The 57,671-nt window shown below is 54.9% G+C and carries 49 protein-coding genes, 1 tRNA gene and 7 pseudogenes (2 of these 57 only partly in view); 30 read left to right on the top strand and 27 right to left on the bottom strand.

Annotation, left to right across the window (positions count from 1 at the left end):
- Positions 1-510, bottom strand: the beginning of a protein-coding gene (locus ET810_RS10910; RefSeq protein WP_087453670.1) for a glyceraldehyde-3-phosphate dehydrogenase. Its footprint begins 921 nt before the window's first position; only the first 510 of its 1,431 coding nucleotides appear in the window; the start codon lies at positions 508-510; its stop codon lies off the left edge, out of view.
- A 284-nt stretch (positions 511-794) separates the two neighbouring features.
- On the opposite strand from ET810_RS10910, the gene ET810_RS12110 reads away from it, so the two are divergent.
- From ET810_RS12110 to pip, 3 genes and pseudogenes are all read left to right on the top strand, one after another.
- Positions 795-941, top strand: a complete 147-nt coding sequence (locus ET810_RS12110) for a hypothetical protein (RefSeq protein WP_166741010.1) — start codon at positions 795-797, stop codon at positions 939-941.
- Between the two features lie 140 nt (positions 942-1,081).
- Positions 1,082-1,735, top strand: a complete 654-nt coding sequence (locus ET810_RS10905; protein WP_134316035.1) for a hypothetical protein — start codon at positions 1,082-1,084, stop codon at positions 1,733-1,735.
- 78 nt (positions 1,736-1,813) lie between these two features.
- Positions 1,814-2,833: pseudogene (gene pip, locus ET810_RS10900) on the top strand (prolyl aminopeptidase).
- A gap of 61 nt (positions 2,834-2,894) precedes the next feature.
- Here pip and ET810_RS10895 read toward each other — a convergent pair.
- The 3 genes from ET810_RS10895 to pth (ET810_RS10885) form a co-directional block, all read right to left on the bottom strand.
- The gene (locus tag ET810_RS10895) at positions 2,895-4,529 is read right to left on the bottom strand and encodes a peptide chain release factor 3 (protein WP_087453673.1); all 1,635 of its coding nucleotides are present in this window, start codon (positions 4,527-4,529) and stop codon (positions 2,895-2,897) included.
- Between the two features lie 100 nt (positions 4,530-4,629).
- Positions 4,630-5,490, bottom strand: a complete 861-nt coding sequence (locus ET810_RS10890) for an SDR family NAD(P)-dependent oxidoreductase (protein ID WP_087453674.1) — start codon at positions 5,488-5,490, stop codon at positions 4,630-4,632.
- 13 nt (positions 5,491-5,503) lie between these two features.
- Positions 5,504-6,151, bottom strand: a complete 648-nt coding sequence (pth, locus tag ET810_RS10885; RefSeq protein ID WP_087453675.1) for an aminoacyl-tRNA hydrolase — start codon at positions 6,149-6,151, stop codon at positions 5,504-5,506.
- A gap of 29 nt (positions 6,152-6,180) precedes the next feature.
- Between pth (ET810_RS10885) and ET810_RS10880 the strand changes: the two are divergent.
- Both ET810_RS10880 and ET810_RS13235 read left to right on the top strand, forming a co-directional pair.
- A pseudogene (locus ET810_RS10880) lies at positions 6,181-7,199 on the top strand (NAD(P)H-dependent flavin oxidoreductase).
- A 62-nt stretch (positions 7,200-7,261) separates the two neighbouring features.
- Positions 7,262-7,441, top strand: a complete 180-nt coding sequence (locus ET810_RS13235) for a hypothetical protein (RefSeq protein ID WP_013911127.1) — start codon at positions 7,262-7,264, stop codon at positions 7,439-7,441.
- Here the strand turns inward: ET810_RS13235 and pth (ET810_RS10870) are convergent.
- The 5 genes and pseudogenes from pth (ET810_RS10870) to glmU form a co-directional block, all read right to left on the bottom strand.
- Positions 7,419-7,979, bottom strand: coding sequence for an aminoacyl-tRNA hydrolase (gene pth, locus ET810_RS10870; protein WP_087453677.1), 561 nt, complete (start codon positions 7,977-7,979; stop codon positions 7,419-7,421). The genes ET810_RS13235 and pth (ET810_RS10870) overlap by 23 nt on opposite strands.
- A gap of 77 nt (positions 7,980-8,056) precedes the next feature.
- Complete coding sequence (locus ET810_RS10865; RefSeq protein WP_087453678.1) at positions 8,057-8,674, bottom strand: 50S ribosomal protein L25/general stress protein Ctc; 618 nt, start codon at positions 8,672-8,674, stop codon at positions 8,057-8,059.
- Between the two features lie 267 nt (positions 8,675-8,941).
- Positions 8,942-10,815 (bottom strand): annotated as a pseudogene (gene pulA / locus ET810_RS10860) (type I pullulanase).
- A gap of 99 nt (positions 10,816-10,914) precedes the next feature.
- Positions 10,915-11,895 (bottom strand): ribose-phosphate diphosphokinase, encoded by a 981-nt coding sequence (locus ET810_RS10855; protein ID WP_087453679.1) that lies wholly within the window; start codon positions 11,893-11,895, stop codon positions 10,915-10,917.
- 11 nt (positions 11,896-11,906) lie between these two features.
- Positions 11,907-13,370, bottom strand: coding sequence for a bifunctional UDP-N-acetylglucosamine diphosphorylase/glucosamine-1-phosphate N-acetyltransferase GlmU (glmU, locus tag ET810_RS10850; protein ID WP_087453680.1), 1,464 nt, complete (start codon positions 13,368-13,370; stop codon positions 11,907-11,909).
- Between the two features lie 292 nt (positions 13,371-13,662).
- Between glmU and ET810_RS10845 the strand changes: the two are divergent.
- The 4 genes and pseudogenes from ET810_RS10845 to mfd all read left to right on the top strand — a co-directional run bounded on the left by ET810_RS10845 (position 13,663) and on the right by mfd (position 21,293).
- Positions 13,663-15,239 (top strand): annotated as a pseudogene (locus ET810_RS10845) (multicopper oxidase family protein).
- Between the two features lie 94 nt (positions 15,240-15,333).
- Positions 15,334-16,487: pseudogene (locus tag ET810_RS10840) on the top strand (TDT family transporter).
- Between the two features lie 279 nt (positions 16,488-16,766).
- Positions 16,767-17,414 (top strand): TetR/AcrR family transcriptional regulator, encoded by a 648-nt coding sequence (locus tag ET810_RS10830; RefSeq protein ID WP_087453682.1) that lies wholly within the window; start codon positions 16,767-16,769, stop codon positions 17,412-17,414.
- A 126-nt stretch (positions 17,415-17,540) separates the two neighbouring features.
- Positions 17,541-21,293 (top strand): transcription-repair coupling factor, encoded by a 3,753-nt coding sequence (mfd, locus tag ET810_RS10825; protein WP_171483262.1) that lies wholly within the window; start codon positions 17,541-17,543, stop codon positions 21,291-21,293.
- Positions 21,294-21,418: 125 nt separating this feature from the next.
- On the opposite strand, the gene ET810_RS10820 is transcribed toward mfd, so the two are convergent.
- On the bottom strand, positions 21,419-22,909 hold the full coding sequence (locus ET810_RS10820) for an amino acid permease (protein WP_087453684.1): 1,491 nt from the start codon (positions 22,907-22,909) through the stop codon (positions 21,419-21,421).
- Between the two features lie 255 nt (positions 22,910-23,164).
- On the opposite strand from ET810_RS10820, the gene ET810_RS10815 reads away from it, so the two are divergent.
- The 10 genes from ET810_RS10815 (at position 23,165) to ET810_RS12105 (ending at position 31,799) form a co-directional block, all read left to right on the top strand.
- Entirely contained in the window at positions 23,165-23,770 is a 606-nt protein-coding gene (locus ET810_RS10815; RefSeq protein WP_087453685.1) for a MazG nucleotide pyrophosphohydrolase domain-containing protein, read from the top strand.
- Positions 23,771-23,878: 108 nt separating this feature from the next.
- A complete protein-coding gene (locus ET810_RS10810; RefSeq protein ID WP_087453686.1) occupies positions 23,879-24,664 on the top strand; it encodes a lytic transglycosylase domain-containing protein in 786 nt (261 codons plus the stop codon).
- Between the two features lie 231 nt (positions 24,665-24,895).
- A complete protein-coding gene (gene eno, locus ET810_RS10805) occupies positions 24,896-26,173 on the top strand; it encodes a phosphopyruvate hydratase (RefSeq protein WP_087453687.1) in 1,278 nt (425 codons plus the stop codon).
- 170 nt (positions 26,174-26,343) lie between these two features.
- Positions 26,344-26,886, top strand: coding sequence for a septum formation initiator family protein (locus ET810_RS10800; protein ID WP_087453688.1), 543 nt, complete (start codon positions 26,344-26,346; stop codon positions 26,884-26,886).
- A 63-nt stretch (positions 26,887-26,949) separates the two neighbouring features.
- Positions 26,950-27,516, top strand: coding sequence for a DUF501 domain-containing protein (locus ET810_RS10795; RefSeq protein WP_087453689.1), 567 nt, complete (start codon positions 26,950-26,952; stop codon positions 27,514-27,516).
- Entirely contained in the window at positions 27,513-28,484 is a 972-nt protein-coding gene (locus ET810_RS10790) for a Ppx/GppA phosphatase family protein (RefSeq protein ID WP_087453690.1), read from the top strand. Before ET810_RS10795 ends, ET810_RS10790 begins: the two co-directional genes overlap by 4 nt.
- 53 nt (positions 28,485-28,537) lie before the next feature.
- Positions 28,538-28,611, top strand: a tRNA-Leu gene (locus ET810_RS10785).
- A gap of 705 nt (positions 28,612-29,316) precedes the next feature.
- Positions 29,317-30,345 carry a helix-turn-helix domain-containing protein gene (locus ET810_RS10775; protein WP_087453691.1) on the top strand — a complete coding sequence of 343 codons (1,029 nt, stop codon included), beginning with the start codon at positions 29,317-29,319 and terminating at the stop codon, positions 30,343-30,345.
- 134 nt (positions 30,346-30,479) lie between these two features.
- The gene (locus ET810_RS10770) at positions 30,480-31,301 is read left to right on the top strand and encodes a Bax inhibitor-1/YccA family protein (RefSeq protein WP_087453692.1); all 822 of its coding nucleotides are present in this window, start codon (positions 30,480-30,482) and stop codon (positions 31,299-31,301) included.
- A gap of 228 nt (positions 31,302-31,529) precedes the next feature.
- Positions 31,530-31,799, top strand: a complete 270-nt coding sequence (locus ET810_RS12105; RefSeq protein WP_171487372.1) for a hypothetical protein — start codon at positions 31,530-31,532, stop codon at positions 31,797-31,799.
- 79 nt (positions 31,800-31,878) lie between these two features.
- On the opposite strand, the gene greA is transcribed toward ET810_RS12105, so the two are convergent.
- Complete coding sequence (greA, locus tag ET810_RS10760; RefSeq protein WP_087453694.1) at positions 31,879-32,400, bottom strand: transcription elongation factor GreA; 522 nt, start codon at positions 32,398-32,400, stop codon at positions 31,879-31,881.
- A gap of 269 nt (positions 32,401-32,669) precedes the next feature.
- Positions 32,670-33,131 carry a DUF4307 domain-containing protein gene (locus ET810_RS10755; protein WP_134316033.1) on the bottom strand — a complete coding sequence of 154 codons (462 nt, stop codon included), beginning with the start codon at positions 33,129-33,131 and terminating at the stop codon, positions 32,670-32,672.
- A gap of 212 nt (positions 33,132-33,343) precedes the next feature.
- On the opposite strand from ET810_RS10755, the gene mca reads away from it, so the two are divergent.
- The 4 genes from mca to ET810_RS10735 all read left to right on the top strand — a co-directional run bounded on the left by mca (position 33,344) and on the right by ET810_RS10735 (position 36,223).
- The gene (mca, locus tag ET810_RS10750; protein ID WP_087453696.1) at positions 33,344-34,210 is read left to right on the top strand and encodes a mycothiol conjugate amidase Mca; all 867 of its coding nucleotides are present in this window, start codon (positions 33,344-33,346) and stop codon (positions 34,208-34,210) included.
- A gap of 364 nt (positions 34,211-34,574) precedes the next feature.
- Complete coding sequence (locus tag ET810_RS10745) at positions 34,575-34,859, top strand: hypothetical protein (RefSeq protein WP_134316032.1); 285 nt, start codon at positions 34,575-34,577, stop codon at positions 34,857-34,859.
- A 69-nt stretch (positions 34,860-34,928) separates the two neighbouring features.
- The gene (locus ET810_RS10740) at positions 34,929-35,726 is read left to right on the top strand and encodes an isoprenyl transferase (RefSeq protein ID WP_087453698.1); all 798 of its coding nucleotides are present in this window, start codon (positions 34,929-34,931) and stop codon (positions 35,724-35,726) included.
- On the top strand, positions 35,723-36,223 hold the full coding sequence (locus ET810_RS10735) for a flavodoxin domain-containing protein (RefSeq protein WP_087453699.1): 501 nt from the start codon (positions 35,723-35,725) through the stop codon (positions 36,221-36,223). The genes ET810_RS10740 and ET810_RS10735 overlap by 4 nt, the downstream gene beginning before the upstream one ends.
- Here ET810_RS10735 and coaA read toward each other — a convergent pair.
- Positions 36,220-37,146: a type I pantothenate kinase gene (coaA, locus tag ET810_RS10730; protein ID WP_087453700.1), complete on the bottom strand. Its 927-nt coding sequence runs from the start codon at positions 37,144-37,146 to the stop codon at positions 36,220-36,222. The two genes, ET810_RS10735 and coaA, sit on opposite strands and share 4 nt — an antisense overlap.
- Positions 37,147-37,395: 249 nt before the next feature.
- Between coaA and glyA the strand changes: the two genes are divergently transcribed.
- The gene (gene glyA, locus ET810_RS10725; protein ID WP_087453701.1) at positions 37,396-38,685 is read left to right on the top strand and encodes a serine hydroxymethyltransferase; all 1,290 of its coding nucleotides are present in this window, start codon (positions 37,396-37,398) and stop codon (positions 38,683-38,685) included.
- Between the two features lie 80 nt (positions 38,686-38,765).
- On the opposite strand, the pseudogene ET810_RS10720 reads toward glyA, so the two are convergent.
- The 3 genes and pseudogenes from ET810_RS10720 to ET810_RS10710 form a co-directional block, all read right to left on the bottom strand.
- A pseudogene (locus tag ET810_RS10720) lies at positions 38,766-40,460 on the bottom strand (MDR family MFS transporter).
- Between the two features lie 70 nt (positions 40,461-40,530).
- A pseudogene (locus ET810_RS10715) lies at positions 40,531-41,159 on the bottom strand (TetR family transcriptional regulator).
- A gap of 268 nt (positions 41,160-41,427) precedes the next feature.
- Complete coding sequence (locus ET810_RS10710; RefSeq protein ID WP_087453702.1) at positions 41,428-41,859, bottom strand: DUF5997 family protein; 432 nt, start codon at positions 41,857-41,859, stop codon at positions 41,428-41,430.
- On the opposite strand from ET810_RS10710, the gene ET810_RS10705 reads away from it, so the two are divergent.
- The 3 genes from ET810_RS10705 to ET810_RS10695 all read left to right on the top strand — a co-directional run bounded on the left by ET810_RS10705 (position 41,858) and on the right by ET810_RS10695 (position 43,968).
- Positions 41,858-42,553, top strand: a complete 696-nt coding sequence (locus tag ET810_RS10705) for a LysR family transcriptional regulator substrate-binding protein (RefSeq protein ID WP_087453703.1) — start codon at positions 41,858-41,860, stop codon at positions 42,551-42,553. The genes ET810_RS10710 and ET810_RS10705 overlap by 2 nt on opposite strands.
- 136 nt (positions 42,554-42,689) lie before the next feature.
- Positions 42,690-43,328, top strand: coding sequence for an LGFP repeat-containing protein (locus ET810_RS10700; RefSeq protein ID WP_134316031.1), 639 nt, complete (start codon positions 42,690-42,692; stop codon positions 43,326-43,328).
- A 79-nt stretch (positions 43,329-43,407) separates the two neighbouring features.
- Entirely contained in the window at positions 43,408-43,968 is a 561-nt protein-coding gene (locus ET810_RS10695) for a GNAT family N-acetyltransferase (protein WP_134316030.1), read from the top strand.
- 67 nt (positions 43,969-44,035) lie between these two features.
- Here the strand turns inward: ET810_RS10695 and ET810_RS10690 are convergent, their stop codons facing one another.
- The 4 genes from ET810_RS10690 to glpX form a co-directional block, all read right to left on the bottom strand.
- Complete coding sequence (locus tag ET810_RS10690) at positions 44,036-45,610, bottom strand: MDR family MFS transporter (RefSeq protein ID WP_087453706.1); 1,575 nt, start codon at positions 45,608-45,610, stop codon at positions 44,036-44,038.
- Positions 45,607-46,257 (bottom strand): TetR/AcrR family transcriptional regulator, encoded by a 651-nt coding sequence (locus tag ET810_RS10685; RefSeq protein WP_087453707.1) that lies wholly within the window; start codon positions 46,255-46,257, stop codon positions 45,607-45,609. Before ET810_RS10685 ends, ET810_RS10690 begins: the two co-directional genes overlap by 4 nt.
- Positions 46,258-46,385: 128 nt before the next feature.
- Positions 46,386-47,789: a class II fumarate hydratase gene (locus ET810_RS10680; protein ID WP_087453708.1), complete on the bottom strand. Its 1,404-nt coding sequence runs from the start codon at positions 47,787-47,789 to the stop codon at positions 46,386-46,388.
- A 261-nt stretch (positions 47,790-48,050) separates the two neighbouring features.
- Positions 48,051-49,061 (bottom strand): class II fructose-bisphosphatase, encoded by a 1,011-nt coding sequence (gene glpX / locus ET810_RS10675; RefSeq protein ID WP_087454857.1) that lies wholly within the window; start codon positions 49,059-49,061, stop codon positions 48,051-48,053.
- A 299-nt stretch (positions 49,062-49,360) separates the two neighbouring features.
- On the opposite strand from glpX, the gene ET810_RS10670 reads away from it, so the two are divergent.
- A complete protein-coding gene (locus ET810_RS10670; protein ID WP_087453709.1) occupies positions 49,361-49,930 on the top strand; it encodes a DUF4245 domain-containing protein in 570 nt (189 codons plus the stop codon).
- 25 nt (positions 49,931-49,955) lie between these two features.
- Here ET810_RS10670 and ET810_RS10665 read toward each other — a convergent pair whose 3' ends face one another.
- Positions 49,956-50,246: an exodeoxyribonuclease VII small subunit gene (locus ET810_RS10665; protein WP_087453710.1), complete on the bottom strand. Its 291-nt coding sequence runs from the start codon at positions 50,244-50,246 to the stop codon at positions 49,956-49,958.
- 51 nt (positions 50,247-50,297) lie between these two features.
- Positions 50,298-51,539 carry an exodeoxyribonuclease VII large subunit gene (gene xseA, locus ET810_RS10660; RefSeq protein ID WP_166741011.1) on the bottom strand — a complete coding sequence of 414 codons (1,242 nt, stop codon included), beginning with the start codon at positions 51,537-51,539 and terminating at the stop codon, positions 50,298-50,300.
- A gap of 98 nt (positions 51,540-51,637) precedes the next feature.
- Here xseA and ET810_RS10655 point away from each other — a divergent pair, with 98 nt between their 5' ends.
- Positions 51,638-52,663, top strand: a complete 1,026-nt coding sequence (locus tag ET810_RS10655; RefSeq protein ID WP_134316029.1) for a 4-hydroxy-3-methylbut-2-enyl diphosphate reductase — start codon at positions 51,638-51,640, stop codon at positions 52,661-52,663.
- A 65-nt stretch (positions 52,664-52,728) separates the two neighbouring features.
- Here the strand turns inward: ET810_RS10655 and ET810_RS10650 are convergent, their stop codons facing one another.
- Both ET810_RS10650 and ET810_RS10645 read right to left on the bottom strand, forming a co-directional pair.
- Positions 52,729-53,610, bottom strand: coding sequence for a DUF6542 domain-containing protein (locus tag ET810_RS10650; RefSeq protein WP_318655670.1), 882 nt, complete (start codon positions 53,608-53,610; stop codon positions 52,729-52,731).
- Positions 53,611-53,685: 75 nt separating this feature from the next.
- Positions 53,686-55,260, bottom strand: a complete 1,575-nt coding sequence (locus ET810_RS10645; protein WP_134316028.1) for an AI-2E family transporter — start codon at positions 55,258-55,260, stop codon at positions 53,686-53,688.
- A gap of 136 nt (positions 55,261-55,396) precedes the next feature.
- Here ET810_RS10645 and ychF point away from each other — a divergent pair, with 136 nt between their 5' ends.
- Positions 55,397-56,482: a redox-regulated ATPase YchF gene (gene ychF, locus ET810_RS10640; RefSeq protein ID WP_087453714.1), complete on the top strand. Its 1,086-nt coding sequence runs from the start codon at positions 55,397-55,399 to the stop codon at positions 56,480-56,482.
- 119 nt (positions 56,483-56,601) lie between these two features.
- Here ychF and ET810_RS10635 read toward each other — a convergent pair whose 3' ends face one another.
- The 3 genes from ET810_RS10635 to ET810_RS10625 form a co-directional block, all read right to left on the bottom strand.
- Complete coding sequence (locus ET810_RS10635) at positions 56,602-57,111, bottom strand: hypothetical protein (RefSeq protein WP_134316027.1); 510 nt, start codon at positions 57,109-57,111, stop codon at positions 56,602-56,604.
- 106 nt (positions 57,112-57,217) lie between these two features.
- On the bottom strand, positions 57,218-57,448 hold the full coding sequence (locus ET810_RS10630) for a hypothetical protein (protein ID WP_087453716.1): 231 nt from the start codon (positions 57,446-57,448) through the stop codon (positions 57,218-57,220).
- A 133-nt stretch (positions 57,449-57,581) separates the two neighbouring features.
- On the bottom strand, positions 57,582-57,671 hold the 3' end of the coding sequence (locus tag ET810_RS10625) for a hypothetical protein (protein ID WP_087453717.1). The gene runs 243 nt beyond the window's last position; only the last 90 of its 333 coding nucleotides appear in the window; its start codon lies off the right edge, out of view; it ends in the stop codon at positions 57,582-57,584.

The raw sequence follows: 57,671 nt of genomic DNA, 5'->3' as shown, positions 1-57,671 counted from the left end.
TCGTAGCAGGGAGGCGCGCTTGATGATATCGCCGTCGCCTTTTTTACGAACCACAATGGCGCGGAGTCGGACTCCGCCATGGGCGGCTTCGCGTGCGATAAGGATTCTGGCTAGGAGACGGCCAATCCGGCCAAAGCCGTAGAGCACTACGTCGGTAGGCTCCTGCCCGGATTCGGTTCCGATAACTGAAGCAAGCTCAGAGGAGAGGAATTGTTCCAGTTCGCCACCCTGTTCGCGATAAAGCACGGCGAGGCGGCCCAGATCGATTGAGGCGGTTCCCAGGTTCAGGCGTGCCACTGCTTCCAGGATTGGGAGAGTATCGGCGGGCGAAAGCTCTGTTTCTGTAGCTAGGCGTGAGTAGCGGTGTGCCTTGATGATGTCGATGTCGGTGACGTCGATAAGCAACCGGCCAAAGACGGAGACAACCACGTTGTTGTTGCGGTGTAGCTGCCCGATTAAGGGAAGCATCTTTTGTGCGGATTCGAGCTTATCGTTCCAGTCCTGTGCCATGGGAGGTAGAGGTCCTTAAGTAGTGTCGAAGTGTGAAATCGAGCGGCGACATTCAAAGCAGTCGCACACCCCCGCAATGTTAGTGAAAGAAGCGGGTAGGGCAGATATTTCCTGTGAACTTTCCCGCCAGTGGCACACCCTAATGGGGAATGTGGCTGTTGTTTCATGGAGACAGCTTTTGAAAATTAGTGCTATTTAAGGGTGGGGCTGGGATAGTGTGCGGCACATGTCGCTTAGTCAACGCCACAAGACTTTATATTTTCCGCCTTCTAGGTAGAGCTGCAGTGGCACAGGAACGGCCAGAAGGTGTTGCTGATCCATGGGCACTGCAGCTAGCAGAGAATGTGAAAGACCTCCAAGAACCGATGAGCGCTCTTCCGGAGTTCTCTGCCGTGCAGATGTATGTGGTGATCACGGACTTTGGGGCGTAAAACAGGACCAACTCATGTGTGTCCTCAGCTTGTGGTTTGTAGTGACGCGTTGCGCAAGTTTGGCGGAAATCCGTACACTCGTTAAGGCTGTGATCAATGATCACGCTGTCAGTGATTTTTAAGACGAGGGAGTCTTCATCGTGTTGCACGCTGTGAGCTATGCTCTCATGGACTCCGTTAACGTTTTACTCATCGGAGTCATTGTTGCGGTGGCTCTACTGGTGCCTCGCGGGGGGCGCTACGGAAAAATAGTATCGCTTTTGATCCTGGGGGATTGGTTAGGCGTTTTTCTCCTTTCAATTCCCACGCTGGCGCTGTTTCACTCAATAGAAGATAAAGTCCGCGCTTTCATAGACTCGCCCGTGTTTGGTGTGATCTTGATAGTGACGGGCATCGCCGGAGCAATTCTTACCTGGCGCGGTGGCGATTCAGCTGGATTAGTGCAACGGTTACTCAAACCACTGCGCACACCAAGCGTGAAGACGATGGTGGTGGGGTTTGTCCTGGGAGTGGCGCAATCGATTACGTCGATTCCGTTTTTCACTGGTTTGGCGTATCTTGCCACCGGCGACTACAGCAAAACATTCAGCTACATCGCGTTGTTCCTCTATGCATCTCTTGCGCTGAGCCTTCCGTTTTTCTGCGCAGTAGGCGTGGGATTTGTGCGTGCGTTCCCAGAGAGCCCCTTGGGCAGGGCTTTTGAGTGGGCGCGGTGTAATAGCGACCGTGTAGCCCTGTGGGCTGGTTACCTGGTGGCCATCGCCCTGGTCCTCATGGGAGTTTCGCATCTATAGCGGGCTTGTCGACGCCCACCCCATAACACCAACTCCCCATCCTCCTCCTACGCAGCTTTCATAGCTAGGCTGTGAAGAATGACAACTCTTTATCCGGTAGCTGACCCGATTGGCGAATCATATATTGAACGCGACGGACAGCGCATTGCTTATACAGAATATGGAAACCCGCAGGGCATCCCAGCAGTCTTTATCCACGGCGGACCTGGTGGCGGAACAACAAAAGAGAACGCAGGATTTTTTGATCAAGATAAGTATCGGGTCATCTTGATCGACTAGCGCGGCTGCGGAAAATCCACGCCGCATATCGCAGATCCGGACACTGATCTAGAAGCAGCTTTGGCGATGAATATCACGCACAAGCTGGTCGAGGATATAGAGGCGATACGCCAGCAACTCGGAATAGATAAATGGCTGGTCTTTGGTGGTTCGTGGGGTTCTACCTTGTCCCTGAAATACACCCAAACGCATCCAGACCGCGTGCTCGCCGTGGTGCTTCGGGGGATCTTTATGCTGCGAAAGACTGAGTTGGATTGGTTCTATAACGGTGGTGCTGCGCACTTATTCCCCGACAAGTGGGAGCGGTACCTCTCCGTCATCCCAGAGAATAAAAAGCCTGCCGCAGATGATCTATCAGGAGCGACCCAGCTCGCTGGTGTGGATTTGATCGCTGAATACCATAAGCTTCTCCATTCGAGCGATCGCACTGTAGCGCTTGAAGCTGCTCGTGCGTGGAGCGTCTGGGAGGGATCGACATCTTTCCTAGAGATTCGAGACACCCACGACCATGAGGATGAGCGCTTTGCCCTGGCATTTGCACGCATTGAGAATCATTATTTTGTGCACCAGGGATTTATGCGCGACGGTGAACTGCTAGAACCTGCCAATATCGAACGCATCCGGGACATCCCCGCGGTGATTGTTCAGGGGCGTTACGACGTTGTCTGCCCGCCCGTTACCGCATGGAATCTGTACCGGGCATGGCCAGAGGCGGAATTCCATTTCTCACCGACGTCCGGACACGCCGCGAGCGAAAAAGAAAATGTTGCCGCTCTTATAGCAGCAACGGATCGTTTTGCAGAGGAACTATCGAGGTAAACGCAAAAAGGCCGCAGTTCTCACAGGGACTGTGGCCTTTCTGTTTATCGTGAGTACGTGATTAGTCTGCGACCATGGGCAGAAGCTCGAACTCGGGGTGTTCCTTTTCTATGAAAGCGAGCTTCCATTTATCCCCAAAGAGAGCCACGAGCTCACCGTCTGTTCGCTGGAATACCTCCACGCCGCGCTGCTTGGAAAGCTCTGTTGCGGTTTCTGGTGTGGTGCGACGTGCAACGGAGTAGGGGATGGGATCTGAGATGGTCTCCACGTTGTATTCGTTTTCCATCCGGGCCATCATGACCTCAAACTGCATGGGTCCAACCGCAGCCATGACCGGGGCGGCATCGCCGCGGGCATCGTTTTTAAGGATCTGAACAACGCCCTCGGCGGCAAGCTGGTCCAACCCTTTGCGGAACTGCTTGTATTTTCCTAGAGACTTGGCCCTGAGGATACGGAAGTGTTCTGGGGCGAATTGCGGCATTGGCTGATATTGGACTTTCCGTCCCTCAAAGATCGTGTCACCGGGCGCCAAAGCACCAGCGTTCACCAGACCAACGATGTCACCAGGGTAGGCGGTTTCCACGGTGGAACGGGTTCGACCGAAAACCGTGAGTGCGTATTTCGTGGAAAAACTACGCCCCGATTGTGCATGGGTGACTTGCATACCGCGATCAAATTCACCAGATACGATGCGCATAAAAGCTAGGGAGTCGCGGTGGTTTTTGTCCATACCAGCCTGGACCTTGAAAACTACGCCGGAGAAGTCATCGGTGACGTCGCGTGACTCGTCGATCGCCGTCGTAGCATCGGAAACTGCTTTAGCGTCGGATGCTCGGCCACTAGGAGAAGGGGCGAGGCTACAAAGAGTGTCCAAGATTTGATGGACACCAAAGTTCAGCATCGCAGACGCAAAAATAAGCGGCGACGTAGTGCAATCGAGGAAGAGGTCCTGGTCGTGTATGGCCCCGTCTGCTGCAAGAAGTTCGGCTTCTTCCACTGCGGTTTCCCACGCAATCTCTTCGCGTTGTTCTGCTTCCTCCGGAGCATAGTGCTCCTCAGGCGCGATGGTGGAGCCGCCGGCCGTGCGTAGGAAGTGGATGTATTCTGCGGCTTCACCATCTGCGTTGATACGTGCAAGCCCACGGAAGTCTCCTGCATCTCCTACTGGCCAGAAGAGTGGGGTGGGTTGGAGGCCGATTTCGTTGACGATTTCGTCGACAAGCTCTAGTGGCGTGCGGCCCGGGCGGTCCCACTTGTTAATCACGGTGACAATGGGGAGGCCGCGGGCTTTACAGACGCGGAAGAGTTTGAGGGTTTGCGGCTCGAGGCCTTTGGCGGCGTCGATAAGCATAACTGCGGCATCGACGGCGGTGAGCACACGATATGTGTCCTCAGAAAAGTCTGCGTGACCGGGCGTATCCACCAGATTGATTACAAAAGGCTCGCCGGTGTGTCCCTCGGGAGCGTACTCAAATTGCAATGCCGAGGAGGCGATGGAGATGCCGCGGTCTTTCTCCATATCCATCCAGTCGGAGACGGTCGCCTTCCTACCGGCTTTGCCATGTACAGCACCAGCCTCTGCAATGACGTGCGCATGCAGTGCGAGGGCCTCCGTCAGCGTGGACTTACCTGCGTCTGGGTGGGCGATGACTGCAAAAGTTCGGCGACGTGATGCTTCGCTGGAAAGAGTACTCATGGTTGATAAGGATAATCGCCTTGGCGCAATGTCCCGAATTTACCCGACTCCTCCTACTCGCGGACGCCAGTGTGGAGTAGACAGGGGACTCGGCGAAAGGCTACTTAGTGTCCACCGGCTGGCCAAAATGGATGCCGAGCATGGACTCCGTGCGTGCAAAAAGGGTGTCTGCGGCTCTATGCGAACGCGCCAGCGGATTGACCACACCAGGTCGGAGTTTGTCGTTGTAATAGACGCCTGATTGCCACGTGATAGTGGGGGTGCCGTCGATAAAGTACGCCAGATTTTTTCCACCTTGTTCCGCAGAAATGCTCAATCTACTTCTACTCGCCAGGGGGTTCTTGTAGAAGCGGCTGAGGAAGCCATGGGATTCTTGTGCGAAGTTGGTGAGCACCACGCCTGGGTGGAATGAGACCGCGCTGATTCCGCGATGCTGAAATTTGTGATGCAGCGACCGCGCAAACAACAAGTCTGCAAGCTTGCTGGTTCCATAAGCGCGGTTTGTTTTGTAGTTTTTGACCCCCATCAGGTCATCAAAATCCAGGCGGCCAAAGAGCACATTGGCCAGGCTAGAGGTCATAATAATGCGGGCGTTTGACTTCTCAAGGAGGGGGAACAGCTCGTGGGTGAGCAGAAACGGTGCGAGGTAGTTGATCTGGAACGTTTGCTCAAAACCGTCTTCCGTGATGATGGGGCCATCGAAGATACCGCCAGCATTATTGGCAAGTACATCGATGCGATCGCAGGCGGCTAAGAGATCCTGAGCTAATCGACGTACATCGGTGAGCGAGGAATGATCCGCGCAGAAAAACTCAGCCCCGACAGCTTCCGCTATAGCTGCTGTTTTCTGAGGATTCCTTCCTACTAACACCAATCTATCGTCTGGGTGCTGCGCAGCTAGTAACCGTGCAGCAGCTGCACCGATTCCATCACTTGCACCGGTAATTACGATTGTTCGCATGTTTTTAGCTTAGCTATGCGGAGTGAATTGTGTGTTGTGCCTGTGCGATTCCTGCAGTCACAACAAGCCGCACCGCTTCCGCAGACCGTGAGATCATGGTGTCAAGAGCCTCATCGTGCTCAACATCGCCGAGGACATAATCCGGCACAGACATCCCCTTTGGAGGACGCGAAATACCCATGCGTATCCGCAGGTAATCGCGGGTATTTAACAATGCACTGCTCGATTTAAGGCCATTGTGTCCGTTTTCATTTCCGCCCTTTTTGATGCGAACAGTACCGTGGGGAAGGTCTAATTCATCATGCAGGATAATGATGTGATCGGCGGCAATGCCATATTCTTCTGCGATAGGGGCGATAGCTTCCCCGGAGTTGTTCATGTAGGTGGTGGAACGCAGCACCGCGATCTCATGCTGGCCGACCCTAAGACGCGCCTCCGCCACAGGTAGGCCTCGCCGCTGGGTGAGCGGGGCACCATCGAGTAGCGCGTCGACAGCCATATATCCCACGTTGTGTCGATTCCTGGCGTACGCGTTGCCCGGGTTACCAAGTCCGATCACGATCCATTCGGGAGTCGGACGATCAGCAGCTGCATCTGTGTGCGGCTGGTTGACCGACTTTTTGGGTGCGAAGATACGCTGCAAAAATTCTCTAAACGTCATACATTTCGTCTTTCCACTAGCATGCGACTATGACGTCGCGGATTCTGGAAAAGCTTAGCTGCCCTATCATCGGTGCTCCAATGGCAGGTGGCCCATCGACTCCCGCGCTTGCTGCCGCTATTTCTGGCAGCGGGGGATTAGGGTTTTGGCCTCAGGAAACAAAGATGTCGCGTTACTCGTACAAGACATGCAAGAATGCGCCCAGCTGACGGCGGGACAACCCTATGGGGTTAATTTTTTCTACCCGCAGCCTCATCACACCGATCCTGATGTGCTCGATCGTGTTCACCGGCTCGTGGAAAAAGAATGTGCCGCCGTGGGAGTGGATCAACCGCCTATGCCTACGGTTGATTATTCAAATGACTTCCATACAAAGTGTGAGGCAGTCTTTACTGCGTGCACGCAAGGGTACGGGCCCAACGTAGTGTCTAGCTCCTTTGGGTGTTTTTCTACGGAAGAAATAGGGCAGTTCCATAGCGTGGGCGTGGAAGCGTGGGCATCAGTAACCAGCGTGAGAGAAGCAGAAGAGGCTCTTTCGCGCGGCGTTGACGCCCTTGTTGTGCAGGGACATGAGGCAGGGGGACATCGCCTGACAGGGGATGCTTGCGAAACACCGAATCTTTTCTCCACCGCAGAACTGTGTTCTGTGCTCCATACGCAGCATCCCGATGCGGTGCTGATCGCAGCGGGTGGAATCAGAACACCAGAAGACGTAAAAGCCGCTTTGTCTTTGGGTGCTAGCGCGGTGAGTTGTGGTTCGGCCTTTCTCCTTTCCCGTGAGGCAGGAACAAGCAGGGCACATAGAGCGATGATAAGCGCAGGTGGGCAAACACTGAGTAGTAGGGCTTTTTCTGGGCGGGTGGCGCGCGGGATCGCAACGAAGTTTTCCCTTTCCCACCCGGACCTTCCTTGTTCCTACCCAGAGCTTGGCGTCATGATGGCTCCGCTACGGGCTAAAAAGGGCTATGAGTATTGTCTTGTCGGCGAGCGCACTGAGCTGATTCGCTTGGGGACAGCCCAAGAAATACTGGATTATCTCACGGAGTAAGCAGGCCTTCTCTTTCGCGCCGTGTACTTAGGAAAGGGTTAGCTCTTATATAGTGGTCGATTATGGGCATGGACAAAATTAGAAAAGCCGCGCGTAAAGGCAAACACAAGAAAAAGTGTTGCCGAGACAACCCGCGCTGCAAAACCTGCGCGGTAGTGCTCAAGCGACTGGATAAACAGGGGGCCTTTGAGCTAGACGACGCAGCCCTGGCCAAAGCGCTTAAGAAAGCCCGCCGTTGGTGATAATCCGCTCGACTTCGTCTGCCGCGTCGGCGCAAGCAATAGGAATTTCCACCAGTTCCTTCTTGCTAAAAGGCTTGAGAACAAATGCTTTGGGTTCCATGCGTCCGGGCGGACGGCCGATTCCTATTCCCACCCTGATGTAGTCTTTAGTGCCCAATGCTTGGGTAATGGAACGCAAACCATTATGCCCATGGTCGCCTCCGCCACGTTTTGCTTTGATCTCGCTGAAGTCGAGCTCGAGATCGTCGAAAAGCACTATCACATGAGACGGGGGGATATTGAAAAAATTCGCGATTGAGCGCACCGGCCCGCCGGAGAGATTCATAAAGCTGCGCGGGGTGGCAAGGATGACTTTTGTAGTACCGATCCTGGTCTCAGCTGCCATCATGTTGGTTTTTTTATGTGCGCTGAGCTTTGTTGGCATAGGAGAGGTTCGAGTAAGCATCTCATCGATTGCCATATAACCGATGTTGTGGCGGGTTGTTGCGTATTGAGGGCCGGGATTGCCGAGGCCAACGATGAGAAAAGGCGAAGTCACAGTTTTCTATTGTGACAGCAAAAAGCCAGCCCACAAAAATGTGAGCTGGCTTCCTAGGTATGTAAAACGAAAAAGGTTTACTCTTCTCCCTCAGCCTCTGCGGACTCAGCAGCTTCGCCTTCTGCGGACTCCTCAGCCTCTTCAGCAACCTCTTCGAAGGAAACGGTTGCAATAACGAACTCAGGATCAGCAACCAAGGTGGTGTTTGCTGGGAGGGAAAGGTCGCCAGCAAGAACCTTTGCGTCAGCCTCAAGGCCCTTAACGGAGAAAGCAATCTCTTCAGGGATGGAGAGAACATCGGCCTCAACGAGAACAGTGTCAGCATCCTGGATCAGGGTGGTGCCCGGTGCGGTCTCGCCCTGGAGTGCGACAGGAACCTCAACCTCAACCTTCTCGCCACGCTTGATGGCTAGGAGGTCGACGTGATCGGCGTTCAGGGTCAGAACGTTCTGATCAACGTGCTTAACCATGGTGAGGTGCTTCTCGCCCTCGATGTCCAGATCGAGAACAGCGTTGGAGCCGTGTGCGCGAAGAAGTGCGTGCAGCTCAAGGATGTCCACGGAGAAGTGGATGGGTGCCTCGATGTCAGCGCCGTAGATAACGCCAGGAACCTGACCAGCAGCGCGCAGACGGCGAGCAAAGCCCTTGCCGAACTCGGTACGTGGCTGAGCTGAGATGGTTGGGTAGTTAGCCATGAAATTCTCCTTGAATGTTTATTAAGGTGAAAACTTCGGCCGCACCAAAAGAAAATGGCCTGCGGCCGACTCGAATGTCTTGGTCGAGTCTTCGCAGGCTTAAATAAGCTTTAAAAACAATCGCGTCGATAACGGCTCCTTACAAGGCGCCCTCGCCGAGACTCAGCCACAGTACCACTTATGAGGTCGCGGAATCAAGCTGGAAAATGCACGTGATCAGCATGACTGATGCAACTGGGATGGGTGGCTAGGCGGCTTATACGCTCTCTAGTCCACGATTCGCCAGATACTCACACTCAAAGGCGCAACATTAAGTTTTCCCTCGCTTATTACAACAGGAGGGTTTTCTCCCGCGTAATGATGTCGCGCAAAGATCTCCTCGTAGTTACCAGGATCAACTGGCGCGTGGAATTCTGTGTTGGCAAAGTTGATAGCGACTAGGAAGGAGGTTTCGGCAGTGCCGGACGCTTCCACCGTATACACCAACTGACGAGGGGTAATAACCGTGGCCACGGTGGTATGCCGGATCTCCTCGAAAGAGTTGCGTCGCATAAAACCGTGGTCGTTACGCATAGCTATGAGCTCGCGGAGCAGATCGACAGATCTGTGCAGGCGCCCCGCGCGGTCATAATCAAACTGGTTGATGTGGTCTGGGGATGCGTAGGAATTTTCGTCGCCATGCTTGGTGCGGGCAAACTCTTGTCCTGCGTGGATGAGGACGATGCCCGCGGCAAGGAACTGTATTTCCATGGCTAACTGGTACCGCTGAATCAGTTCGGCTTCTTCTGCCTCTGGTAATGCGATGCGGAGGCGATCAAACAGCGTGTGGTTATCGTGCGCCTCAACGTAGGCAACCGATTGCTCTGGTGCGGTAAAAGAGATTCCCGGTAAGTGCTGGCCACCTTTGATGTTGTTAAAGAGCGTCCACATGAGTTGGGGGTCGTGGGATCCGGTAAGAAGACCGGGGCGTTCTTCTCCAAAGGTGCTGCCCTTGAGGGTGTCGCGGAGGGACTCATTAAAGTGCGCAATCCTTGGCATATGCTCTGCGTTGCCCTGGTGGGCAGGAAGAACTCCCTCGGGATGGGTCCCCATGGGCCAGCCTTCTCCCACGATGATGATGGAGGGGTCGATACTATCCAGGCGCTCGCGCACCAGATTCATCGTTTCTACATCGTGGATTCCCATGAGATCAAAGCGGAAACCATCGAGTGCGAATTCCTTGGCCCAGTATTCAACAGAGTCAAGAAGGAACTTTCGCATCATAGGTTCCTCGGAGGCGGTTTCATTTCCACAGAAAGTACCGTCGTAGAAGGTTCCCTCTGGAGTCATTCGGAAATATCGGCCGGGGGCTGTGCGCTCCAAGGGCGAAGACGATGTGGAGTAGACGTGGTTGTACACCACATCCATAATCACGCGTAACCCGGCGGTGTGGAGGGCGTCGATAGTGCGTTTAAGCTCGGTGATTCTGCAGGCAGGGTCTGCGGGGTCAGTGGAGTATGAGCCCTCGGGAACGTTGTAATTTAGCGGGTCGTAGCCCCAGTTGTACTGGGCATCAAAGCTAAGATCGCCGGTTTCATCGATCGACTCGAAATCAAAAATTGGCAGCAGCTGTACGTGGGTCACTCCCAAGGATCGCAGATAATCAAGGCCGCTGCGGTTGCCCAACGCTGTGCGTGTGCCAGGCTCCGCGAGCCCTAAAAAAGTTCCTTTGTGCGTGATTCCGTTGTCTTGGCTGATAGTGAGGTCACGAATGTGTGCCTCGTAGATGACGGCATCCAGCGGGGAGCTAAAAGCAGGCATTCGTCGCAACGGAGTTCCGGGGGAAAGAAAACACCCTGGTTGCCGTTTGCGGTGACTGCCCGGGCATAGGGATCAACAGATTCGACGAACTTACCCTCATCAAACTCAAGGCGATACATGTAGACCGCGTTCTCGCAGTCTCCCGCAACGCTGGTTTCCCATGTGCCTTTGCTTATCGACGCCATCGCTATGCGCTGACTATCCGATTCCCGGTTAAGAATCAGATCTACCTTGTGAGCTGAGGGAGCCCACACTCGGAAGGTGGTGGCCGTCGGGGTGTAGAGGGCGCCAAGCGGCCCGTCGTATGTATCAGAGGCTGGTGAGGGGAGAGAATCGTGCATCAGGAATCCAACGAAAATCAGGAGGGGAGAAAGCGTAAAGGGTGATGGGCATGGCTAAGGCCCGGTACACGAGGCCGCGTACCGGGCCTTGACGTAGTTTTAGGCTTCGCCCTCAAACAGGGTGGTTACGGAGCCGTTTTCAAAGATCTCATGGATCGTCTTTGCCAAGAGGGGGGCAATGGACAAAACCGTGAGGTTGTCCCAGCCCTCATCGGACTGAGGCAGAGTATCAGTGGTGATCACTTCTTTTGCACCGCACTGGGAGAGGCGCTCGCGGGCAGGGCCGGAGAACACACCGTGGGTACAAGCGATGATGACGTCTTCAGCACCGGCATCGCGGAGAACTACAACGGCGCCGGCGATGGTTCCGCCGGTATCGATCATGTCATCGAGCAAGATCGCAGTCTTGCCCTTCACATCGCCAACCACGCGGTTAGCCACAACCTGGTTGGCCACATCCACGGAACGAGTCTTGTGAACGAAGGCGAGGGGGGCGTCGCCAAGCGTATTAGCCCACTTTTCTGCGACCTTCACACGGCCGGCATCGGGGGAAACAACCACGACGTTTTCTAGGTCGTACTTACCCTTGATGTAATCGGTCAGGATCGGCATAGCGTGCATGTGATCGACGGGGCCGTCGAAGAAGCCCTGGATCTGATCGGTGTGGAGATCGACTGCAACGATGCGGTCAGCGCCAGCAGTGCGCAGCAAGTCTGCGACCAAGCGAGCAGAAATCGGCTCGCGGCCACGGTGCTTCTTATCCTGACGAGCATAAGGATAGAAGGGGAGAATTGCGGTGATGCGCTTTGCGGAGCCGCGCTTGAGCGCATCAATCATGATGAGCTGTTCCATGAGCCACTTGTTGAGCGGCTGTGCGTGGGACTGCAAAACAAAGGCATCGCATCCACGGACGGATTCCTCAAAACGGACGAAGATCTCGCCGTTAGCAAAGTCGCGGGCTGTTGTCGGGGTGGTGCTGATACCTAGTTCATTAGCGACGGCGTCGGCAAGAGCAGGGTGGGCGCGACCAGTGAACAGCATCAAATTCTTCTGGTTTGCGGTCCAGTTGTGCGAAGTCATGGGGTTTTCGCTTAACCTTCCTTGGATTGGTGGTCAGATGCCTTACGGGCGGCTTCAGCTGCGGGAGTTCCTGGGCGCCTCTTCTCCACCCATCCCTCAATATTGCGCTGCTTGCCTCCGGAGACAGCAAGAGCTCCCGGAGGAACGTCTTCCCTGATTACTGTACCTGCTCCAGAGTACGCACCATCACCGACCGTCACTGGAGCGATAAACATCGTGTCAGAACCCGTTCTGACGTGGGAACCTATGGTCGTGTGGTGTTTTTCCACTCCGTCATAGTTAACAAACACGCTTGAGGCTCCGATGTTGGAATATTCGCCTACTGTGGCGTCGCCGATATAGGACAAATGAGGCACTTTGGAGCCACGGCCAATCTGAGCATTCTTGGCTTCCACGAATCCACCCAATTTACCCTCTTCGCCGACGATGGTTCCGGGGCGGATATAGGTGAAGGGGCCAACAGAAGCACGCGCCTTAATCTCTGAATCCATAGCGTGAGTTCGTATGACGTGAGCGCCTTCTCCCACCACCATGTTGATGAGGGTGCTATCCGGGCCCACCTCCACGTTGTCAGCGATTGTGGTGGTGCCGCGCAGCTGAGTGCCTGGGTAGATGGTGACATCTTTGCCTACCGTCACGTCTACGTCGATCCAGGTGGTGGCGGGATCAATGATGGTAGCGCCACCGCGCATGGCTGCTTCTACTGTGCGAGCGTTGAGCTTTTGAGCGGCCTTAGCAAGCTGTACCCGGTCGTTGACTCCGCCGAGCTCGTGAGGGTCTGCCACCGGGTAGGCCCGGACGGTGTGTCCCTCGCTTCTTGCAATGCCGAGGACGTCGGTCAAGTACAGCTCGCCTTGCGCGTTGTCCGTGTCCAGCTGCGTCAAACTATGCGCGAGGATGCGGGCGTCGAATGCAAAAACACCCGAGTTGACCTCTTGGATACTGAGGGTCTTACTATCAGCATCTTTTTGCTCGACGATGGCTGCAACAGAGTGCGACTCGTCGCGGACAATACGGCCATAACCGGTGGGATCATCCAAACGCATCGTGAGCACCGTGACCGTGGTGGGTGCCTCGCGGTGGAACTCCGCTAGTTCAGAAAGGGTTTCTGGGCGTAGCAGGGGAACATCGGCATTAGTGACCAGAATGGTGCCCGAGAAATCTTTGAGCTGATCCATGGCACACTGCACGGCGTGTCCAGTGCCCTTTTGCTCCTCCTGGACCGCGATGCTGATCTCTCGGCCTAATTCCGATGCAACATGCTCTACCGCAGGGGCAACTTGGTCTCTCCCGTGACCAACGACAGCGACGATGCGTTCAGGGGAGACCCCCGCTGCCGCATGCAAGGAGTGGGAAAGCAACGATCGTCCGCCGATCGAATGCAGAGTTTTCTGCAGCTCAGATTTCATTCGGGTGCCGGCCCCAGCCGCTAAGACGACTACCGCCACCGCCTCGGCAGGTGTAGGTGTGCTCACAGGTGCACGTTCTCCTTGATCGATCACATTGAGTATTACGTGTAAAGAGTCTACTTGCTCATCTTGCCAGCACAACGTTTTCGCCGCTAACGGATATGTGATGCAGAAGCACCAAGGACAGAAAAGAACAAAAGATTAGGTCGGCGGTGGACAGGGGAGTTCCACCACCGAAGTCCCCTCACCGTTTCTGCATCACCAACAGATGGCTGCCCTGCGACGCAGTGGTGCAAACAGCTACGATGAAATGCTGAGCTTCCTCAACTTTATTGACGGTATTGGATGAAAGGCGCTTATGCAGCTGAATCGACGGTCCTTCCTAGCGCTCGGCGGCCTGGCAAGCGCAACAGCTGCTGGCATGAGTCTTTCTGGATGCGGGAAAGAAGAACAAGGGAGAGGAAAGAACATAAAGAAGCTCCCTAGTCCACGAGGTTGGGACGGAGAGACTCGCGCATTGCCCATTCCGCCGCTGGCACAGGCCCAAGAGTCGGGGAACCAGCGATCCTTTACTTTGGTCACCCAACGGGGAGAATCAGAGATTCTTCCGGGAATTAAGACTCCGACATGGGGTTTTAATGGGGCACACCTTGGTCCAACAATCCGCGCATCGCGAGGCGACGCCGTATCTCTTACGGTGCTCAACGAACTCACCGAAGAAACCGCTGTGCACTGGCACGGCATTCTTTTACCCGCTCGCGCTGACGGAGGTCCGCATTCTCCCATTGCGCCAGGAAAGAAGTGGACTGCGAGCTACACCGTAGAACAACCCGCCGCCACACTGTGGTATCACCCGCACCCGCATGGGGAAACTGGGCTGCAGTCGTATCGCGGTTTGGCAGGAATGATCATTCTTGAAGACGAGGTCTCCAAGTCTCTTGATCTGCCTCAGGAGTATGGGGTAGACGATGTGCCTTTGATACTCATGGATGCGAACTTTACGGAAGCCGGCGTTCTTGACGAGACTATGGATGACACAGGGGGACTTCTGGATGAAGTCCCCTATATCAACGGCGTGACTAACCCGCATTTCCAGGCGACCACGCGCCGGGTTCGCTTCCGGATTTTGTGTGGTTCGACGATGCGGTTTCATAATCTTGCACTCTCTGACTCGCGACCCTTTCATATTATTGCCTCTGACTCGGGGCTTTTAGATTCTCCTCAAGAAGCAACGAGTGTCATGCTTGGCCCTGGTGAAAGAACAGAAATAGTCGTAGACATTGCGCCTGGGGAAAAACTATCGTTGCAATCCATCGGTTTTGCAGATCACCTGGGGGTTCCGCAAGACGACTACACGGCTAAATTTCGACTTCAAGATGCGCACGAAGTCTTGTTGATCAAAGGGCCCGAAAGCAGTGCTCCTGAGCCAAAAGATATACCTCAGGTACTGGATACTTCTGCCGGTGAGCTGCCAGACACAGAGCATTCGATCGAGCGCACGTTTGTCCTCAACACGTTCCAGATCAATGAGCAATCGATGGACATGAGCCGAGTGGACATTGCTATCGCGCATTCAGACCCGGAAAAATGGATTGTGACCAATGGAAACTCCGATTGGATACACAACTTTCATATACACAACTGTGCGTTCAAAGTCCTGAGCCTCAGCGGTACGGATACTGTTGTCACAACACAAGGGTGGAAGGACACGGTGACCTTACCGCCAGGCTCCACAGCCACTCTTGCCGTGGTCTTTGGACAGTACAGGGGTACAGGGATAACACGTACCCGTATATGTATCACTGCCATATGCTGTTCCACGAAGATCAAGGGATGATGGGGCAGTACATGATGCTTAATAAAGGTGAAGCGCCCGATCTGCGTACGGACTACACGCTGGCGCATCCGGCAGGTGAACACGGCCATAGCCACTAATACGTGGCGTAGCGACGCTCTGGTTACCCAAAAACAGCTAAGTAGTGAAAGCTATAGGCAGTAGTACGTTTTATCGGCAATAAGGACAACAGTAGTGTCTTTGGAATCTCGTCATTCTGTTTCTACCCATGCTCGGACTTCTCGCAAACAGGGCACCACGCCCGGTCATGGTTCGAGGGTCCCTCTTCCACCAGCGGGTCCTGCATGGTTTCCCTCTGTGATGGGAACCGGGCTATTGGCAAACTTGCTTCATGCTCAGGCCCCTCATCTGCCCGGCGCGCATATTCTTTCTGCCGTGGTGCTAGGGATTGCATGGACGCTGTTGATCGGTTTGACCTTTGGATTTGTGTTTCGTGTTGTGCGTAAACCTAGTGTTTTTAGCCGTTCAATAGCAGATTTCTCGCAAATGCCGTTTTGGGCGACGGTCTCTATGGGCTACCTCTCTGTGGGGTCTGCCAGCACCATAGTTATCCCTCCTCTTGTCCCAGAACTACTCCGCGTTGTTTGGGCGCTCAATACTGGGATGTGGGTGTTTGGCACTGTTGTGGGCGTGTGCTCAGCGTTTGGGTTTGCGGCCCGTTTAATAGGCGTGGACCGTGGCGCGCCTACGACCATTTGGGGCTTGGCCGTAGTGGGACCTATGGTTTCCTCCACCACGGGGGCCAACTTGGTGCCGCATGTGTCGGAAACTCTGGACCCTTATGTGCAGGTTATCTCCATCGCATGCTTTTTCCTCTCGCTTTTTGTCGGCTCTATCATTTTCGCTTGCTCGTACAACCATCAATGGCGGGTAGAACCCATTCCCGCTGCTGCGTCCGTATCGGCATGGATACCCCTGGGCGTAGTAGGACAATCGACGGCTGCGGCGCAGGCGATGGCTTTTCAGACCGACCATCTTGTGCTCCCTGGAACACAAGCGGCTATGCATAATCTGGCCAATCTTTATGGCTGGATCATGCTCATCGTGGGAATCCCTCTCGTGATCTTTGCCGTGGCGATGACCCTACGAGGGTTTTACCTGCGGATGCCCTTTACTCCGGGATGGTGGGCGATGACATTCCCCCTTGGCACTTTGGCATTGGGAGCCACTCTGTTTGCCCGTGGTACCGGCTTAAGCTTTTTACGTGGCTGGGTGCTTTTGGCACCGTCTGTTTGGTGGGGACGGTGACGCTGTGCTTGGTGATGTCGACACACGCGGTGATGATGCAGTGGCGAGGAGGATCCACAAAGGAATCCTTGAGGGTGTAATCCTAAAATTTCCAAAGGAGAGAAAATATTGTATGATCCCCTTCGGTGGTTCCGCCTAATGCTTTGAGCATTATCGGTGGCCTCATCTTTCCCCATGGTGTAATCGGCAACACTACGGTTTTTGGTACCGTCATTCTAGGTTCGAGTCCTGGTGGGGAAGCAATCTTGAACCCGTCTTCACTCACGTGGAGCCGGGGTTTTGTGCATAGAAGAGCGGTTTCTAGTGGGCTGTCAGATAGCATAAACAGCGTTTGTGTAGGACACGATAAGGTAGTGAATATGGTCCGAAAGCGAATGACTGGAAAAGAACGCCGAGAACAACTCATTGTGGTCGGGCGCAGCGTGTTTTCTGAGCGTGGTTTTGAGGGGACGAGTGTAGAAGAAATTGCTGCTCGTGCGGGTGTGTCCAAGCCAGTGGTGTATGAGCACTTTGGGGGCAAAGAAGGGCTCTATGCTGTAGTTGTTGACCGTGAGATGCTTCGGCTGGAAAAAGCGATTACCGATTCTTTGCAGACTGGTCGTTCGCGAGCGCGCATCGAACAAGCCGTGCTAGGGCTACTTACATATGTGGAAGAAGATACTGATGGCTTCCAGATTCTGGTGCGGGATATGAAAGCCGGTCAGGCTCGTAGCTACTCCACATTGCTTAATGACGCCGTCGTGCAGGTCTCATACATCCTGGAACAAGCTTTTGAACGGTCAAAACTAGAACCCAAGAATGCCGTTCTTTATGCCCAGGCACTCGTGGGAATGGTCTCCATGACCGCCCAATGGTGGTTGGACCAAAAAGAAGAGCTCGGCGGATCCACAAAAGAAGAGGTTGCGGCTCATATCGTGAATCTCTGTTGGAATGGTCTAGCCGGTATAGAACCCGAACCGTCCTTGTCTGAAATCGGAAACAAGCCGGAGACTTTAGGCTCCCATTAAAGCTTTGTTTCCACCGGCTCTCTTGCGAGCAATCGGGGGATACATCACCCGAGTCTTTGTCGTAGTTCTTTGAGGAGTTTCTTGTTGTCAACTGATAACGCAACCACTAACAGCCATCATCCCGCTATGCTCGCGGGGCTACTTAAAGTTGCGGCGACAGACCCCAAAATCAAAGGGCTGCTGGAACACGTTGGTGACCCAGCGCTGCATATTACTGGCATAGACCAATCTCGCCCCTGGACTATCGCAGCGCTATCGCACCGCGCCCCAGTCCTCGTTATCACGGCTACCGGACGTGAAGCAGAGGACCTCACCGCGGAGCTTCGGGCAATGCTTGGAGACTCGGTAGCCTGGTTCCCCGCATGGGAGACCCTTCCGCACGAGCGCCTCAGCCCAGCCGCGGATGTAGCGGGACAACGCGCTAAGATTTTGTCGCACCTGAATGACCTGCGCGTGGTGGTGACTGCCGCACGTGGCGTGAGCCAGCCGATTCTTCAGGAAGCAGAGGGGCGTAACGCCCTCCTCCTAGCGGCTGAAAAAGATTATGATCTGGAAGACCTCACGCGGCAGCTCATTTTTCGGGCGTATCAGCACGTTGACCTTGTGGCTAAGCGCGGGGAGTTTGCTACCCGAGGCGGCATCCTCGACATATTCCCCACGACAATGGACCGGCCTGTTCGCTTAGAGTTCTGGGGAGACGAGATCACGGAGATCCGGGAGTTCTCCGTGGCCGACCAGCGGGCAATCCCAGATTCTTCCCACGCTGCCGTGGAAATTTTCCCTGCCCGCGAACTCCTCGTCACACCCGGCGTAGCAGAGCGCGCCGGCGATTTAGCCCTGAAGTATCAGGGAAACCCTACGCTGCAAGAGCTCTTATCCAAGCTGGCGGATGGCACTCCCGCTGACGGCATAGAAGCGCTCATACCAGCACTCGTGGATACCCCTTTGGTTACTCTTCCTGAGCTCATGCCACAGGGCACGCACGTGATAGCAGTTGGTCCGGAAAAAATTCGCACTAGGGTAGCGGATTTGCAGGCCACCGACGCAGAGTTCCTTGCAGCGGGGTGGGAGGCCGCAGCGATGGGCGCCGCTGGGCCAGTTGCTGCCCAAGGACTAGATCTAGAAGCTAGTTCCTATCGCTCGTATGAGTCTTTAGAAATATCCGCGCGCCAGGCGGGGTGTTCATGGTGGACCTTTGCGCCTTCCGGCATGTTTGAAGCAGATGATGCGGACACCCTTCCACTCGACTTTGCAGCAGGACCCACCCCGCGCGGTGATCTCTCTCAGATTGAAGAGATGATGTCCCTGCTGCTAGCCCATACCACCGCGGGCGGCAGGGCGGCCTTTATCGCCCCTGCCAAGGGCGCGATCAAGCGCATGGTGGATAGATTCAAAGAAAAAGGAATCCCCACAAAGGTAGCCACACCGGGTTGGGAACCCACCCCGGGAGAAGTGACTCTCTACCAGGCGCTTAGCCACGCGGGCCTCGTCTTTCCTAGAGTCCGCAAAAAAGCTGGAACCGAGGCATTGCCCCTTGTCGTGGTCACAGAGACCGACCTCACCGGTAACCGCGTAGGAGACATCGCAGGGGCAAAGCGTCGTCCAGCTAAACGACGCAACCGCGTAGATCCGCTCGCTCTGAAGACCGGCGATTTTGTGGTCCACGAGACCCACGGCATTGGGCGCTTTCTCAAGATGACCGAGCGAACAATTACGTCCGGGGATGAAACCTCAAGGCGGGAATACATCGTCTTGGAGTATGCGCCGGCAAAACGGGGACAGCCCGCAGACCAGCTTTTCGTTCCCATGGACTCCCTCGACCTCCTGAGCAAATACGTGGGAGGCGAGAAGCCCTCGTTGTCCAAGATGGGCGGCTCCGATTGGAAGAACACTAAGAAAAAGGCCCGTGCTGCGGTTCGAGAAATCGCCGGTGAACTCGTCGAGCTATATGCCAAGCGGCAATCCGCGCCGGGGCATCCCTTTGCGCCTGATTCCCCCTGGCAGCATGAGATGGAAGACAACTTTCCATACGTTGAGACTGAAGACCAGATGATGGCCATCGAGGCGGTCAAGGCGGATATGGAAAAGCCCGTTCCTATGGATCGCGTGATCATAGGCGACGTGGGCTACGGCAAGACGGAAGTTGCTGTGAGGGCTGCGTTTAAGGCGGTTCAGGACGGAAAACAAGTGGTGGTTTTGGTTCCTACCACGCTGTTAGCGCAGCAGCATCTGTCCACATTTGATGAGCGTATGGCCGGATTCCCTGTAAATCTGCGAGGTTTAAGCCGTTTTACTTCCACGATTGAAGCGAAGGAAACCATAAAAGGGCTTGCCGACGGCACCGTGGACATCGTGATCGGCACGCACCGCCTGCTTCAGACAGGAATTCAGTGGAAGAATCTCGGACTGGTCATCGTCGATGAGGAGCAGCGTTTTGGTGTGGAGCATAAAGAACACATCAAAGCATTACGCACCCACGTTGATGTGCTGACAATGTCTGCCACCCCGATCCCGCGAACCTTGGAAATGTCGATGGCCGGGATCCGTGAGATGTCGACCATTTTGACCCCTCCCGAGGATCGCCACCCCATCTTGACCTACGTTGGGGCGCAAGAAGATAAGCAAATCGCTGCGGCCATCCGGCGTGAATTGCTGCGAGACGGCCAGGTGTTCTTTGTGCATAACAAAGTCTCCGATATTGAAAAGAAAGCCAGAGACCTACGAGAACTCGTGCCGGAGGCTCGTATTGTTGTTGCGCATGGACAGATGAGCGAGGAGCTTCTGGAACAAACTGTCCAGGGATTCTGGGATCGCGAATTTGATGTGCTGGTATGTACCACCATCGTGGAGACTGGTTTGGATATTGCCAATGCCAACACCCTCATTGTGGAGAACGCACACCATATGGGACTTTCGCAGCTTCATCAGCTGCGGGGGCGCGTAGGGCGCTCCCGGGAACGTGGTTACGCTTACTTCCTGTATCCCAAGGGACAAACGCTGACAGAAAACTCTTACGACCGCCTAGCTACCATCGCTCAGAACAACGATTTGGGTGCCGGTATGGCGGTAGCCATGAAAGATCTGGAGATGCGTGGTGCCGGTAACGTGCTCGGCGCACAGCAATCGGGCCATATCGCAGGCGTAGGATTTGATCTTTATGTGCGGCTTGTTGGCGAGGCAGTGGAAGCCTACCGAGCCCTCGCAGACGGAAAAATCATCGATGCCACCGACGACGGGCCAAAAGAAATCCGCATCGATTTGCCAGTGGACGCGCACATCCCAGAGTCCTACATCAATGCTGAACGACTCCGGCTTGAGGTGTATAGGAAGCTGGCGGCGTCGCAAAGCAATGCCGATCTGATACTCGTGGTAGAGGAGATGGAGGACCGCTACGGCTCACTGCCTGAAAAAGTCACACGTCTTCTGGCGGTGGCGCGACTACGACACCTCGCCAGGTCCGCGGGCATTAGCGATATTGGTGTGCAAGGAACGCGGATCAAGATTCATCCGGTGGAGCTCCCGGATTCCAAGCAAGTCCGGCTTAAACGACTGCTGCCTTCCGCGACGTACCGCGCCGCGGCTAAGGCTATCCAGCTGTCCTTTCCTAAGGAGGGACGCAACGTTACCGATAAACCGCTTCGCGACGTCGCCCTCCTCCAGTGGGTAGCAGATTTCCTATCGGAAATGTTTGAAGTGCCGCGCATCTCAGTCACCGGGGAGGCCGTGCCTGAAAAAATCATCTCCGTGGGGGAATCGCCCAGCTCTCAGGGTCGGGCACGTACTACTCAACGTACTGTCATCAGGCGGAGCGAGCGCAATGATGACGAGGACTACGAGGACAAACGTGAAGCGCGTAGGAGGAAGTATCGGATGCGCTGACCGGGTTTTTCAAAGCGCCTCACGATAATCCCGTTTTGGTTCTCACCCGATGAGGCCGCAAGGAACCGAAAACACATAAAAGCGCACTGCTCCAGAGAACAGTGCGCTTTTATGGATTTCGATGTTTAGAGCGACATAGTCCCGGTGATAATGCCGTAGATTCCATAACATCCTGCGCCCGCGATGAGTGCGACCACTACCCACTCGAATGCGTTGAAAACCTGCTCTTTTTTGTAGAGGCGGGTTCCCACATAGGGGATAAGTCCGGGTAGAACCGCCAAAGCCCCGAAGAGCACATACTTAAGGTCTGCTGCGTAGAACAACCACAGCGAGTACACAAAGGCAAGGAGTGCCACCGCGAGATGGCGGCGATTTTCTTTGTCACTGACCTCTGGGCCAGAATCATCGAAACGAGTGCCTGCCGCCGGGTGCGAGATCCCTTTGCCTCGGGTCGCTAGCAAGATGAGGTAGAACGCGGAGAAAACATAAGGCACGAGGTACAGCACAGTGGCGAGCTGAACCATGGACACATACGTGGTCTGGTTGATAAAGAAAACGACCACCCAGATTTGGATCAATACTGTAGAAATTAACTGGGCCACCCAGGGGGCACCGGAAGCGTTAATTTTCCCTAGCTGTCGGGGGAGCAGACCGTCGAAGGCCATCATGGCCACTGGCTCTGCGCAGAGCATTTGCCAGGAGACATAGGCGCCGAGAACGCTCAGACACAGACCAACGGAGACGAGTCCTGCGCCCCAGGGTCCGACGACGGCCTCTAGAACATAGGCCATTGAGTTGTTAGGAAGGGCTGCGAGTTCCTCGCGTGTTAAGACGCCATAAGACAGCGTTGCGACGGTGACGAGCAAAAGTAGCACCGTGAAGAAACCGAATACGGTGGCGCGTCCGACGTCGGCACGCGTACGGGCTTGCTTGGAATACACCGAGGCGCCTTCAACGCCGATGAATACCCATACGGTGAAAAGCATGATGCCTTGTAACTGGTCAAAAACAGAGGCGCCGGTGGAATCACCCCAGAAATCAAAGGTGAATTTATCCCAGCTGAAGCCTAGGAACATGACCAAGACGATGAACGCCAGGATAGGGAGCAACTTGGCTACCGTGGTGACTGCATTCATAAAGGCGGCCTGCTTAATTCCTAGAGAGAGAACAGCAAAGATGAGCCACGTCATCAGGGACACTGCGATTGCAGACGCCAGGCGATGCTCTGTATTAAAGAGTGGGATGTAGTGTCCTAGCGTGGAGAAGAACAAAGTGGCGTAACCAACTTGCGCGATCACGCTGCCCAGCCAATAACCCCAACCCGAGGAAAAACCGATGAAATCGCCTAATCCTGCGCGTACATAGGAGTAAACGCCGGAATCAAGATGCGGTTTACGATGCGCAAGTATCTGGAATACAAAGGCCACTGCCAACATGCCCACACCCGCGATGACCCAGCCGATGAACATTGCTCCCGGCGCAGCCACTGAAGCGATATTTTGCGGCAAAGAAAAGATTCCCGAGCCGACAGTGGATCCGATGATCAGGCCGATGAGTGTCCAGATGCGAACCGTGTGCTGTGATTTCTTGTCAGCGCTGGAAGCTGCAAGGTTCATGGATACCTCATTACATATGAAACAAAATAACTAGGGACTTGGGGGAACACACTGCACTCAATCAACTAGGAGGCCAAGGCTGAAAACAAAACACATGTATTCACTCAGTAGAAAAGTAAGGCTTTTCAGTCCTACGAATCTTACACTCTGTGTGAACTAGTCAATACTGACGCAACTGAATTAGATTCCAGTCGCAGCCGATTGTTGGTCCTTAACCGTCAACGAGTGGCAGGCAAAGAGGAGGGCTTAAGATCGTTGAACATGATGGTTCTCCTCCTAAACCCGCGCTGGCCCACAATGGTTCCTGTAGGAATACTAAAGAAACTCTCAGGAAAAATCATATTTACAGATGAAGTTCCGGCGTCGGTGCGCGGGACCCTTTCTAAGTATGTGCAGGTAGGGTCGGAAAATCTCATTGTGGACACTAATGAGTTGGATTCTGTGATTGTTAAGGCAATCGATCGCGGTGCGCACGTGTATGAGGTTGATTCCAGGCGGGAAGCTATAGGGCAGGCGAGGGCTGTGATGTCCCAAGCGTTATGTCGCGGAGAGTGGGAACAGGATCAGACCCACCATTCCCTCATTCCCTATCTTGAGGAGGAAAGCGCGGAGGTAATCCGTGCTATCCGCGAGGGGGCCTCGGATGAGGAATTGATCGGGGAGCTGGGTGATGTGTTGCTGCAAGTGTTGTTCCATGCGGAGATAGCGACTAGAAGGGGAGCCTTTAACTTTGAAGACGTGGCCGCGAGCTTTGTAAAAAAGATGAAAAAACGTCAGCCCTATCTATTTGACGGCTCTACGGGTGTAGTGCCTGTGGCTGAACAGGAGCGGCTGTGGGTTGCGGGGAAACTACAGGGATGAGGGGGCGTTGTTAGCTTGTCGACGCCCCGCGCGTGGGCTGCCCTAGCCATAGAACCGTCTTATCTTATGGTCAGGGTTCTTTATTTTTTTTCTGTAGACTGGTTCGCCATGAGTTCAGGAGTTCGCCGCGCAGCAGGATGCGGGATGGGTGTTGTGTTGTCGGTGATTCTTGTTATTTCTCTTGTGGGATGGGCGATTTCTTTCCTTGACGGCGAGTCTCCTGTGCGCCAGTTGCAAGATGTCCCGACTTCGGTGCCCCCGGCTAGAGCAGCGGAAGTTCCCCGGATAGACGTTCATGCGCCGGGGCGAACGTCTGACAAACTTGCGTTTTGGGTGGATCCTATCGCGGCGGATACGTCGATAAGCTCTGCAGCGATACGGGCGTACGGCAATGCGGAACTTATTGCTGCGGAATCGTGGCCGGGGTGTCATTTGAGTTGGGGGACGCTTGCTGGGCTGGGATACGTGGAAACTCGACACGGGACATATTCCGGGCATCTGTTTGAAAGCCGTGAAATAGACGCCAACGGTTTTGTTCTGCCTCCGATTATCGGGGTTCCGCTTGATGGTTCACCCGGTTTTGCCAAGGTCCTGGACACCGATAATGGCGTTCTTGACGGAGACACCGTCTATGACCGAGCTGTCGGCCCCATGCAGTTTATCCCCGAAACATGGAAAAAGTACGGGCGCGATGCCAATGGGGATGGCGTGGCAGATCCCAACCAGATCGACGACGCGGCTCTGAGTGCTGCGAATATGCTATGCGACGGCCGAGATTTGGCCACTAAAGAGGGGTGGACCTCGGCGCTGCATGCATACAATATGTCTAATGACTATTTAATTAAGGTGCGGAATGCGGCCGCTTCCTACGCGCTGCGCCAGCCGGCTGTGTAATAACTCACGTCTACTGCCCGCCAAAATTTCCGAATTGTTGGCATAATTGGATACGGACGCGTGATTCGGACAGTTGATGTTTGATTGGTCAACATTTTTGCAAAGAATGTTTTCCCATAGGAGAACCTCTTTGAGGAAAAGATCATTCTTATGATGTGCTGGGACCGGAATCACGTGATTAACTTGCAAAGCAAGAACAACTTGCATCCATAACGCATTAGGAGCTAAACAGTGGCTGACATTATGCACGTTTTCGCACGTGAGATTCTCGATTCCCGCGGTAACCCCACCGTCGAGGCAGAGGTTTTCCTTGATGACGGTGCTCATGGCATCGCTGGTGTCCCTTCAGGTGCCTCCACCGGCATTCATGAGGCACACGAGCTTCGCGATGGCGGCGATCGTTACCTGGGTAAAGGCGTTCTCAATGCCGTCAATAACATCAACGAGGAAATCGCTGACGCTGTTGCAGGTGCAGAGGCTGACGATCAGCGCCTTATCGACCAGGCCATGATCGCTCTCGACGGAACTGAGAACAAGTCGCGTCTGGGCGCTAATGCCATCCTGGGTGTTTCCATGGCTGTGGCCAAGGCTGCCGCAGAGTCCGCAGGCCTTCCGCTGTACCGTTACGTCGGTGGCCCAAACGCGCACCTTCTTCCTGTTCCAATGATGAACATCGTCAACGGTGGTGCACATGCTGATTCCGGTGTCGACGTTCAGGAATTCATGATTGCTCCTATCGGTGCTGAGAGCTTCTCCGATGCCCTGCGCATGGGTGCTGAGGTTTATCACTCACTGAAATCCGTGATCAAGTCCAAGGGTCTGTCTACCGGGCTTGGCGACGAAGGCGGCTTCGCACCTTCCGTAGAGTCCACCAAGGCTGCTCTTGACCTTATCGTCGAGGCAATCGAGAAGGCTGGCATGAAGCCAGGTACTGATATTGCTTTGGCCCTGGATGTTGCTTCCTCCGAGTTCTTCAAAGATGGCAAGTACCACTTTGAAGGTGGCGAGCATACCGCTGCAGAGATGGCAAAGGTGTACGCCGACCTTATCGAGCAGTACCCAATTGTCTCCATCGAGGATCCACTGCAGGAGGACGATTGGGAGGGCTACAGCAACCTCACCGCAGCTATTGGAGATAAGGTCCAGATCGTCGGCGATGACTTCTTTGTCACCAACCCTGCCCGTCTGCAGGAAGGCATCGATAAGAAGGCCGCCAACGCGCTTTTGGTAAAGGTCAACCAGATCGGTACCTTGACTGAGACTTTCGATGCCGTTGACCTTGCTCACCGCAACGGTTACCGCACGATGATGTCTCACCGCTCCGGCGAAACTGAAGACACCACGATTGCCGATCTTTCGGTCGCACTTGGATGCGGTCAAATTAAGACCGGCGCACCCGCTCGCTCCGAGCGCGTGGCAAAGTACAACCAGCTGCTGCGCATCGAGCAGGAGCTGGGAGACGCTGCTGTGTATGCAGGTCGCTCTGCTTTCCCACGTTTCCAGGGCTAAAGCATAGGCTAGGTCGGCACTCGTGGGTATATAAGGTTATGCAATACCCACGGTTGGCGCCGTAGGTTTTCTCGACGATAGGAAGCCTGCGGCGCTGATTCTATTGTTAAAGATGTTTTTTGTGTGGCGTTAAACAGTGGATGGCTAGATAGCGCTAGAATGTTGCTCCTATGGTGATCAAGAAAAAGCGTGTGGTTCCGGTAGTGAATCGTCCTGAGCGAACGCGTGGGTTCAAGCTGCCACGCAAGCGTATTCGCCTGCACGCCAGAGGCCTGATCATTGTGGGGATAGTGGTAGTAATCCTTGTCGTCATGATTTTTCGGCCTCTTCACACCTACATGGTGCAACGGGCAGACATTGCGCGCCTTACGTCTTCGATCGAACAGAAACAGCAAAAGAAAAACGATCTGCTCTCGGAATTGGACAAATACAAGTCCGATGCTTATGTCAGGGAACAGGCTCGTACGCGACTCGGTGTGATTGCCCGCGGAGAACGCGCCTACCGAGTGCTGACCCCGGAACTGGAATCCAAGGAACCCATGGGCGGTGGGGAACACACGAACCACAACGATTCGCGCCCATGGTTTGAAAAGCTCTGGGATTCTGTGAGCATTCCGGAAACGCCTGCTGAGGAAACCGGGGAAGCGCATGGTCCAGAAATGCATCTTCCCATCATTCCTACGGAGGCTCCTGCGCCACCTGCAGCGCCTTAAAGCTATGCCGCATTAGGTGATCCAAAATCGGGGTTTCACGTCTGGCGTGAGACAATACACCTTATGAGTGTTTCCCAAGCCGATCTTTCCGTAGTAGCAGAACAACTGGGCCGCATGCCGCGCGGGGTGATAGAAATTTCCTATCACACACCCGATGGGGTTCCTGGGGTCGTGATGACTACGCCTAAGCTTGACGACGGCACCCCATTTCCTACTCTCTACTACCTCACCGAGCCGCGTCTTACTGCAGAAGCATCTCGCCTAGAGGTTGCTCACGTGATGAAGTGGATGACCGATCGTTTAGAAAACGATGAGGAATTGCGTGCTGATTACCTCAAGGCGCATGAGCATTTCTTGGCTAAAAGAAATGCGATTGGGGATTTGGGGACAGATTTCTCTGGTGGCGGCATGCCTGATCGGGTGAAATGCCTGCATGTTCTTATCGCATATGCACTAGCAGAGGGGCCAGAACACTTCAGGCTAGGCACTGAGGCCGTAGCTATGGCTGCTGAGCATGCAGGCCTGCGGGGAAGCGCGATTCCAGAAGATTGGCCAACTTGCGCTGAGCTGGGAATCGATCTTTCAGACTTTGACTTCAGCCATGCAGACGTTCCTGGAGGGGCTCAGTGACCAAGTTTGCCGCTGTTGATTGCGGTACAAACTCAATCAGGCTGCTGATCAGCGAGGTACACAATGGTGTTGCCACCGAGGTATGCCGATTGATGAACATTGTGCGCCTAGGACAAGGCGTCGATGGCACTGGTGAATTAGCTCCAGATGCAATAGAACGCGCTCGGCTGGCGCTTACTCAGTACGTAGAACTCATGCAAGAACACGGTGTGCAAGCCGTGCGTATGGTGGCTACTTCTGCAACTCGGGATGCGCGAAACAAGGATGAATTCTTTGCCATGACCGGTAGCCTCCTAGGCAGGATTACTCCTGGCGCACGGGCTGAAGTGATTACTGGGGAAGAAGAAGCTTCCTTGTCTTTCCGTGGGGCGGTTGCCGATCTTGATGGTGAATCTGGGCCATTGTGTGTGATCGACCTGGGTGGGGGATCTACCGAATTTATTGTCGGGGAGTCGGACGGCGAGATTTATGGTTCCCATTCTGCTCAAATGGGGTGCGTACGGCTTACGGAGCGCATTATGCGAGCAGACCCTCCTACGGATACAGAGATCGAAATAGCTCGTGATTACGTGGCTGAACGTATTGCGCAGGTAGAGAAAATCGTCCCTGTTGAGAAAGCCTCTACATTTGTGGGGTGTGCGGGGACCTTCACCACCCTTGCGGCAATGGCACTGGGGCTAGAGTCTTATGATCCTGCGGCGATCCATGACGCTCGACTGCGTTTGGACGCGCTTCAGGTGATAACGGCGCAGCTAATTGCGGAAACATCTGCTCAACGGGCAGCACATCCTGTGATGCACCCTGGGCGTGCGGATGTGATCGCGGGCGGCGCTGTAGTCGTGGATGGCATTTTGGACATGATCCGTTGCAAGACTGATTCTGACCGAATTGTTATTTCTGAAAAAGATATTCTGGATGGCATCATCGCTGGATTAGCAGAGACGTATGAACAGGCGCCCCCGGCTTGAGAACCTAGGTTTTGAGTACGTGCCACATTCGGTCTAAACTAAGCAGGTGCGTTGCCCCCATAGCCCAATCGGCAGAGGCAGTCGACTTAAAATCGATGCAGTCTGGGTTCGAGTCCCAGTGGGGGCACAGCAGGAGCATCCCAGTCGCGAACTATTTTGCTGGGATGCTCTTTTTTGCGTTGTGGGGTGGGGGCGGGAGCGCAAAAAGGTTGGGAAATCGATTGCAAGGAAATACACAGCGGATTGGCAGCTGTACCCGAGGGGTTTGCAAGGGATCGGTTTTAGCATGAAGTCATCGAAAAGGAGTAGGGCCATCAACTTTGGGTCTACATAAAAAAATCGGTACTTACCATCCTTGAAAGGCAGAGCTATGACTTACGACAACGTGCGATTCCAACCTTCAGTTGCGGCGAAAAAGGAGTCTTTTGATAGCGCTGTATATCATCTCGGCGTGATCGACCCTTATGCTGATTCCTCGTGGACGTACATCCTGGAAAATCGTGGTGAGCGACATACGGGAGTTACTTCGTTGAGACCTCTTTCGTATGAAAGTTCACATAGGAAGTCTCGACTTACCGCCTAGGAAACTGGCTTGATGTTCTCTCTTGCCACCGGCACTGTGATGTGTTCGGTGGTTTTATTTTTGTGTGAAGTATGTTTCTCTATCAACCCATGGAAGTATGCTTAGGGAAACCTATGTTGTACGATGTGGCATAAAGGCGTCTTTATGGGGCTATGGAAAAGATGGAAAATATCGAGGAAAAACATCACGTATCGCGTGTAGTTTTTATTTTTCTTGGTAATTGATGACGTGCGAAAAGCATTGCACTTTATGTCACATGCGGCAGAAAGGGTTGGCGTGACTTCCCATACTTCTAAGTTCGGTAGCACCGTATTACTTTGGTGCGATCAGGGCACTGCGACTGTCAACGCGCCGGATCGGGTAGTTACAGTGATGGCAGGAGACCTCGTGGTAGCCCCAGTAGGCGCTTTTGTCTCGGGGCACGGCGTGGTACTGCCTATCACCTTCCCGGGCTTCCATTTCCAAGGAAATACGAGGCGAGTGCACTTAGGGTCCCGTTGGTCTCATCGTATGGTGTACGAGTTTGCTCGGAGTTTGATGGGCGAGGAGAACTTGTCTCCGGAGATTGCAAGCCTTTTTAGCGAACGCGCATGCCCGCCCCCTGCTCCGCAGGCCGGTGCTGCAAAAATGGTTGCTCAACTGCTTGTTGCTAACCCGGCTGATCAAACTTCGCTTGTCTCATTTGCTCAGCGCTTCCACGTGAGCTCGCGAACATTACAGCGCCAATTCCTGCAGGGAACCGGCTTTACTTTTAGCGAGTGGCGCGCGGCTCATCGGGTTTCTGTTGCAGCCACCCTTCTTCCTCACGATTTTACGATTTCCGTGGTCGCAAACTTGGTGGGATTCAGTGCAACCTCGTCGTTGACGCGGGCTTTTAGAAGACATACCGGGTTAACCCCGTCTGCTTTTACCGGCAGTGCAACAGGGATGGGAAGCGTAGGGGAGCCGCCACACATTCCTGCTACAACGACCTTTGCTCGTGCTGAGCAGGATCTAGCATTGTGGATCTATAAAGGAACCGCCACCGTGACTACTCCTGGATATTGCCGCTTTGTAGGCATGGGCGAAACCGTAACTATTCCGTCCGATACGCATACCCGAGTTGATGTTGCAGCAGGCTCGATAGCTCTTCCGATTCCGTTGGCACACGCACATGACGGACTCACGCTCATGGATGCATTACAGTATTGCTCAAATCCGGCGACCACGGCGGAATTGCGTCCACTTGCAGCAAGCGAGAGGGTTGCTGCAGAAAAGCTTTTGATTCCCAGCTCGTAGTTGTTCCTATTGGGAAGCTTCGCGGGAAGATATGTGTGAGGCATTTTTTTAATTACGGGAACAAAAGTGTTACCTGTATCGTTTCTAGGTAGTACACAGAAAACGAATCGGTGCGAAAGGAAAAGTGTCGCCCCATGCGCAGCAGCAATCCGGTCTTAAATTCTCTGACGGGTTCCCGCCAACGACAGACCCCGGCGGGCTACCAGCAGCAGATTGATAACCCCTACGGAGGATATGGTTACAACCAGCTTGAGCCACAGGTCAATGACCGTCCTATGACGGTGGATGATGTGGTTTCCAAGACTGGAATCACTCTCGGAGTGATCATCGCTTTTGCGATCATTAACTTCGGAATCGCACAGGTGAACCCTGGCATCGCGCTGATGCTGACGGGTGTCGGCGCCATCGGCGGCCTGATCACCGTTCTGATCTCTTCCTTTGGCCGTAAGTTCGGCTCTGCACCCATCACCTTGACCTATGCGGCATTTGAAGGGTTGTTCGTAGGCGGTATCTCCCTTGTCTTGTCCGGCTGGCTTGTTGGCGGACAAAACGCTGGAACCTTGATCGGTCAGGCAGTGCTGGGCACCGTTGGCGTTTTCCTTGGAATGCTGTACGTGTACAAGACAGGCGCAGTGAAAGTTACGCCTAAGTTCAACCGAATCCTCACCTCCTGCATCATCGGTGTTCTAGTCCTTGTAGTGGGCAACCTAGTGTTGAGCCTCTTTGGGGTGAGCCTCGGGCTTTATAGCGGTGGCCCTATCGCCATTATCTTCTCGCTCGTGTGCATCGGGCTAGCGGCAATGAGCTTCTTGCAGGATTTCGATATCGCTGATCGCCTTATCCGCCAGGGGGCTCCCTCCAAGAACGCATGGGGTGTGGCACTCGGCCTGGCTGTGACGTTGGTTTGGTTGTACACAGAGATTCTTCGCCTCTTGAGCTACTTCAACCAGAGGTAATAAGGTACAAATTTTACAAGGTGGTTGTTTCCCTAGGGAAGCAACCACCTTTTTTCGTGCTACAAAAGGACCATTCTGCCATCGATATACACATAGGCGAAAACAATAGCTTCAGCGCTTTGCAGTGGGTTGTTAAGAACCACTGTTACGGGGGAGCGCGTATTTTCTGCTTTCTTTTCTCTGAATCCAGTGCCCACGGCCCCGGAAGCGTTCCATGAAGACCACGTGATGTCAACGACACGGTCATTTTTATCGGTGCACGATAAGGAGACTTTGCGAGGCTTAGTGGTCGGCGAGCCGACACAGTCGATGAACGACGGAACCTCGCCAGGCGCTAGGAGAGGAGGGGTGGGCGAGAGGAAGGGGGCGCTGGTCACTGCCTCCCCAGAATCCGAGGAGCTACGGGTGGGTGACGGTTGGGCGGCTGGTGGCGTCGTCACGCTCGCAGCTAAGCGTGCGCTTGTGGCGGTAGCAACCTTTTTAGTTGAGTCCACGTGAGACGCAGGCGTGCACGCTAGCGCAGAAAGGCAAAAGCCCGCTGCGATAAAGGAATAAAAGCAGCGGGCGATACGGCGCATTAGTTTTTGCGCATGGTAGCGGCCTTGGTGGAATCATAAGGCTCTGCGGTAACCACGGTCACCGTGATGGTCTTGCCATTGGGAGCAGTGTACTCGCGAGTCTCACCCTCCTTGGCGCCGATCACTGCAGCACCGAGAGGGGACTGCTCGGAGAAGGTCTCCAGGTCCTTGTTGTCAGAGGCTGCTGCACGGGTACCGATGAGGAAGGTCTCTTTGTCGTCCTTATCGCCGTTGTAGTAGACATGTACCACGGAACCAATGTGAGCGACACCCTCGACGATTCCTACGCGCTCGGTGGTGGAGTTGGCGAGGATCTCAGAAATCTGCTTAATGCGAGCTTCTTCCTGATCCTGCATTTCGCGCGCAGCGTCGTAGCCGGCGTTTTCCTTGAGGTCGCCTTCCTCGCGACGCTCGTTGATCTCAGCTGCGACCTCGGGGCGGTGTGCAATAAGTGCATTGAGCTCTTCTTCGAGCTTAGCCTTGGTTTCCGGGGTGATGTACTGCTTTTGGTTTTCGGCCATAATCCGTATCCCTCTACACGTTGGTAATCGAGGCAATCCGCAGTGCAAATCAATGGCGATGAAAAGCTTAAGAGGCGAAAATACGCATCAAGATACTCTTCTATTGCCATGATGATGGCCCCGAATAAAAGAATTTACGTGCGGCTTGGCACGGCAACACTTACGTTTCGGGGCCGAATCACGCGGATAGCGTGCTTTTGCAGGGATTCTACCACAGATGCTTTAGCTGAGAGAGCACACTCAGGGGCTGTGCGTAGCCCTTGATGTGGTTAGCTACGGTGCAGGTAGAAAGGGATGGAAGAGCTACAGCCATAGAGATTGCCGGATACAGCGCCCTTGGAAGTCTTGATGGGGACGTCGATGCGCTGAGTTTTATCGCCTCCGCTGGGCAAGAAGAACTCGCGGCGCCCGACCTCGGCCATCTCGTAGTCCAGAGCCGTGACAATGCAGTAATGATCGACGGAAGTATCGTCCCTGGTTACGTCGACAGTGAGCGCAAAATTATTGTCGTCGACCTGCATAACATTGGCGATCTGCCCGGAAATTTTTGTCTGGCGATCTTTCTGCACAAACTTGATCAGCGCAACAGCGATGGCAGCGGCGATGACCAGGATCAGGACGACAAGGAGCTTCCCGCTTAACGTAGATGTTTTTTGTGGTTTGTGCGGACCCGAGTAACGAGTGCGTGCGGTAGTGCTCTTGCTTGACGACGAAGACTCTTGCGGTGCCATCTCTTACGCTCCTCGGTGAGATCATGTACCCGTCATCTCGCTTATTGCCTTAACACCTGCGGCGAAGTGAGGGTAGCGTCGGCGCCTTGTCGACGCCTCCTGTGCACAGATCATAGTATCCGATCAGCAACCGCCTCCTGTACCAGCAACTCCGACTAAACTGCGGCTTTATAGTTGAAGGACAAAAGACTAGCTAGGAAAGGACCACTCCCATGCGCGGATTGCGTCTTCTCGCCATACACGCCCATCCCGACGATGAGGCCAGCAAAGGTGCTGCCACGATGGCTAAGTACGCCGCTGAAGGTTGTGACGTACTCGTTTTAACCTGCACGGGTGGCGAGCGGGGAGACATCCTTAATCCGGCTATGGATAAGCCAGGAATCCTAGAAAATATGGCTCAGGTACGCAGGCAGGAGATGGCGGAGTCGATTCGCGCCATAGGGGCGCAACACCTTTGGCTGGGTTACGTGGACTCAGGTTTACCTGAAGGAGATCCGCTGCCTGCGCTGCCACCAGGATGCTTTGCGCTCGCTGACACCGAGGAAGTGACGGATAAGGTCGTCGCCGTGATCCGAGAGTTCCAGCCACACGTGATCATTACCTACGATGAAAATGGCGGTTACCCGCACCCAGATCACCTTAAAGTCCATGAAGTATCGCTGCTTGCGTGGGACCGATCGGGGCAGGCGTCTTATAAGCCAGAGCTTGGGGCTGCGTGGGAACCGCTCAAGTTGTATTACACGCATGGGTTTATCCGCCAACGGATGCAAATGTTCCACAACGTGCTCATTGAGAAAGGGAAAGAGAGCCCTTACGTGGACATGCTGGAGCGGTGGCAGGTTCATCGCGCGGACATTATGGTGCGAGTGACCACCCAAATCCGATGCGAGGATTACTTTGAGCATCGCGACGCCGCCCTGCGCGCGCATGCCACGCAGATTGATCCCGCAGGGGCTTTCTTTGGTACCCCGGTGGCGGATCAGCAGCGGTTATGGCCTACAGAGGAATTTGAGCTGGCAAAAACACGAGTGACCACCGCTATCCCAGAGAATGACCTTTTCGCTGGAATTGGTCGATAATAGCGGGACCGCAGAGTGCGCGTAGCGTGTAAACGGATTGTTGGTTAACTCACAGCCGGGCACATCCGCCGTGAGTGGCTGGGGCTGATCGTTTAAGTTTTCGCCGTGGCCTGCATGTTTAGCTAGCTCATGTGACCTGCGCTGACACGGCTTGAATGATCAGAGCAAGCGCGGGGCCTTGTTTACTCAAAGTGCGTTTTCCATGAAAGTGAGTCCGCGCTAGAATTTATCAGTTCCCCTGTAGCGCAGCATTGCCGGCATATGGGAACGCGTATGTTGAAGTAATGCAGAAAGATCCTCATCGGATGTACTTGGTGAGGGTGACGTGACAGTGACTGACAGTGACTATGAGGAGAACTCTTAGATGAATACGGTTGATCCAGCCAATGCGATCACCTACCTCGCTCAAACCATCGGTCCGGTGGGTTCTGAGTTTGGAAAAGCCTCCCCAATTGGATGGTTTGTGCTGATTGCGTTGCTCATTGCTGTGCTCTACATCGGCTGGGCGTTTCGACGCCGCTATACGCGCCTTCATCGGCGCCGCTTATTCGCAGAAGCGCAGGGAATCGACCTTTTTGATACCGAGACGCTGGATAAGGCTATGGCCGATGCCGGAGTTCTTGATCGTGGGAAGAAGTACTGGTTCTAAGCCGGCACACTGTCGGTGGTGCGCTACTGGCTTAGATGGCGCCCTTGTATACGAAGGTGGAGCAACAAGATGAAAGAGACCCTCACATCGCCACTTAAGTCGGCGCTACAGGTGGTGCTCTACCCATTTTATGAGAAGCGCTTACTAGGAGAGATCGCAGGTGCTAAGCAGCCCTCGCACGTTGCCATCATGTGCGATGGTAACCGCAGGTGGGCACGCGAGGCTGGGTTCGCCGACGTGACCCATGGGCATCGTGTAGGCGCTAAAAAAGTCGGTGAAATGGTCCGATGGTGTAAAGACACCGATGTGGAGCTGGTGACGGTCTATCTGCTTTCCACGGAGAATTTGGGCCGGGCCAGCGATGAGCTCGACATGCTCTTTGACATCATCGGGGACGTGGTGGACGAGCTTGCAGACCCAGAAACCAACTGTAGGCTCCGCCTGGTGGGGCACCTAGACCTACTTCCGCCGGAAGTCGCGGAACGCATGAACTACGCACAGGAAAAGACCGCCCACAACACAGGCGTGGCCGTCAATGTCGCGGTAGGTTATGGCGGTCGCCAAGAGATCGTAGACGCAGTACGCGAGCTGATTTCCGGCGAGTTCGAGTCCGGCACCACGGCGGAAAAAATAGCCGACAAAGTCACCGTGGAGTCTATCTCTAAGCACCTCTATACCTCGGGACAGCCCGATCCCGATTTAGTTATTCGCACCTCCGGGGAGCAGCGATTGTCTGGATTCCTCCTGTGGCAAGCTGCGTATTCGGAGATTTGGTTTACAGACACGTACTGGCCGGCGTTTCGACGTCTTGATTTTCTCCGTGCGCTCAGGGAATACTCCAAGCGAAGCCGCAGGTTTGGCAAATGATCCACGTCAGGTTCCATTCCGTGTATGGCTCAACCAAATACTATGCGGAATCACTAGCCCAGTCGGTGGATGCCCTGAGCATCGCTGTGCTCGACGTCCCCATTCCTAGCGACGGACGCCCTGTGGTGATTCTCAGCCCGGTTCATGGCCCGAGCATCGCCGGTATCAAAGTCGCGCAGCAATACCATGAAACCCACCCGGTCGCGCTCGTAGCGGTAGGGATGACGCTTCTCGACGCAGCCCAGAAACGCGATCAAATGCGAAGCTCTGCCCCTGAAGACTGCGCGCGTTTTTATCTCCCGGGTAGGTTGGACTATTCACAGCTCAGTTCTGCTCATAGGGCAGCAATGGCATCGCTTGTGGCATTGCTCAAGGCTAAGCCACTGAAGAACGCGAATGATAAGAACATCATTGCTGGGTATAACAAGGTTGTGGATCGGGTGGACGTCGATAAGCTACAACCCGTCATCCAATGGGCGCGTAACGCAGCTTCCTAGATTTTCCGCATTCTTACGCGGCGCACCTTGTGGTTGGAGTCTTTCCCAAGCACCAAGGAGGCGCGCACCCGCGTAGGAAGGATGTGCTCGACCAAGTTGGGGAGGTTGATGGTCTGCCAGATCATGCGAGCCTCGTTGACCGCCGCAGTGTCCGACATGTCTGCGTAATGGGAGAAGTGCGCGTTGGGGGCGCGGAATGCTGATTGGCGCAGGTGAAGGAATCGATCGATGTACCATCTCTCGATGTCTTCGATGGCGGCATCTACGTACACACTAAAGTCGAAAAGATCGCTGACCGATAGCGTTGGGCCAGTTTGGAGTACGTTGAGCCCCTCCAAAATTAAAATATCTGGCTGGCAGATCGTGGCCACCTGGTTTTCCACTCTGTTATACAGCGTGTGGGAGTAAACGGGGGCCGTAACGTGGTGCTTTCCGGATTTTACGTCGGTGACAAAGCGCAGCAGCGCGCGTTGATCGTAGCTTTCCGGATACCCCTTCCTACCCAAGATCCCGCGTTTTTTCAGCTCATCCGTGGGATAAAGAAAACCATCTGTGGTGACCAGATCGACTCGCGGATGCTCTTCCCATCGTTGCAGAAGCACCTGGAGCAGGCGTGCCGTGGTGGATTTTCCTACAGCAACAGAACCCGCAACCCCGATAATGAAGGGGACATGGGCGGCCTCTTCCCCTAGGAAGGTTTCAGTTGCCGCAGTCAGCTCTTGGCGCGCTTGAACCTGTAGATGGATAAGACGGCTCAGCGGCAGATAAACTTCTGCCACTTCTTCCAGATCAATGTTTTCACCGATTCCTCGTAGCTCAACGACCTCTTCCTCGGTGAGAACCTGGGGCATAGACATACGGAGGTGTCGCCAGGAATCGCGGTCGAAGTCAAGGTATGGGCTGGAATCTTTCGGGCGAGCCATGAGATCTATTGTGCATGGCGGTGCGTGCCTCCCCGAAATTGGTGGGGGCGGAATCTCAAAGTGTGTTCATTTGCACATAGCAGAGTCTATGACTGCGGGGGTGCGATAAAGCCAAGGCCGCGGCTGCTTTTCTAGCCGAAATCTGTTGTGCGTCTAGTGATTAGTTAGAATTACTCGCGTAGTGCCCCTACCGGCCACACTATGCGCTGTTGGTCGGCTACATAATGAGAAAGGTGAAGTGGTCCAGCAATGACAGATGACATCCGCAACCAGTCGCTGAGCGAATTGGATCCCGAAGTTGCAGGTGCTATCGCAGGCGAGCTTGATCGCCAGCGATCCACCCTTGAGATGATCGCTTCTGAGAATTTTGTGCCGCGTGTGGTTTTGCAGGCACAAGGCTCCGTATTTACTAATAAATACGCAGAAGGCTACCCCGGCCGCCGCTACTACGGCGGCTGTGAGAACGCGGATATCGTAGAAGACCTGGCACGCAATCGTGCAAAAGAGGTCTTTGGTGCGGAATTTGCAAATGTTCAGCCGCACGCAGGTGCACAGGCAAATGCCGCTGTGCTCATGGCGTTGGCTAACCCAGGCGACAAAATTATGGGGCTGTCGCTGGCACACGGTGGGCACCTGACCCACGGTATGCACCTGAACTTCTCCGGCAAGCTTTATGAGGTTGCCGCATATGAGGTTGACCCCGAGACATTCCGGGTTGATATGGATAAGGTGCGGGAACAAGCACTGGCGGAGAAGCCACAGGTGTTGATCGCTGGTTGGTCCGCGTACCCACGTCAGCAGGATTTCGAGGCATTTCGTTCGATCGCGGATGAGGTCGGTGCCAAGCTGTGGGTGGATATGGCTCACTTTGCTGGACTTGTTGCAGCTGACCTGCACCCAAGCCCGGTTCCTTATGCAGACGTTGTTTCTACTACGGTGCATAAGACCCTAGGTGGCCCGCGTTCGGGCATGATCCTGGCTAAGCAGGAGTATGCGAAGAAACTCAACTCTGCAGTTTTCCCAGGCCAGCAGGGTGGCCCTCTCATGCATGCTATTGCTGCCAAGGCTGTGGCCATGAAGATTGCTGCTACCGAGGAATTCAAGAACCGTCAAGAGCGCACTCTTGAGGGCGCAAAGCTCATCGCTGAGCGCCTTGTTTCCGCCGACTGCAAGGCCGCAGGCGTGGACGTTTTGACCGGTGGTACCGACGTTCACTTGGTCCTGGTGGATCTGCGTAACTCCCAGATGGACGGACAACAAGCAGAGGATCTTCTGCACGAGGTGGGCATTACGGTGAACCGCAATGCTGTCCCGTTTGACCCTCGTCCACCAATGGTCACTTCCGGTTTGCGCATTGGTACTCCGGCACTGGCGACCCGTGGCTTTGATACCGCTGGCTTTAGCGAGGTTGCGGATATCATCGGTACGGCGCTGGCTCAGGGCGCAAACGCCAACGTCGCTGAGCTGCGGGCGCGGGTGACCAAGCTCGCCGAGCAGTACCCACTTTATGAGGGCCTCGAGGACTGGAAGCTGCTGTAATCCGCCCGAGGTAATACGAGAAAGCCCCCGGCACCGCGCGTCTTTGTGACGCTGGTGTCGGGGGCTTAAACGTTGAGATTTTAGGCCGTGGTGGCCGGCGAATCGGATGCAGGCTCTTCTGGTTCGGTCACTGCATCGGGATTATGAGGCTGCTGCGAGATGGTGGTGTCGCGAAGCTTTTCATGTTTGATGAGTGATACTAGGATGAGCGCCAGAATCACGATCGGCATGAGAATCACAAAGACCGGAGTAAGCGCATCGTTGTAAGAAGAAACGAAAGCATCGTGCACAGGCCCAGGCAATTGGTGCACAAGCGCGGGGGTGATTTCATTGGAGTCCAGTCCGCCTTGCGCAGCCATAGCTTGTTGCTGCTCAGGAGGAAGCTGCTGGATAGCTCCCGGAAGACGCTCAGCCATGAGCGAGGAAAGGTTTCCTACAAAGATGCCGCCGACAAGGGCAGAACCCAAGGAAGCGCCGATTTGTCGGAAGAAATTGTTCACGGCGGTTACGGAGCCAACGACCTCCATCGGGAGCGTATTCTGCACGATGAGAACCAGGACTTGCATGGAGAATCCCAAGCCAACGCCGAGGATGAAGAGGTAAAGGCCGATCTGCCAGAGGGAGATATCGGTGTGAAGCGTGTGGAACAGCGCGAGTGCGCCGAGCGTGACCAGCATGCCGATGATGGGGAAGTGGCGGTACTTTCCAGTTTTGGCGATGCGTGTACCAGACCAAATAGAAAGTCCCATCATGGGGATCATCATGTATCCAGCCTCGGTTGCAGAGATGCCGGAGACCATCTGCATGTACGTAGGAAGGTAGCCTAGAACACCAAACATGGTGATTCCTAGGACCAAGCCGGCAGCTGTGGTCAGCGCGAAGTTACGGTTGGTGAAGAACGAGAGCGGGATGAGCGGATCAGTTGCCTTGAGATCGACGAGAACGAGCAGCCCCGCAGAAACCACCGTAGTGATAATCAGGCCGATGATCAGTGGATCGGACCACTCATATTGAGAGCCGCCCCAGGTGGTCACCAGTATCAGGGAAACCGTAGCGATGATCATTAAGATGGTTCCCAGGTAATCCCACGTAAAAGGCTTCTTTTCATGGGTTGGGATGCGGAGGAAGTAGATCGCAATAGCAACTGCGATTGCACCGAGGGGGAGATTCATCCAGAAGGCCCAGCGCCAACCGATGCCTTCAGTAAACCAGCCGCCTAGGAGGGGGCCGAGGACAGCGGAGAGGCCGAAGATTCCACCCATCCATCCCATATAACGGCCGCGTTCACGGGCGGGGATGATGTCGGCGATGATCGCTTGAGAAAGGATCATGAGTCCGCCGCCGCCGATACCTTGGATTGCGCGTCCGGTGATCAGCATGGTCATGGTATTGGCCATGCCACCAAAGATAGAGCCGATGAGGAAGATGATGAGGGCTCCGATGAAGAGCCCTTTACGGCCGATGATGTCTCCAAGTTCGCCGTAGATCGGCAACATGACGGTCTCTCAGACCATGTAGGCAGTAATAACCCACATCATGTGGTCTACGCCGCCTATTTCACCGACGATGGTAGGAAGTGCGGTGGAGAAGATCATTTGGTCCAGGCTGGAAAGCAGCATGGAGACCATGAGTGCAGAGAGCACCCACCAGGCGCGCTTTTGTTCCTCGGGAGTCATGCTCGATTTCCGCTTTGCTTTGGGTGTGGCGCGGCGTCGTGAACCTTTGCGTTTTTCTTGCTTTTCGACGTCCACCGATTCGGTGTCAACGGTGTTCATGGGGAAGTCCTAATAAAGTATTGAAGAGGGGCGTCTTGATGCGGGCTGGCAAGACGTACAATGAGGGGAGTTAGGGGGTCGCTCGGAAAACATCGTGGAATGCGGAGAACATTCCTTCGCAGGCCTCGCGGAGCTGCTGCGGTGAGGGATAGTCGTTATTAAAAGACTGGAATCCGAGTTTGATGGTGGTGAAGGCGATTCCGCAGAGCACTGTGGCCTCGCGTTTTTCTTCGAGCTTTGTTTTCCTCGCAGCCGGGTGGGTGCGAGGATACTTGGTAATGAGTTTTTCCAACTCGGAATTTATCTGGTGGAATCGCCCAAAGTGCTGTTGCATGAGCGCGGGGTCTTTCTCCCAGATCTCCCTGCGACGCTTTTGTATGGAAGCAGAAAAATATTCATCACGAGTGGGATCAAAGATGAGCTTCACCAACATATTGAGGACTGCGTTGGGGAGGTTCTCGTGTTCAGTTGAGAGGAACGCTTCCTTTTCCTGCGGCGTAGGTTTTCGTGGACCTGTGCCTAGGACAGCATCGTCTTTTGTTGCGAAGTAGTTGAAAAATGTCCGCTTGGACACTCCGACCGGCTCGCACATTTCCTCGACAGTGACGTTGGAAAAACCACGTTCTAGTACAAGGCGCGTTGCGATGTCTTCGATAGCTTGATGAGTACGTATTTTTTTACTTTTCTGTGGGATTCCATCGGTACGGCACGGTTCCCGCAGGCGTTTCTATTGATTCTCGCCACAGAATGTGAGAATACGCCCGAAACTGCACAACGTGCAAAAATTCATTAAGTGAATTTGTCGAAGAAAAGCAGCTTTGGTGACATGTCACACTTCTTGTTGGTATTTAATGTCGAAATGCTGAATAAAGGCAGGTAGGGGCGCTGTTGGAAAATTAAAAACGGCTGAAAACCGGGTAAGGTTACCCATTTTCAGCCGTCGGTACGAGCAGGGAAACCGTGGAGGCTAGTCCCGGTTGTTGTTATCCTCATCGTTTGAGGTTGCATTGTTGTTGGACTCATTGCGCGAGTCAGCCAGGGCAGTGCGTGCAGCACGCAACCACTCCGGTTGATTTTCCAAGAGTTCCTTGATGTCCGCGGTGGTCAAAGCCTTATCCATATCATTGCGCTTAAGCGCGGTGATGGTGACACCGAGTTTTTGCGCGACAACTGGACGTGGGTGTGGCCCCGTGCGGCGCAATTCTTGCAGCCACTCAGGGGGATTGCTCTGAAGTGCCACGAACTCATCATGAGTGAGAGCGTTAGCTTGGAACTCCTCTGGAGTGGCGGGGAAATAGATGCCCAACTTCTTCGCAGCGGTCTGTGGCTTCATTGCTATGCCAGACGGCTTGCGTACAGATTCTTCATTCACGCATTCAACGGTAGCATTGTTTTCCATGATGAGCTTAAGTTTTGTCATTGGTACCGAGCCAGACAAGTGGCTGCGCCGATTCGACGATCGCACACAGTACGGCGGAATCCATAGCGCTGCCTCGCCTGATCCCGTGACACAACTGCTCGAAGACTCCGCGGATATAGCCCTGGTAAGGCTGCCTGATTCTCGCATCGACGGCAGCCCGGATCTCCACGTGGTGCGGTTATATCAAGAAAGCATGGGGATAGCTCTGCCCAAAGAGCACACGCTCACGCTTCTGGATAAGCTTTCCGACGCAGACCTGGAAGGCGAGATCTGTAATTACCGCATCGGTAATGCCTTGGAACTGGACATCGATGAACTGCGCTCTGCCTTGCAAGTGGTGGCTGCAAACGTTGGCTACGTCATCGCGCCTCGCCCGCTTATCAAGGCTATGAGCGGAAAACTCATAGAGCACCGGGACTTCACCTCTCCTACTCACGTGGGACAGACGTGCATAGCTTTGACATGGAAGAAAGACCGCGATGCCGAGGACATTCAAGATTTTGTGGGAATTGCCAAAGGCAGAAAGCTCAACTCCTCCCGCCAATCAGGCGAAAAGAAGCTTAGTGCCCGGGAGAAGAGATTGGCCAAACAACAACGCAGAGAAGCCGACAAGAAATCAAAGGTGCAACGACCGAAGATGGGGCGAAAAACGAAGCCACGTGGGCGTCGATAAGGCGCCACAAAGAGATAACCATCGGGTCTCGATCTGTTAACGATTGGCGTGAGTGGTTGCTAAAAAGGGTGACTCGCATTCACAATCGGCGACGCAGTATGTTCGCATGACGGCCTAACACACAGAGGGTGATTCTATGTCTCAAGACAGTCTGCTAGCGAGGAAAGGGGCAAAAGCCTTAGCAGCTGGCCTAGTCCTTGCTATGGGGCTCTCTGCATGCTCATCCGCAACGAATAAGGCTAGTAATGCGGGGCCAGCGTCAAGCTCTTTACTTCCTACCGACGCGCAGCCTCACGATACGGTTTCCGCTGATGCGCCCTCGGAATCGGGAAACTCAGTGGAAAGCACAGCCGGCGCCTCTAAATCGCTTTCTCAGCTTGCAGATTTTCCTCAAGGCGACGATGACAGCGCCTTAACCCAATTCTTCCTACCCAACGGAACCGCCATACAGATTCCCTCAGAGTTGGTGGAAAAAATAGGTAAAGCCCGGAACTTTGGGCCACTCACGGGTGTAGAACACGTTGGCGGGGGTGCATATATGGCCTCATTCGAGGGCGGAAAATACCTCGTCTATAAAAACGGTGACGTTGAGCCCGTGATCGGGAAAATTGCGGAAACGTGGATCGCACGCGGCGGCGTGAACTCTGATCTCGGGGCACCGCTCGACGACGAGGAAGCTATTTCCCGGGGCTGGAGTCAAACATTTGAAAAAGGCATCATCTCATGGATCCGGGATGAAAAAGGGAAATATTCAGCAGAAATACGGAAGAAATAAGAGTCCCAAGCACCACGATCCCTAAGGAAGCTGACATACCGAGTGGCTAACGAGGGCCCGATTAGACAGAATTGAACACATGCACACAAAGGATTTCTATATCCGGCCATTGCGTCGGACAGACTTTGGGCAGGTTCAACAAATCTATCTCCTCGGGTTGAACACTGGACATGCCTCCTATGAAATTGAGGCACCCAGTTGGGAAAAGTTCTCGGGCACTAAGATTCCCGAGACACTTTTTGTTGCCGTAGACGCGGAAGACGACTCGAAGATCCTAGGTTGGGTATCCGCGGCTCCCATCTCCTCACGCTCCGTATTCCGCGGGGTCGTGGAAGATTCGATCTACATTCATCCGGATGCCAGGGGACGCGGGGTTGCCGGAGCGCTCCTAGATAAGCTTATCGACGTGTGCCAAGGACTAGGAATGTGGTCCATTCATTCATGGATTTTCCCAGAAAATGAAGGTTCTGCTCGGTTACATGAATCCCGAGGATTTGAAAAAGTGGGGACCTTAGGACATTTGGCAAAGATGACGTACGGCGAAATGGCGGGGCAATGGCGTGACACCGATATTTGGGAGAAACTGCTTCCCAAGCCGGAAATAGATGATCACACTGCCGCTGCATTAGACCTCAGCTAAGACGATAAAAAGGCTGCACTTCGTTGTGGGTGCAGCCTTTTGTTATGGGCTATAAAAGCAGCTGGGGCTAGGGCTTGGACACCGTTGTTTCGATTGTCTCGGCTAGTTTCTTCTCTTTTACCAGGGAAAGAAGAACCACCGCGATCAGTGAGATCGGTGCGATGAGAAGGAAAACAGGAGTCAGAGCGTCATTGTAGGACACTGCAATGGCATTTTTAATGATGTCTGGTAGGGAAGAGACTGCTGCCGGGGTGAGTTTGCCGCTGCTTTCTACAACATGGAATTGGTCTGGATCCCCTCCTAGTCGCATTACGCGTTCGACCGCTGGCGGAAGGTGCATCGACATTTGGTGGCTGAGGTTTCCTAGGAATATGGAACCAATGAGTGCTGCCCCCACTGCTCCTCCCACCTGCCGGAAGAAGTTTTTGGCGCCGGTGGCCGTTCCTACTACGGATAGCGGGAAGGAGTTTTGGACGATGAGCACCAAAATTTGCATAGTGCTTCCTATCCCGATGCCAAAGGCAAAAAGATAACAGCACACTCGCACCAGGGAATCGTCGACAGCAAGGGAACCCATAAGAACAAGCGCTATAGAGGTAATGATCTGTCCAGCGAGAGGAAAGACCTTATACCGGCCGGTCTTTGCCACCAGATTCCCCACGGTGATCGATGCTGCGATGAGCCCACCCATCATAGAAATCATAGTAAGGCCGGCCCTCGTGGGACTCATATGGTGAACCATCTGAAGATAGGTGGGTAGATATGCCATGGAGCCGAACATAATAATGCCAACTGATAATCCTGCCCCCGTGGTGAGAACAAAATTCCGATTTTTAAAAAGCGTAAGAGGAATGATCGGGTCGGCAGCGCGTAATTCTATGAAGATAAGCAACACGACGAATACGAGTATCCCGAGGAGCAACCCAATGATGACCGGGTCGGTCCATGCGTAGTCGTGTCCGCCCCATGTCACGGAAAGGACCAAAGACGTCGTAGCTAAAGCCATAGTGAGGGCTCCCCACCAGTCAAAACGAAACTCTCGTTTCTTAGAGGGGAGTTTGTGCAATAGGGCAATCGCCGTCATGGATAATGCTCCGATGGGGAGGTTGAACCATAAACCCCAGCGCCAGCCGGGACCGTCTGTAATCCACCCTCCGATGACTGGGCCTAGGACGGGGGAAACTCCGAAGACCATCCCCATGAGTCCCATATACTTTCCGCGTTCTCGTGCGGAGGTCACTTCCGCGGTAATGGCTTGGGATAGCACCATTGAGGCGCCGCCGGCTACTCCCTGGATTGCTCGTGCTGCGATAAGAACGGACATGGAGTTTGCCAACCCTCCTAGTAACGAGCCTGCCATGAAGAGGGCGTTGGCAAAAAGGAAGAGCGGCTTTCTGTTCACAAGGTCGCCGAGTTTTCCAAAAAGCGGCATCGCGATGGTCTGCCCTAGGAGGAAAGCTGTGATGACCCATGACATATGATTGACGCCGCCGAGGCTGCCAACGATTGTGGGTAGGGCGGTGGAAAAAATCATTTGGCCGAGCGAACCCATGAGCATGCTGAGCATGAGCGCGCCAATGATCCACCCTATGGGGCGATCTTGTTGCGGCTTGTGTTCGAGGGGCGTCGTTGAAAGAGTCATGAGCTTTTCTTTGCAAAGGTGACGAGGATGTCGAGGGCATGGAAACAGGCGCGGGCTAGGTCGTCGTAGCTTCCGGCTTCGTCGGAGGCCCATTGGTGGTACCCCATGAGAATCGCGGAGATAACGATCCGAACCATGGCTTCTGCCTCAACGCTTGCCGGTGTTTCTAGCACGCGCTCATCGGAGTAGCGGGTGAAATAATCTACGACGATCGCAGAGAGCTCTCTTTGGAAATTAGTGATCTTTTGCTTTGACCAGCTGACATGTTCTGGATTACTTTGGCTGATCGCTTTTCTGCGTCGAAGAAGTTCGGCTCGCAGCACTGCGTCTGTGTGTTCTCCGGAAAAAGCATTATTAAGAGCTAGCGACATTAACGCATGGGTGAGTTTGTCATGCTTTGTGCGTAGAAACTCTGCGATCTCTTCTTGCTGGGGAGATCGAGGGGTATTGCCAAATACTGCGATGTCTTTTGAATCAACATAGTTGAAGAAGGTGCGTCTAGAAATGCCGACTGCAGTGCAGATGTCTTCTACTGTGACGATGTCTAATCCTCGATCAAGGACGAGCCTGGTGGCGTGGTCCTCGATAGCTGCATAAGTTTGTCGGCGTTTCCGCTCGCGCAGGGGGAGTTCGGAATAATTCGCCATAAAAATAAACTTAGTGCAACAATTTACTCTGTGCAAAATTTCGTTAGGAGAGGTTTCTCCCAGAAAAGACGAAGAGCTGGGAAGACATCCGCATGCCTTCCCAGCTCTTAAGCGTGGCTACTAGTTACCTACTTATCACGATCTGTATTGCACATCGCGAGGACGTCGAGACGCTTATCCATCTCTTCTTCCGTGAGGCTGTCACCATCTACAAAGCCAAGATCAATGACCGTCTGGCGGATGGTCTTGCCTTCCTTCAAAGCGGTCTTGGCGACCTTAGCGGCGTTTTCATAGCCGATGGCGGAGTTGAGCGGGGTCACGATGGAGGGGGAGGACTCTGCGAGGGTCTTCATGCGCTCTTCATTCGGCTGAATTCCGTCCACCAGGCGGGTAGCAAAGATACGGGCCGTGTTGGCTAGGAGGCGAGAAGACTCAAGCACGTTACGCGCCATCATCGGGATGAAAACGTTGAGCTCGAATGCGCCCTGAGCGCCGCCGAACGCAACGGCGGCATCGTTGCCTATAACCTGAGCTGCCACCTGGGTAGCGGTTTCGCAAAGAACCGGGTTGACCTTGCCTGGCATGATGGACGAGCCGGGCTGCAGGTCAGGAAGGTGAATCTCGCCGAGGCCGGTGAGTGGGCCGGAACCCATCCAGCGGATGTCGTTGGCGATCTTTGTCAGCGACACAGCGATGGTGCGCATTGCGCCGGAGAATTCCACCAGGCCATCGCGGGCTGCCTGTGCCTCAAAATGGTTAGCGCAAGGACGCAGCTCTTTAACACCGGTCAGGCTTACGAGCTCTGCAGTGACCTTGTCGCCGAAGTCTGCGGGAGTATTAAGTCCTGTGCCAACGGCGGTTCCGCCGATAGGCAGCTCTCCTAGTCGCGGAAGCGTAGCCTCGACTCGCTCGACACCAGCTTCAATCTGGTGTGCATAGCCGGCGAACTCCTGGCCCAAGGTGACGGGGACAGCATCCATAAGGTGCGTGCGGCCGGACTTAACCACGTTTTCCCATTCCTTGGCTTTCTTCTCTAGGGACTCCTGGAGAACTTTCAAGCCTGGGATCAGGTCAGTAACGGCAGCCTCAGTGGCTGCAACGTGGGTAGCCGTAGGGAACGTGTCGTTGGATGACTGGCCCATGTTGACATGGTCGTTGGGGTGTACCTCAACGCCAGCTGCGTGAGCAATAGAGGCGATGACCTCATTGGCGTTCATGTTGGAGGAGGTGCCAGAGCCCGTCTGGAACACATCAATGGGGAACTGCTCGTCGTGTTTGCCTTCTGCAACTTCTTTAGCCGCAGCGATGATGGCGTCGGCCTGTGCTGCGTCGAGGAGGCCACGATCCTTATTTACCTGTGCACAAGCTGCTTTGAGCAATCCCATTGCGCGGATCTGTGCGGATTCCAGCCCATGACCTGAGATGGGGAAGTTCTCCACAGCGCGCTGAGTCTGTGCTCGCCATAGAGCATCAATCGGAACCTTTACTTCACCCATGGTGTCGTGCTCAATGCGGTACTGCTGCTCAGTCATGAATGATCCACCTTTGTGATACGAAGTTTCTCTTGGTCGTGGACATCGCCCCGGTATATAAGCTCCGATATATGGAACTAAAGGGTAAGACGATGTACTCACACGAGTACAAGTATGCCGAAAAAATCTGGCGTATGTGGCTAGGATATGGAGCCCGCGGGTAATGTGACGTACTTCAATGCGGGAACGCTGCAGCGCGGGGGTAAAACTCAAGGTGGTCTAACCTCACATTGGGCTAGACCACCTTGGAATTCAGGGGACTTACTTGGTTACTTTGGAGTAATCGACGATCGAATATTCCTGTAGCTTCTGCAATTTATGGGAAGACTCAATGTAGCGGATTGTTCCAGACTTGGAACGCATAACAAGGGAGCGCGTGGTAGCGCCGTTCGCGCGGTAGCTCACGCCGCGGAGCATATCTCCATTGGTCACGCCGGTTGCCACAAAGAAGCAGTTGTCTGAGCTGACTAGGTCATTGGTGAGGAGGACTTGGCTGAGGTCATGACCCGCGCTACGTGCGCGGTCGGCCTCGGCGTCATCGCGGGGAGCGAGCATGCCTTGGATCTCTCCGCCCATACATTTCATTGCACATGCAGTAATGATGCCCTCGGGAGTTCCACCCGTGCCCATCATGATGTCCACGGAGTTGGTTTCCTGGGCTGCTGCTACGGCACCGGCGACGTCGCCATCGCGAATGAGCCGGACCTTTGCGCCTGCCTCACGGATGTCCTTAATAAGGTCCGCGTGGCGAGGGCGGTCAAGAACCACAACAGTCACTTGATCGGGTGCGATGTTCTTTGCTTTTGCTACGGCGTTGATGTTGTGCGCGACTGGAGCCTCGATGTCGATGGAACCGGCAGCCTCAGGCCCCACGGCGATTTTCTTCATGTAGAACACTGCGGATGGGTCGTACATAGAACCGCGTTCTGCAGCTGCGAGCACGGAGATTGAATTAGGGCGGCCCTCTGCCATCAGCGTGGTGCCGTCGATAGGATCTACGGCGATATCCACCTCAGCGCCTTCGCCAGTTCCCACGTTTTCGCCGTTGAACAGCATGGGGGCCTCGTCTTTTTCGCCTTCTCCGATAACCACGACGCCACGCATCTGGACCGAATTAATGAGTTTGCGCATTGCATCGACGGCCGCGCCGTCACCTTCGTTCTTCATTCCGCGACCGACCCAGCGCCCTGAAGCCAAAGCTGCGGCCTCGGTGACGCGCACGAGTTCAAGCGCTAGGTTACGGTCTGGAATTTCTGGATGAAGGTTGGTCATGAGGGTGGCCTCCTGTGGCGCCTGTATATTCTGCAGAAATTTAACGAGGTCTCTCGCCGGTTGTTTTCCCAGCGGGGGATTATTGATATCCATACATTCTTGCACCCTCTTGCCCCGCGGTGGTTGACCAGCACACCCGAAAGTGCGGAAATGTGACCTCTCGCGCAAAATTAAACTAGTGAGAAGGACATCGCACTACGGCTGTAGGGGGAGCCATCCTAGGGAGGGAGGAGGAAAAGAAACGGCTAGGAGAGGACTTCTTCGCACGGTCGTGGCTTAGTCGTGCCATACTGTTGTGCGTGGCTGTGGAGAAACCTCGTATTTATCAGAACGGCAGAGACATCGTGTTGTCTCTTGGCGTGATCCTTCTTGTTGCTGCTCTTATCATTGGTTTTACCGGAATGTGCAGCTTTAACAAGGGGGCGCCGGAAAATGGCCCCATCCATGCCGTCGACGCGAAAACGTATCTTCACCTCGAAGCCCGCAGCATGGGGTTTCCAGTGCGTTACCCAGGAGAGATACCCGGGTGGGTGGCTAATTCCGCGCGCCGGGATGATTTGGGAGGAACTCCTGCGCCGGTTGTGGGTTGGGTGATTAATGGGGCTTCCTTTATCCAACTGGAACAAACTGGGTTGGGGGAGAAGGAAGCTGCTGCAGCATTTGACTCACATGTTCGCGAAAAAACTGGTTCTCACACCGTAGAGGGCGTCACCGTTTCGGAGTACACCTCCGAGGAAAAAGGAGTGCGCGCGCTGTGGATCGCAGACCTGGGAGACTCCCGCATCCTAGTCAGCGGCGCTGCGCCCAAGGAAAACTTTGATGAGTTAATCTCTCGGGTTATAAAAGCAGAGCCGATTTCTACGCAGTAGGAACGAAAAGCTTTACGACGCCCCCTCAGAAGGCGTCTTCTCCGTCGTCGGCAGTGTGTTCGGCGGCGGATTTTTCTGTTCCTTGTGCCAAAGCTTGCTCTACGCGGTGTGCTGCCCCGGCGAGATGTTCCTCGCATCGTTTGGCAAGAGCCTCGCCACGTTCCCAGTATGCGAGGGATTCGTCTAGGTTCATTTGACCGAGTTCCAGGATGCGAACAATTTCAGCTAGTTCGTTGCGAGCTTGCTCATAGCTGAGTTGTTCAACGGCAGTGAAGGAGTTTTCGCCGGTTCCGTGACCAATCACGTCGCTATTCATCAAAGTTGTCCTTGCTAGTTGTTGATTGGGATAAGAGCGTTGTGCGTAAAGCTAATCGGCAGGTGAGGTCTGCATGCTTGCGGCAGTGATCGAGCCATCTGCAACCCTAATGCGCAGCTGGCTGCCGGGTGGGGATTGGTTGATCGTTGTGACCACCTCTGGTGGTGTCCCATCCCGTGGAATAACTTGGACTACCGCGTAACCACGGGCCAACGTGGCAGAGGGGCCAAGCGCGGAGACCTGGTTGCGCAAAGCGCTGACGGTAGCTCGCTCATTATTGAGCTGGTAGGTGATCTCACGGCGAATAGAGGTGAGCATCCTGCTCACGTCATCGGTGTGCACACGAACCATAGACAAAGGATCAGCGAGAACAGGACGGGAACGCAAAGCTTGAATCATATGCTGCTCGCGTTGCACCCAACTACGCAGTGCCGCAGCACTGCGGGAGCGCAGTTCTGCGATCAATTCTCGCTCTGCGATCACATCGGGAACCACCCGCTTGGCGGCGTCGGTAGGCGTTGCAGCACGAAGATCCGCAACGTTATCTAAGACTGGGTTATCGGGTTCATGCCCAATGGCAGAGACCACAGGAGTGGTGGCAGCAGCAACCGCGCGTTGGAGGGATTCCTCAGAAAAAGGCAGAAGGTCCTCCACCGAACCGCCTCCGCGCGCAATGATGATGACGTCCACAGTGGGGTCAGCGTCGAGCTGCTCTAGCGCTGAGATAATTTCGCTTACTGCGCGAGCTCCTTGAACCGCAGTGTTCTTGACCGTGAAGGTGACTTCGGGCCAACGAGATTGGGCAACCGCAAGGACGTCTCGCTCGGCTGCGGAACCTCGGCCAGTGATCAAACCGATGTTCCTGGGTAGGAAGGGGAGGGGGCGTTTGAGGGCGGCGTCGAAAAGCCCTTCCTGCGCGAGCTGCTGCCGTAGCCGCTCGATGCGGGCAAGCAGTTCTCCTATGCCTACGGGGCGAATGTCGGTGACCCACAGGGAAAAAGAGCCGCGACCTGTATAAAACGCGGGCTTCCCGTAAACCACAACTCTGTCGCCGTCAGACAAAGGAGTGGTAAGCGAGCGGATAAGTTGAGTCGGGCAGGTGAGCTGGACACTGGCCTCGGCCTCAGGGTCACGCAGCGTGATATAGGAGAATTTCCAGCTTGGCTTCACGTTGAGCTGCGTGATCTGGCCTTCAACCCACACGTGGCCGAGCTTTTCAATCCAGCCTTTTACCTTGGCGTTGAGCTCGCGAACCGGCCATGCTTGTTCCGGTGCACTCGGCGAACTAGCCACGTACGGCCTCCGTCCTCGTTTCACTGCAAAAAATATGTTCTCGTAAAGCATACGGCACAGTGCCTTGGTACATCGCGCAGTAGTTTAAGCTAGTCGTCATGACCTCACCCGACCAACGCCCACATGACGTCACTACTTCCAGCGCGAGTCACAGCCACAGCGACGGTACAACCGAAGACAAGCGCGTCCTAGTAGCGGCTCCTCGCGGATATTGCGCCGGAGTAGACCGAGCCGTAGAAACCGTTGAACGCGCTCTGGAAAAATACGGTGCGCCCGTGTACGTGCGTAAAGAAATCGTCCACAACCGCTACGTGGTTGACATGCTTTCTGATAAAGGCGCCATCTTTGTCGACGAGACCGACGAAACCCCCGAGGGGGCTCACCTCGTCTTCTCGGCGCACGGCGTAAGCCCTGCTGTTCACGAGGAGGCGCGCCAGCTCAGCCTGAAAACTCTCGACGCAACATGCCCGCTTGTGACCAAAGTTCACAATGAAGTGAAGCGTTTTGCTCGTGACGGCTACCACATCCTCCTTGTTGGGCATGAAGGCCACGAGGAAGTAGAAGGCACTGCAGGCGAGGCTCCCGACGTCACCCACCTCGTCGACGGGGTCGAGGGCGTGGCTGCCCTTCCAGATTTTTTGGATAATGAGAAACTGATCTGGCTATCGCAAACCACGTTGTCTGTTGATGAGACCATGACGATTGTGAATAAGCTGCACGAGCGGTTTAGCCACCTCCAGAACCCTCCTAGCGACGACATCTGCTACGCCACCCAGAATCGCCAGGTAGCGGTCAAGGCTATTGCTGAGGAATCTGACCTAGTGATCGTGGTTGGCTCGCAGAACTCGTCCAATTCAAAGCGATTGGTCGAGGTAGCGCTACAGGCAGGGGCCAAGGCATCACACTTGGTGGACTATGCTCATCAGATTGATCCCGAGTGGCTCAATGGTGTGACCACCGTGGGATTGACCTCCGGGGCATCCGTGCCGGAAGTTCTGGTCCAGGGAGTCTTGGAGTACCTCGAATCATTCGGTTTCACCGATGTCAGTGAAATTACTACCGCGGCAGAAAAGATCACGTTCGCGCTACCCCGCGAGCTGCGCCCGCCTCGCATCAAAGACTAAAGGGTATAAAAATCTCTCCTCCTAGTCGCAGGTTTGTTTGCGACTAGGAGGAGAGATTTTTATTGTCAGCTATAAAGATCGTCGTCAAAACGCCGGGTCTTGCGACGCGATAGCTCAGGATCGATGAGCTTGCGTTCCGGCATGGGGCGCTCGGGGGCCACCCTCCGGGGCTGGGGCTGCGGTGCCTGAGTTCTCTGTGGCATGCGCTCGGAACCTGGGTGGCGGGGGTCTGCGTGGGGAATCGGGCCTTGTGCAGGCGCTGATCGGGGACGCGGCGCATACGTGCGAGGCACGCGCTGTTCCGGGTCGTGCAGTGATGGGCGCGGTGCACGTGGCTTGTGGGATTGTTCGCGGTTACGACGCATGAGCTCGTCGACAGTGACTTGCGACCCCGTAGCCTCGCTGCGGTTGCGTTGGGCCTGAGCGCGTGCTTTTCTTGCTGCGCTGCGGTTGTTGGCTTCGGTCTGGCGTATCCTGTTGCTCGTCTTAACGTTGGTGATGCGCTTTTCCCCACGGCGGAAGATCACGATGCGCGCAACAGCGATGAGCGCCGCTCCCACAGTGACCGAGATAAGCAACGGAAAATGCTGCGTCAACGGGTAAGCCGCTGTGATGACCTGAGATCTGCGGATAGGAACACCATCTGCTGTATTGGCTTGTACAAGGAACCATCCGGTAGCTAGGACCGCGATGGCATAGAGCAACGGAATGCTCGCGACCATGAGGAAGAGACCTCGTGGTTCTGTAAGCAGCGTAAAGACGATAGCAAAGATGGCAAAAAGCGTTAGGAAAGGCCAGCCAATGACACCCGTAGATAGCGTGATCAATAGTCCCGTGATCAACGCTGCCGCGAGGATCGACATCGATGACCACACAGAGATGCCGAAAAACTTCCCCGACGCTTGCTGCGTCTGGGCTTGATGGCGAGTTTCGGACGTTTGTAACACGTTTGTTATCTTACGCAACGAGCGCGATCTTAGGAATTTAATAAGGTTGTGTCGCGGGAGCGTCGAGAGGCATTTTTACTTATGTTTGTCAAAGAAGTGAACAAGATCGTTTAACTTATCCAACGGAGAAATAGCCCCTGTCCTGGTATCGGTCTCCTCTGGGGAGACATGATGAGGGTCGTCGGTTTTTTGATCTTGTTGCTCACGGCGTCGTTTTTCTAAGAGTTCTTTTCCGCGACGTTCGCCAAATTTTCCGGTGATGGAACCGGCTGTGGTGACAAAAGTGATCTCATCGGCTGATTTTTCCCCAGCCCGCAGCGCCGTCATGTCTTGGAGATACCGGAAGAGGACGGCGATCATTGCGGCGGCGGGCACGGCTAGGAAGGCGCCCATGATTCCAAACAGTCCGCCGCCCACAGTTACCGACACCAGGACGACCACCGGGTGCAGATTCATCGCTCGGGATTGAAGCAGTGGGGAAAGCACGTTGCCCTCTAGCTGTTGCACCGCAAGAACGATGAGCAATGTGATGATGGCCTTGGTAAGCCCCAGGGACACGAGCGCCACTAAAACGGCGAGGGCGCCGGCCACAAACGCTCCGATGATGGGGATGAAGCCAGCGATAAAGGTGAGCACGGCAAGGGCTAAAGCCATAGGAACGCCGAGCAGGATGAGGCCTGCTCCGATGAAGATGGCGTCGACAAGCGAAACCAGAGCCTGCGCGCGGACGAAGCCCCCGAGCGTGATCCAGGATCGAGTAAGCAACTCCGTGAGGTGCCAGCCTGCGCGCTTGCCCACGATGCTGCGCAGCCAAGGTAAAAAGCCTTCCCCGTCTTTGAGGAAGAAGAACGTAAGCACCAGGACCACACCGATGGTGACTAAAGCGGAGGTGGCTATGCCGATGCCGGAGAAGATTTCGCCTGCGATGGTCCCGCTTTGGCGTTGGAACCATTGCACCGCAGTATTAATGCGATTGCTGAGCTCATCTGAGTCGAGATTAAACGGTGGGCCCTGAAGCCACAGCTGTACCTTTTGAATCCCCTCAAATGCTTGGAAGTACAAAGTCTGCGATTGGCGGGCTATATCGGGGGAGATAGACCAGATGAGACCGCCGAAAAAACTAAAACTGGCAAGGATGCTCACGAGTGCAGCAAGACCGCTGGGGACTCCTCGCTTGCGCATCCATGCCGTGGGACCCCACAACACTGTGCAGACAATCAACGCCAAAACGACGGGGAGAAGGCCACGCCAGAATTGTTTGATCACGTACCACCCGGCAAAGCCCGTGGCCGCGATGATCAGGATGCGGATGCACCATTGGGCTAGGACTTTGACTCCGTCGGCAATGATTTCAGAGCGGTCAATATGCGCGCGCTCGGAGCTTGGTTCGAGTTCCTCGAAGATGGCTGTTGCTTCCTCGTCAGGCAAGGAGCGTGTCGACGGTTCCGTGCGCGGCTTTACAGGCTCGGTGTTCCCCGGAGTCGCCGTGGGCTGTGAGGACGCGGAGCCGGCGGCGTGCTGGTTCATCCGGTTATCCTCAGCGTCGAATAGTGCCCCGAGCTCTTCTCGCAGGGGATTTGTGGCCGAGTGGTCGTGGGGCGAAGTATTCGAAGTCACAACAACATTGTGCCTTATACGCACGGTATGCATCGGTAGCGACTGTCGCAGCCACCCCGCCTGAATGAACTCATAGCGCTATTGATCAGGAACTCCCGTGTATAAGGCATAGGGGTTTCCGGGGCGTGTGCATTTGGGCTTAGGAGCGAGGTTGTTAGGATGTGAGCCTGTGAGCCTAACACTTGGAATCGTCGGCCTGCCTAACGTTGGCAAGTCCACCCTTTTTAACGCCCTGACCCGTAACGACGTCCTCGCCGCAAACTACCCGTTTGCCACCATCGAGCCGAACGTCGGCCTCGTCGAGCTTCCCGACGTCCGCCTGACCCGCCTGGCCGAGATTTTCGGCTCCGAGCGCATCCTGCCCGCGACTGTCTCCTTTGTGGACATCGCCGGCATTGTGAAAGGCGCATCTGAGGGTGAGGGAATGGGCAACGCCTTCCTAGCCAACATTCGCGAAGCCGACGCGATCTGCCAGGTGGTGCGAGCATTCGCCGATGACAACGTGATCCACGTCGACGGCAAGGTCGATCCCATGTCGGACATCGCCGTGATCAACACCGAGCTGATCCTTGCAGACCTGCAGACCATCGAAAAGGCTCTGCCTCGTCTGGAAAAGGATGCACGCAAGAACAAAGACTTGGCCGAGGTCGTCGAAGAGACCAAGAAGGCACAGGCCGTGTTGGAAGATGATCGCACGCTGTTCAGCGCCGCAAAGAACGGCGAGCTGGACCTGGCCAAGGTGCGCGAGCTTCACCTGATGACGGCAAAGCCTTTCCTCTACGTCTTCAACTCCGACGAGGCAGTGCTTACCGACGACGCCCGCAAACAAGAACTCGCCGCCCTCGTGGCCCCAGCGGACTGCGTCTTCCTAGACGCAAAGACCGAAACCGAGTTGCTTGAGCTCGAAGAGGACGAGGCCATGGAACTTCTCGAATCCGTAGGACAGACCGAGCCCGGACTGCATTCCTTGGCCAAAGCCGGGTTTGCCACCCTCGGACTGCAGACCTACCTCACCGCAGGTCCCAAGGAATCCCGCGCCTGGACCATTCACCAAGGTGACACTGCTCCTCAGGCAGCCGGCGTGATCCACACTGACTTTGAACGCGGCTTTATTAAAGCGGAGATCGTTTCTTTCGCAGACCTCGATGCTGCTGGTTCCATGGCTGAGGCCAAGGCTCAGGGCAAGGTGCGCCAAGAAGGCAAAGACTACGTCATGCTCGACGGCGACGTGGTGGAGTTCAAGTTCAACGTCTGATCGTGCAGGTCAGAGAGTTTTCTCCCGCTAACCGTGACCTGCGATGATGGGGGTGCTTTAGCGGATCTTTAGCAGAACAGGGCCCCCGACCGTTACCGGTCGGGGGCCCTGGCGTCGGGTTACCGCGTGACTTCGGCTTCGAGGTCGTCGAGGTGCTTCAGCCACTCCTCGTCCCAGCGCGGCCAGTACGTGCAGATGTAATCCTCTTCGAACGTCAGCTCGTGATGGTCGTCATCCTCGAACTCGTCGTCTTCGTCCTGGCCGTGGCCGCACTCGAAGGTGCCGGCGGGCTGCGCGGCGACCAGCGCTTCGAGGCGGGCATCCTCGCGCTTGTAGTGGAAGCCGACGTACGCCCAGAAGAAGTCCTCCTCATGGGCTTCAAATACTTCGGGGTCGTAGCGGTCCGCGCCGGGGAAGTCGCAGACGTTGCCCTCGGCCATCCCTGCCGCGAGGTTGGCGAGGTGGCGGCGGTTCCATGCGGCCGACGCTTCCGCGCAGGCCGCGCGGCGGCAGCTTTCGGACTGGAGGACGACGCGGAATCGGGGTTCGAGCGAGACCGGAGAGATCACCATCACCTCCGATTCGAGTGCGGCGGCGGGGAAGGGGGCGTAGGTATCCTTGGTGGACATGGTGGGTGGCTCCTAAGACAGGGGATGGGATTCGTGCAGGTCACGGGGCTGGGGTGCTCCGTTGTGTCCTACCGTCGGGGCGCGAATCGGCGTCCCAAGGTCAGGGTCAGGGCTTCTTCGCCGCCATCGGGGCCGGCCGGCGGTAGAAGCCGTAGCGGACCGCCCTCGACAGCCAGTAGCTCGGGGTCATCGCCGCGAGGACGATGACCCACCACGGGGTCGAGTAGTCGTAGGCCTGCAGCCACCCAGCGAGGGCCAGGGCTGCGTTGGCCCAGACGACGGCCATGATGATGGCGATGGGGTGGGATGCGCCGAGCCGCTTGAGGGGCTTCAGCATGGTGGCTCCTAATGGGTAGGGGATGGGGGCTTCTCGGTTACTGTGCCGACCTTCTGTCCACACGCCCCCTACCGTGGGCGCGCATCCGAGCGTCCAAAGGAGGAGCCCCCAGCCACATGGCTGGGGGCTCTGATCACGGCCTACGCGGGGCGAATGAGGGTGGAGACGGCGGGGGATCGGGCAGCGGAGCGAGCGTGATCGCCTCCAGGGACCGCCGCTCCGC

Source organism: Corynebacterium silvaticum, from assembly GCF_004382825.2.
Classification (GTDB): domain Bacteria; phylum Actinomycetota; class Actinomycetes; order Mycobacteriales; family Mycobacteriaceae; genus Corynebacterium; species Corynebacterium silvaticum.
This window is presented reverse-complemented; position numbering and strand designations above follow the sequence as displayed.

Excerpts from the sequence above, each read along its gene's own strand:
- greA (WP_087453694.1), bottom strand. The coding sequence starts at position 32,400 with ATGGCCGAAAACCAAAAGCAGTACATCACCCCGGAAACCAAGGCTAAG.
- ET810_RS10710 (WP_087453702.1), bottom strand. The coding sequence starts at position 41,859 with ATGGAAAACAATGCTACCGTTGAATGCGTGAATGAAGAATCTGTACGC.
- ET810_RS10755 (WP_134316033.1), bottom strand. The coding sequence starts at position 33,131 with ATGGCACCGCAAGAGTCTTCGTCGTCAAGCAAGAGCACTACCGCACGC.
- ET810_RS10770 (WP_087453692.1), top strand. The coding sequence starts at position 30,480 with ATGCGCAGCAGCAATCCGGTCTTAAATTCTCTGACGGGTTCCCGCCAA.
- mca (WP_087453696.1), top strand. The coding sequence starts at position 33,344 with ATGCGCGGATTGCGTCTTCTCGCCATACACGCCCATCCCGACGATGAG.
- glyA (WP_087453701.1), top strand. The coding sequence starts at position 37,396 with ATGACAGATGACATCCGCAACCAGTCGCTGAGCGAATTGGATCCCGAA.
- ET810_RS10800 (WP_087453688.1), top strand. The coding sequence starts at position 26,344 with ATGGTGATCAAGAAAAAGCGTGTGGTTCCGGTAGTGAATCGTCCTGAG.
- ET810_RS10635 (WP_134316027.1), bottom strand. The coding sequence starts at position 57,111 with ATGTCCACCAAGGATACCTACGCCCCCTTCCCCGCCGCCGCACTCGAA.
- ET810_RS10855 (WP_087453679.1), bottom strand. The coding sequence starts at position 11,895 with ATGACTTCGCACAACTGGACCGCAAACCAGAAGAATTTGATGCTGTTC.
- ET810_RS10890 (WP_087453674.1), bottom strand. The coding sequence starts at position 5,490 with ATGCGAACAATCGTAATTACCGGTGCAAGTGATGGAATCGGTGCAGCT.
- ET810_RS10655 (WP_134316029.1), top strand. The coding sequence starts at position 51,638 with ATGACCTCACCCGACCAACGCCCACATGACGTCACTACTTCCAGCGCG.
- ET810_RS10745 (WP_134316032.1), top strand. The coding sequence starts at position 34,575 with ATGAATACGGTTGATCCAGCCAATGCGATCACCTACCTCGCTCAAACC.
- coaA (WP_087453700.1), bottom strand. The coding sequence starts at position 37,146 with ATGGCTCGCCCGAAAGATTCCAGCCCATACCTTGACTTCGACCGCGAT.
- ET810_RS10810 (WP_087453686.1), top strand. The coding sequence starts at position 23,879 with ATGAGTTCAGGAGTTCGCCGCGCAGCAGGATGCGGGATGGGTGTTGTG.
- ET810_RS10700 (WP_134316031.1), top strand. The coding sequence starts at position 42,690 with ATGTCTCAAGACAGTCTGCTAGCGAGGAAAGGGGCAAAAGCCTTAGCA.
- ET810_RS10735 (WP_087453699.1), top strand. The coding sequence starts at position 35,723 with ATGATCCACGTCAGGTTCCATTCCGTGTATGGCTCAACCAAATACTAT.
- ET810_RS10690 (WP_087453706.1), bottom strand. The coding sequence starts at position 45,610 with ATGACTCTTTCAACGACGCCCCTCGAACACAAGCCGCAACAAGATCGC.
- ET810_RS10775 (WP_087453691.1), top strand. The coding sequence starts at position 29,317 with ATGTCACATGCGGCAGAAAGGGTTGGCGTGACTTCCCATACTTCTAAG.
- ET810_RS10820 (WP_087453684.1), bottom strand. The coding sequence starts at position 22,909 with ATGAACCTTGCAGCTTCCAGCGCTGACAAGAAATCACAGCACACGGTT.
- ET810_RS10740 (WP_087453698.1), top strand. The coding sequence starts at position 34,929 with ATGAAAGAGACCCTCACATCGCCACTTAAGTCGGCGCTACAGGTGGTG.
- mfd (WP_171483262.1), top strand. The coding sequence starts at position 17,541 with ATGCTCGCGGGGCTACTTAAAGTTGCGGCGACAGACCCCAAAATCAAA.
- glpX (WP_087454857.1), bottom strand. The coding sequence starts at position 49,061 with ATGACCAACCTTCATCCAGAAATTCCAGACCGTAACCTAGCGCTTGAA.
- ET810_RS12105 (WP_171487372.1), top strand. The coding sequence starts at position 31,530 with ATGTCAACGACACGGTCATTTTTATCGGTGCACGATAAGGAGACTTTG.
- ET810_RS10645 (WP_134316028.1), bottom strand. The coding sequence starts at position 55,260 with ATGCATACCGTGCGTATAAGGCACAATGTTGTTGTGACTTCGAATACT.
- ET810_RS10665 (WP_087453710.1), bottom strand. The coding sequence starts at position 50,246 with ATGAATAGCGACGTGATTGGTCACGGAACCGGCGAAAACTCCTTCACT.
- pth (WP_087453675.1), bottom strand. The coding sequence starts at position 6,151 with ATGACGTTTAGAGAATTTTTGCAGCGTATCTTCGCACCCAAAAAGTCG.
- ET810_RS10680 (WP_087453708.1), bottom strand. The coding sequence starts at position 47,789 with ATGACTGAGCAGCAGTACCGCATTGAGCACGACACCATGGGTGAAGTA.
- ET810_RS10865 (WP_087453678.1), bottom strand. The coding sequence starts at position 8,674 with ATGGCTAACTACCCAACCATCTCAGCTCAGCCACGTACCGAGTTCGGC.
- ET810_RS10630 (WP_087453716.1), bottom strand. The coding sequence starts at position 57,448 with ATGCTGAAGCCCCTCAAGCGGCTCGGCGCATCCCACCCCATCGCCATC.
- ET810_RS10705 (WP_087453703.1), top strand. The coding sequence starts at position 41,858 with ATGATGAGCTTAAGTTTTGTCATTGGTACCGAGCCAGACAAGTGGCTG.
- ET810_RS10795 (WP_087453689.1), top strand. The coding sequence starts at position 26,950 with ATGAGTGTTTCCCAAGCCGATCTTTCCGTAGTAGCAGAACAACTGGGC.
- ET810_RS10685 (WP_087453707.1), bottom strand. The coding sequence starts at position 46,257 with ATGGCGAATTATTCCGAACTCCCCCTGCGCGAGCGGAAACGCCGACAA.
- ET810_RS13235 (WP_013911127.1), top strand. The coding sequence starts at position 7,262 with ATGGGCATGGACAAAATTAGAAAAGCCGCGCGTAAAGGCAAACACAAG.
- ET810_RS10695 (WP_134316030.1), top strand. The coding sequence starts at position 43,408 with ATGCACACAAAGGATTTCTATATCCGGCCATTGCGTCGGACAGACTTT.
- ET810_RS10895 (WP_087453673.1), bottom strand. The coding sequence starts at position 4,529 with ATGAGTACTCTTTCCAGCGAAGCATCACGTCGCCGAACTTTTGCAGTC.
- ET810_RS10830 (WP_087453682.1), top strand. The coding sequence starts at position 16,767 with ATGGTCCGAAAGCGAATGACTGGAAAAGAACGCCGAGAACAACTCATT.